The organism is Escherichia sp. E4736 (assembly GCF_005781225.1).
Taxonomy (GTDB): Bacteria; Pseudomonadota; Gammaproteobacteria; order Enterobacterales; family Enterobacteriaceae; genus Escherichia.
In genome coordinates, this window is the sequence record NZ_VATT01000035.1 from 1 (window position 1) to 54619 (window position 54619).

Annotated in this window: 64 protein-coding genes and 1 other RNA gene (1 of these 65 cut by a window edge); 13 read left to right on the forward strand and 52 right to left on the reverse strand. The window is 51.8% G+C overall.

The window, feature by feature from the left end:
• The 16 genes from FEK46_RS19220 to FEK46_RS19295 all read right to left on the reverse strand — a co-directional run.
• Window positions 1-1327: autotransporter-associated beta strand repeat-containing protein (locus FEK46_RS19220; protein WP_138194799.1), on the reverse strand; the 1327-nt coding region annotated here is incomplete at its 3' end.
• Between the two features lie 622 nt (window positions 1328-1949).
• Window positions 1950-3488: a multidrug efflux MFS transporter permease subunit EmrB gene (gene emrB, locus FEK46_RS19225; protein ID WP_130210892.1), complete on the reverse strand. Its 1539-nt coding sequence runs from the start codon at window positions 3486-3488 to the stop codon at window positions 1950-1952.
• 16 nt (window positions 3489-3504) lie between these two features.
• A complete protein-coding gene (gene emrA, locus FEK46_RS19230) occupies window positions 3505-4677 on the reverse strand; it encodes a multidrug efflux MFS transporter periplasmic adaptor subunit EmrA (protein WP_001295175.1) in 1173 nt (390 codons plus the stop codon).
• Window positions 4678-4803: 126 nt separating this feature from the next.
• Window positions 4804-5334 (reverse strand): multidrug efflux transporter EmrAB transcriptional repressor EmrR, encoded by a 531-nt coding sequence (gene emrR / locus FEK46_RS19235; RefSeq protein WP_000378441.1) that lies wholly within the window; start codon window positions 5332-5334, stop codon window positions 4804-4806.
• 90 nt (window positions 5335-5424) lie between these two features.
• Window positions 5425-5760, reverse strand: a complete 336-nt coding sequence (gene ygaH / locus FEK46_RS19240; protein WP_130210894.1) for an L-valine transporter subunit YgaH — start codon at window positions 5758-5760, stop codon at window positions 5425-5427.
• Complete coding sequence (gene ygaZ, locus FEK46_RS19245; protein ID WP_130210896.1) at window positions 5750-6487, reverse strand: L-valine exporter subunit YgaZ; 738 nt, start codon at window positions 6485-6487, stop codon at window positions 5750-5752. The genes ygaH and ygaZ overlap by 11 nt, the downstream gene beginning before the upstream one ends.
• Window positions 6488-6610: 123 nt before the next feature.
• On the reverse strand, window positions 6611-7795 hold the full coding sequence (locus tag FEK46_RS19250) for an MFS transporter (protein WP_135559297.1): 1185 nt from the start codon (window positions 7793-7795) through the stop codon (window positions 6611-6613).
• 148 nt (window positions 7796-7943) lie between these two features.
• The gene (locus FEK46_RS23460; RefSeq protein WP_165383328.1) at window positions 7944-8162 is read right to left on the reverse strand and encodes a hypothetical protein; all 219 of its coding nucleotides are present in this window, start codon (window positions 8160-8162) and stop codon (window positions 7944-7946) included.
• Window positions 8163-8237: 75 nt separating this feature from the next.
• Complete coding sequence (gene proX / locus FEK46_RS19255; protein WP_069913916.1) at window positions 8238-9230, reverse strand: glycine betaine/L-proline ABC transporter substrate-binding protein ProX; 993 nt, start codon at window positions 9228-9230, stop codon at window positions 8238-8240.
• 56 nt (window positions 9231-9286) lie between these two features.
• The gene (gene proW, locus FEK46_RS19260) at window positions 9287-10351 is read right to left on the reverse strand and encodes a glycine betaine/L-proline ABC transporter permease ProW (RefSeq protein WP_135559298.1); all 1065 of its coding nucleotides are present in this window, start codon (window positions 10349-10351) and stop codon (window positions 9287-9289) included.
• On the reverse strand, window positions 10344-11546 hold the full coding sequence (gene proV, locus FEK46_RS19265; protein WP_000985481.1) for a glycine betaine/L-proline ABC transporter ATP-binding protein ProV: 1203 nt from the start codon (window positions 11544-11546) through the stop codon (window positions 10344-10346). The genes proW and proV overlap by 8 nt, the downstream gene beginning before the upstream one ends.
• Before the next feature lie 480 nt (window positions 11547-12026).
• On the reverse strand, window positions 12027-12986 hold the full coding sequence (gene nrdF / locus FEK46_RS19270; RefSeq protein ID WP_131162425.1) for a class 1b ribonucleoside-diphosphate reductase subunit beta: 960 nt from the start codon (window positions 12984-12986) through the stop codon (window positions 12027-12029).
• 138 nt (window positions 12987-13124) lie between these two features.
• The gene (gene nrdE, locus FEK46_RS19275; protein WP_135559299.1) at window positions 13125-15269 is read right to left on the reverse strand and encodes a class 1b ribonucleoside-diphosphate reductase subunit alpha; all 2145 of its coding nucleotides are present in this window, start codon (window positions 15267-15269) and stop codon (window positions 13125-13127) included.
• Window positions 15242-15652: a class Ib ribonucleoside-diphosphate reductase assembly flavoprotein NrdI gene (gene nrdI / locus FEK46_RS19280; protein WP_000080944.1), complete on the reverse strand. Its 411-nt coding sequence runs from the start codon at window positions 15650-15652 to the stop codon at window positions 15242-15244. Before nrdI ends, nrdE begins: the two co-directional genes overlap by 28 nt.
• A complete protein-coding gene (gene nrdH, locus FEK46_RS19285) occupies window positions 15649-15894 on the reverse strand; it encodes a glutaredoxin-like protein NrdH (protein WP_130208073.1) in 246 nt (81 codons plus the stop codon). Before nrdH ends, nrdI begins: the two co-directional genes overlap by 4 nt.
• Window positions 15895-16102: 208 nt before the next feature.
• Complete coding sequence (locus FEK46_RS19295) at window positions 16103-16534, reverse strand: carboxymuconolactone decarboxylase family protein (protein ID WP_130208077.1); 432 nt, start codon at window positions 16532-16534, stop codon at window positions 16103-16105.
• An 87-nt stretch (window positions 16535-16621) separates the two neighbouring features.
• Between FEK46_RS19295 and FEK46_RS19300 the strand changes: the two genes are divergently transcribed.
• Window positions 16622-17956: a PLP-dependent aminotransferase family protein gene (locus FEK46_RS19300; protein WP_135559300.1), complete on the forward strand. Its 1335-nt coding sequence runs from the start codon at window positions 16622-16624 to the stop codon at window positions 17954-17956.
• 55 nt (window positions 17957-18011) lie between these two features.
• Here FEK46_RS19300 and FEK46_RS19305 read toward each other — a convergent pair whose 3' ends face one another.
• The gene (locus tag FEK46_RS19305; RefSeq protein WP_135559301.1) at window positions 18012-18341 is read right to left on the reverse strand and encodes a DUF883 domain-containing protein; all 330 of its coding nucleotides are present in this window, start codon (window positions 18339-18341) and stop codon (window positions 18012-18014) included.
• A gap of 151 nt (window positions 18342-18492) precedes the next feature.
• Here FEK46_RS19305 and FEK46_RS19310 point away from each other — a divergent pair, with 151 nt between their 5' ends.
• Window positions 18493-18837 carry a DUF2002 family protein gene (locus FEK46_RS19310; protein ID WP_130208081.1) on the forward strand — a complete coding sequence of 115 codons (345 nt, stop codon included), beginning with the start codon at window positions 18493-18495 and terminating at the stop codon, window positions 18835-18837.
• Window positions 18838-18874: 37 nt separating this feature from the next.
• Here the strand turns inward: FEK46_RS19310 and alaE are convergent, their stop codons facing one another.
• The gene (gene alaE, locus FEK46_RS19315; protein WP_130208083.1) at window positions 18875-19324 is read right to left on the reverse strand and encodes an L-alanine exporter AlaE; all 450 of its coding nucleotides are present in this window, start codon (window positions 19322-19324) and stop codon (window positions 18875-18877) included.
• Window positions 19325-19986: 662 nt separating this feature from the next.
• On the opposite strand from alaE, the gene stpA reads away from it, so the two are divergent.
• Window positions 19987-20388 (forward strand): DNA-binding protein StpA, encoded by a 402-nt coding sequence (gene stpA / locus FEK46_RS19320; RefSeq protein WP_064529914.1) that lies wholly within the window; start codon window positions 19987-19989, stop codon window positions 20386-20388.
• 46 nt (window positions 20389-20434) lie between these two features.
• Here the strand turns inward: stpA and FEK46_RS19325 are convergent, their stop codons facing one another.
• Together FEK46_RS19325 and FEK46_RS19330 are read right to left on the reverse strand one after the other, a co-directional pair.
• The gene (locus tag FEK46_RS19325; protein ID WP_130260073.1) at window positions 20435-20959 is read right to left on the reverse strand and encodes a rhodanese family protein; all 525 of its coding nucleotides are present in this window, start codon (window positions 20957-20959) and stop codon (window positions 20435-20437) included.
• Window positions 20960-20968: 9 nt separating this feature from the next.
• Window positions 20969-21268, reverse strand: a complete 300-nt coding sequence (locus tag FEK46_RS19330) for a metalloregulator ArsR/SmtB family transcription factor (protein ID WP_130208087.1) — start codon at window positions 21266-21268, stop codon at window positions 20969-20971.
• 182 nt (window positions 21269-21450) lie between these two features.
• Between FEK46_RS19330 and FEK46_RS19335 the strand changes: the two genes are divergently transcribed.
• Entirely contained in the window at window positions 21451-21609 is a 159-nt protein-coding gene (locus tag FEK46_RS19335; RefSeq protein WP_000508177.1) for a YqaE/Pmp3 family membrane protein, read from the forward strand.
• Between the two features lie 82 nt (window positions 21610-21691).
• On the forward strand, window positions 21692-22138 hold the full coding sequence (gene kbp, locus FEK46_RS19340; RefSeq protein WP_064529911.1) for a potassium binding protein Kbp: 447 nt from the start codon (window positions 21692-21694) through the stop codon (window positions 22136-22138).
• A gap of 6 nt (window positions 22139-22144) precedes the next feature.
• Here kbp and csiR read toward each other — a convergent pair whose 3' ends face one another.
• The 8 genes from csiR to smpB all read right to left on the reverse strand — a co-directional run bounded on the left by csiR (window position 22145) and on the right by smpB (window position 31245).
• Window positions 22145-22804 (reverse strand): DNA-binding transcriptional regulator CsiR, encoded by a 660-nt coding sequence (gene csiR, locus FEK46_RS19345; protein WP_130260075.1) that lies wholly within the window; start codon window positions 22802-22804, stop codon window positions 22145-22147.
• Between the two features lie 20 nt (window positions 22805-22824).
• Window positions 22825-24225, reverse strand: a complete 1401-nt coding sequence (gene gabP, locus FEK46_RS19350) for a GABA permease (RefSeq protein ID WP_130260076.1) — start codon at window positions 24223-24225, stop codon at window positions 22825-22827.
• 237 nt (window positions 24226-24462) lie between these two features.
• The gene (gabT, locus tag FEK46_RS19355) at window positions 24463-25743 is read right to left on the reverse strand and encodes a 4-aminobutyrate--2-oxoglutarate transaminase (RefSeq protein ID WP_135559302.1); all 1281 of its coding nucleotides are present in this window, start codon (window positions 25741-25743) and stop codon (window positions 24463-24465) included.
• Between the two features lie 13 nt (window positions 25744-25756).
• Window positions 25757-27205: an NADP-dependent succinate-semialdehyde dehydrogenase gene (gene gabD, locus FEK46_RS19360; RefSeq protein WP_088128690.1), complete on the reverse strand. Its 1449-nt coding sequence runs from the start codon at window positions 27203-27205 to the stop codon at window positions 25757-25759.
• A gap of 22 nt (window positions 27206-27227) precedes the next feature.
• Window positions 27228-28496 (reverse strand): L-2-hydroxyglutarate oxidase, encoded by a 1269-nt coding sequence (lhgO, locus tag FEK46_RS19365; RefSeq protein WP_135559311.1) that lies wholly within the window; start codon window positions 28494-28496, stop codon window positions 27228-27230.
• A gap of 19 nt (window positions 28497-28515) precedes the next feature.
• Window positions 28516-29493, reverse strand: coding sequence for a glutarate dioxygenase GlaH (gene glaH, locus FEK46_RS19370; RefSeq protein ID WP_135559303.1), 978 nt, complete (start codon window positions 29491-29493; stop codon window positions 28516-28518).
• A 693-nt stretch (window positions 29494-30186) separates the two neighbouring features.
• Window positions 30187-30549, reverse strand: a transfer-messenger RNA (tmRNA) gene (gene ssrA, locus FEK46_RS19380).
• Window positions 30550-30762: 213 nt separating this feature from the next.
• On the reverse strand, window positions 30763-31245 hold the full coding sequence (smpB, locus tag FEK46_RS19385) for an SsrA-binding protein SmpB (RefSeq protein ID WP_000162574.1): 483 nt from the start codon (window positions 31243-31245) through the stop codon (window positions 30763-30765).
• A 170-nt stretch (window positions 31246-31415) separates the two neighbouring features.
• On the opposite strand from smpB, the gene ratA reads away from it, so the two are divergent.
• Together ratA and FEK46_RS19395 are read left to right on the forward strand one after the other, a co-directional pair.
• On the forward strand, window positions 31416-31853 hold the full coding sequence (ratA, locus tag FEK46_RS19390) for a type II toxin-antitoxin system toxin RatA (RefSeq protein ID WP_001339419.1): 438 nt from the start codon (window positions 31416-31418) through the stop codon (window positions 31851-31853).
• On the forward strand, window positions 31843-32133 hold the full coding sequence (locus tag FEK46_RS19395) for an RnfH family protein (RefSeq protein ID WP_064529893.1): 291 nt from the start codon (window positions 31843-31845) through the stop codon (window positions 32131-32133). Before ratA ends, FEK46_RS19395 begins: the two co-directional genes overlap by 11 nt.
• A 57-nt stretch (window positions 32134-32190) precedes the next feature.
• Here the strand turns inward: FEK46_RS19395 and bamE are convergent, their stop codons facing one another.
• The 3 genes from bamE to nadK form a co-directional block, all read right to left on the reverse strand.
• Window positions 32191-32535, reverse strand: a complete 345-nt coding sequence (gene bamE, locus FEK46_RS19400) for an outer membrane protein assembly factor BamE (protein ID WP_064529892.1) — start codon at window positions 32533-32535, stop codon at window positions 32191-32193.
• A 148-nt stretch (window positions 32536-32683) separates the two neighbouring features.
• Window positions 32684-34345, reverse strand: coding sequence for a DNA repair protein RecN (gene recN / locus FEK46_RS19405; protein ID WP_135410300.1), 1662 nt, complete (start codon window positions 34343-34345; stop codon window positions 32684-32686).
• 85 nt (window positions 34346-34430) lie between these two features.
• Entirely contained in the window at window positions 34431-35309 is an 879-nt protein-coding gene (gene nadK, locus FEK46_RS19410) for an NAD(+) kinase (RefSeq protein ID WP_001059169.1), read from the reverse strand.
• 122 nt (window positions 35310-35431) lie between these two features.
• Between nadK and grpE the strand changes: the two genes are divergently transcribed.
• The gene (grpE, locus tag FEK46_RS19415) at window positions 35432-36025 is read left to right on the forward strand and encodes a nucleotide exchange factor GrpE (protein ID WP_001296310.1); all 594 of its coding nucleotides are present in this window, start codon (window positions 35432-35434) and stop codon (window positions 36023-36025) included.
• Window positions 36026-36079: 54 nt separating this feature from the next.
• Here grpE and FEK46_RS19420 read toward each other — a convergent pair whose 3' ends face one another.
• Both FEK46_RS19420 and FEK46_RS19425 read right to left on the reverse strand, forming a co-directional pair.
• On the reverse strand, window positions 36080-37366 hold the full coding sequence (locus tag FEK46_RS19420; protein WP_010723175.1) for an HlyC/CorC family transporter: 1287 nt from the start codon (window positions 37364-37366) through the stop codon (window positions 36080-36082).
• Between the two features lie 20 nt (window positions 37367-37386).
• A complete protein-coding gene (locus FEK46_RS19425; protein WP_024165303.1) occupies window positions 37387-38178 on the reverse strand; it encodes an inner membrane protein YpjD in 792 nt (263 codons plus the stop codon).
• A gap of 166 nt (window positions 38179-38344) precedes the next feature.
• Here FEK46_RS19425 and ffh point away from each other — a divergent pair, with 166 nt between their 5' ends.
• The 5 genes from ffh (at window position 38345) to rplS (ending at window position 41845) form a co-directional block, all read left to right on the forward strand.
• Window positions 38345-39706, forward strand: coding sequence for a signal recognition particle protein (gene ffh / locus FEK46_RS19430; RefSeq protein ID WP_000460035.1), 1362 nt, complete (start codon window positions 38345-38347; stop codon window positions 39704-39706).
• Between the two features lie 136 nt (window positions 39707-39842).
• On the forward strand, window positions 39843-40091 hold the full coding sequence (gene rpsP, locus FEK46_RS19435) for a 30S ribosomal protein S16 (protein WP_000256450.1): 249 nt from the start codon (window positions 39843-39845) through the stop codon (window positions 40089-40091).
• 18 nt (window positions 40092-40109) lie between these two features.
• Window positions 40110-40658: a ribosome maturation factor RimM gene (gene rimM / locus FEK46_RS19440; protein ID WP_000043330.1), complete on the forward strand. Its 549-nt coding sequence runs from the start codon at window positions 40110-40112 to the stop codon at window positions 40656-40658.
• A gap of 30 nt (window positions 40659-40688) precedes the next feature.
• On the forward strand, window positions 40689-41456 hold the full coding sequence (gene trmD, locus FEK46_RS19445) for a tRNA (guanosine(37)-N1)-methyltransferase TrmD (RefSeq protein ID WP_000264781.1): 768 nt from the start codon (window positions 40689-40691) through the stop codon (window positions 41454-41456).
• A 41-nt stretch (window positions 41457-41497) separates the two neighbouring features.
• The gene (rplS, locus tag FEK46_RS19450; RefSeq protein WP_000065253.1) at window positions 41498-41845 is read left to right on the forward strand and encodes a 50S ribosomal protein L19; all 348 of its coding nucleotides are present in this window, start codon (window positions 41498-41500) and stop codon (window positions 41843-41845) included.
• Window positions 41846-41989: 144 nt separating this feature from the next.
• Here rplS and FEK46_RS19455 read toward each other — a convergent pair whose 3' ends face one another.
• The 19 genes from FEK46_RS19455 to FEK46_RS19545 form a co-directional block, all read right to left on the reverse strand.
• Window positions 41990-42208, reverse strand: coding sequence for a DNA-binding transcriptional regulator (locus tag FEK46_RS19455; RefSeq protein ID WP_019842421.1), 219 nt, complete (start codon window positions 42206-42208; stop codon window positions 41990-41992).
• Between the two features lie 75 nt (window positions 42209-42283).
• Window positions 42284-43453, reverse strand: coding sequence for a phage late control D family protein (locus FEK46_RS19460; RefSeq protein ID WP_135559305.1), 1170 nt, complete (start codon window positions 43451-43453; stop codon window positions 42284-42286).
• Window positions 43450-43935 carry a phage tail protein gene (locus FEK46_RS19465; RefSeq protein WP_105276375.1) on the reverse strand — a complete coding sequence of 162 codons (486 nt, stop codon included), beginning with the start codon at window positions 43933-43935 and terminating at the stop codon, window positions 43450-43452. The genes FEK46_RS19460 and FEK46_RS19465 overlap by 4 nt, the downstream gene beginning before the upstream one ends.
• A gap of 13 nt (window positions 43936-43948) precedes the next feature.
• Entirely contained in the window at window positions 43949-46393 is a 2445-nt protein-coding gene (locus FEK46_RS19470) for a phage tail tape measure protein (RefSeq protein ID WP_135491733.1), read from the reverse strand.
• Window positions 46386-46541 (reverse strand): GpE family phage tail protein, encoded by a 156-nt coding sequence (locus FEK46_RS19475; protein ID WP_309487114.1) that lies wholly within the window; start codon window positions 46539-46541, stop codon window positions 46386-46388. The genes FEK46_RS19470 and FEK46_RS19475 overlap by 8 nt, the downstream gene beginning before the upstream one ends.
• Window positions 46538-46873: a phage tail assembly protein gene (locus FEK46_RS19480; protein WP_135491732.1), complete on the reverse strand. Its 336-nt coding sequence runs from the start codon at window positions 46871-46873 to the stop codon at window positions 46538-46540. Before FEK46_RS19480 ends, FEK46_RS19475 begins: the two co-directional genes overlap by 4 nt.
• Window positions 46874-46936: 63 nt before the next feature.
• Window positions 46937-47455 carry a phage major tail tube protein gene (locus FEK46_RS19485; RefSeq protein ID WP_135491731.1) on the reverse strand — a complete coding sequence of 173 codons (519 nt, stop codon included), beginning with the start codon at window positions 47453-47455 and terminating at the stop codon, window positions 46937-46939.
• Between the two features lie 15 nt (window positions 47456-47470).
• Complete coding sequence (locus FEK46_RS19490) at window positions 47471-48649, reverse strand: phage tail sheath protein (RefSeq protein WP_135491730.1); 1179 nt, start codon at window positions 48647-48649, stop codon at window positions 47471-47473.
• Between the two features lie 130 nt (window positions 48650-48779).
• Window positions 48780-49376 carry a tail fiber assembly protein gene (locus FEK46_RS19495; RefSeq protein WP_135491741.1) on the reverse strand — a complete coding sequence of 199 codons (597 nt, stop codon included), beginning with the start codon at window positions 49374-49376 and terminating at the stop codon, window positions 48780-48782.
• The gene (locus FEK46_RS19500; RefSeq protein ID WP_135491729.1) at window positions 49376-50392 is read right to left on the reverse strand and encodes a phage tail protein; all 1017 of its coding nucleotides are present in this window, start codon (window positions 50390-50392) and stop codon (window positions 49376-49378) included. The genes FEK46_RS19495 and FEK46_RS19500 overlap by 1 nt, the downstream gene beginning before the upstream one ends.
• Window positions 50389-50997, reverse strand: coding sequence for a phage tail protein I (locus tag FEK46_RS19505; RefSeq protein ID WP_135491728.1), 609 nt, complete (start codon window positions 50995-50997; stop codon window positions 50389-50391). Before FEK46_RS19505 ends, FEK46_RS19500 begins: the two co-directional genes overlap by 4 nt.
• Entirely contained in the window at window positions 50990-51898 is a 909-nt protein-coding gene (locus tag FEK46_RS19510; protein WP_135491727.1) for a baseplate assembly protein, read from the reverse strand. Before FEK46_RS19510 ends, FEK46_RS19505 begins: the two co-directional genes overlap by 8 nt.
• Window positions 51899-51904: 6 nt before the next feature.
• Window positions 51905-52252, reverse strand: coding sequence for a GPW/gp25 family protein (locus tag FEK46_RS19515; protein WP_135491726.1), 348 nt, complete (start codon window positions 52250-52252; stop codon window positions 51905-51907).
• Window positions 52249-52884: a phage baseplate assembly protein V gene (locus tag FEK46_RS19520; RefSeq protein ID WP_135491725.1), complete on the reverse strand. Its 636-nt coding sequence runs from the start codon at window positions 52882-52884 to the stop codon at window positions 52249-52251. The genes FEK46_RS19515 and FEK46_RS19520 overlap by 4 nt, the downstream gene beginning before the upstream one ends.
• A gap of 68 nt (window positions 52885-52952) precedes the next feature.
• Window positions 52953-53402, reverse strand: coding sequence for a phage virion morphogenesis protein (locus FEK46_RS19525; RefSeq protein ID WP_001293098.1), 450 nt, complete (start codon window positions 53400-53402; stop codon window positions 52953-52955).
• Complete coding sequence (locus tag FEK46_RS19530) at window positions 53395-53862, reverse strand: phage tail protein (protein ID WP_135491724.1); 468 nt, start codon at window positions 53860-53862, stop codon at window positions 53395-53397. Before FEK46_RS19530 ends, FEK46_RS19525 begins: the two co-directional genes overlap by 8 nt.
• Window positions 53825-54067: an Rz1-like lysis system protein LysC gene (gene lysC / locus FEK46_RS19535; protein ID WP_236930590.1), complete on the reverse strand. Its 243-nt coding sequence runs from the start codon at window positions 54065-54067 to the stop codon at window positions 53825-53827. Before lysC ends, FEK46_RS19530 begins: the two co-directional genes overlap by 38 nt.
• A complete protein-coding gene (gene lysB / locus FEK46_RS19540; RefSeq protein ID WP_019842439.1) occupies window positions 53970-54383 on the reverse strand; it encodes an Rz-like lysis system protein LysB in 414 nt (137 codons plus the stop codon). The genes lysC and lysB overlap by 98 nt, the downstream gene beginning before the upstream one ends.
• Window positions 54380-54619 carry the final stretch of a glycoside hydrolase family 104 protein gene (locus FEK46_RS19545; protein WP_126347676.1) on the reverse strand. Its footprint extends 258 nt past the window's final position, so 240 of the gene's 498 nt are visible here — the last part of the coding sequence; its start codon lies beyond the right edge, outside the window; it ends in the stop codon at window positions 54380-54382. Before FEK46_RS19545 ends, lysB begins: the two co-directional genes overlap by 4 nt.

Here is a 54619-nt window from a genome sequence, read left to right on the forward strand (position 1 = left end):
TACCGGAAGTATCCCCTTTTACGATGAGTTTATCAGTCGCGGAATTATCATCGCCGAGTTCGGTACGCATAACTAACAAACCATTATTAGCAGTGTAATTGCCATTAATGGTGAGTGTGGCAGGCGTGAATTTGTCGCCATTTTTTGAGGAAGACAGTGTTGCTGTACCCGCCAAATCCAGTGTATTTAAGGTTTGTGAAAAACCGTCTAAATCGATATTCCCTTCACTGTCGACAACATAATCGGAGTTTGGGCTGAAGGTATCGTTGATACCGGCGCGCAAGGTGCCTTTATTAATATTTGTTTGGCCAGAGTAGGTATTTGCGCCAGTCAACGTCGTGACGCCGGAACCTTCCTGGTTAACTTCGCCTTTGCCAACTATATCTGCAGCCAGGATAAAATCTTCGCTGGAGTGGTTAAAATTAATTTGGGCAGTACTATTCCCGACATTGCTTCCCATATGGATAATCGGCGTCTTGATGATCCCCGCTTTCTGTTCTGCTTCTCCCTGCGCTCCACCAATGTTTAGAATACCGGTGCTGGTTTCTGCTATCCCAAGCCAGATAAATTGATTAGCACTGACCGTGGCATTATTACTAACGGTAAGTATCCCCTTGGCCTCGTTCTGCAATGAACTCAATCCCCCGAGGTTGATATATTCATTCACTGTTAATGAAGAATTGTCGCCATCAACCAGCGTTTCACCGTATCCAGTCCCGTGAAAATCACCTGAACTTCCAGTAAAACCAATGAGCACATCCTTTGATGCTGTAAGATGACCGCCATGAGTGATTTCGAGTTTACCCGTCCCCTGATCGCCTACCATCACATACCGTGCGGCAACGGATGAACCCTCACCGTCAATAACAACTTGACCCTGTGCCTGGTAATTAAATTCACCGATTCTGAATTCATTTAAATCGGTGATAGTACTGCCGCTAAGCACCATTAAGGTTCCTGAACCACCATTCTTACCTAAATAAACATCGCGTTCATTAGGCGATGCATGACTAAGCGTTAGATGAGTATTATTTTCTAATTTCATTACCCCGGAGGTAGCATTGCCGATTACGATTTTAGCCGTAGACAGATCCCGCCCATCTATATTCAATGTTCCTTCACTTTTTGAACCAACATTAAGATAATGAAATTGATCCCAGGCTGATGAATTATTTTCGGATGAGGATAGCGTTACAACATCATTATTGTCGATGGTAACATCACTGTTGATGGTCGTGGGTGGTGTCCATGCCAGTGAAACGGGTATTGATAACACGGTTGAAATAGCTATTGCCAGCGTTGACAAGGGATGCTTTTTGATGTTCATAAAGTTCCTTCTCATCCTTATGATTTATTTTTAGATAAATAATGAACTCACAGTAACTACGTAAGAAAATTAGATTTTAACGTCTTTGGAACAGGTTACTGTTTCTTCAAATGAAGAGTAGTGCGTGAAACCAATGTTTATAAATCAGTTTAATTTATGGTTAATTTAATATTAATTTATTTTGATGGTTTAGGTGTTGTGCTAAAAAATAAGTTGCATAGTTTTCTGTAGCAAAAATCTTTAAATATCTTAAGTGGTAAAAAATGATAAAAAGAAAAATGAGGAAAATCATTAAGATGTATGATGTAGATATTATTTTGAATTTAATAAAAATGACGAATTAATTGCGTGTTTATTGTTTGCACATCTTCTTAGAAGGGGGTAAACACCAGGATTTTTATCAAAAAAATAATATAAATGTGATTTCTGTGTATCGATAAAACGCATAAAAATATGAGATAAAACACACGATTCTTAAGAAGAATATAAATACATTGTCTATTTTTTTGATTGCAGAACTGTTTATTAAGCAACTCTCAATAATGGCATCATTTGGCGTTGATTAAACAACCGTTTACAGAATGAGCAAGCAAAAAGGGAGCCGCAGCTCCCTTGAACAACCTTAGTGCGCACCGCCTCCGCCGCCACCTGCGCCAAATGGCGGTTTAGCAAACCACACCAGCCCCAGCAGGATGAGGAATATCCCGGCTGACATCCAGAAGATCTCATTGGCGGAAATAATCAGCCCCTGATTGGTGATCTGCTGAGCAATCCAGCCCGATGCCTGCTGTTGCGTCATCCCCAGACCTTCCAGTTGACTGTACATCGCCTGGGCGTTCGGGTTATACGGGTTCACCGATTCGGTCAACTGAGCATGGTGCATCGACTCGCGGTTAGTCCACATCGTCGTCGTTATGGACGTACCGATAGACCCCGCCAGCGTTCGCGTAAAGTTGGAGAGGCTCGACGCCGCCGCCAGTCGTTCCGGTGGCAGACCAGACAGCGTAATGGTGGTCAGCGGCATAAAGAAGCAGGCCACTGCGAAGCCCTGGATAAACTGCGGCCAGGCCGACGCGCCAAAATCCATACCCGGTTCAAAGGTATAGGCACGCCAGTAGAAGCAGACGGCATACATAATAAAGCTGAACGTCACCAGCCGCCGCATATCCAGTTTATGCGCAAATCGACCGATAATCGGCGACAGGATCACCGGAATAATCCCTACCGGCGCAGAGGCCAGCCCTGCCCATGTTGCCGTGTAGCCGTAGACTTCCTGCAACAGCTGCGGCAGCAGAACAATAGCGCCGAAGTAGAGCATATACGCGAGGCTGATACATAAGCAGCCGATGGTGAAGTTGCGCGACTTAAACAACGACAGATCGACTATCGGGTTATCATCCGTTAGCTCCCAGACAATCAGGAAGCAGATAGCCACCACCGCCACCACGGTGAGGATGATAATTTCCTGTGATGAGAACCAGTCCAGCTCTTTACCCCGGTCGAGCATAATCTGCAGGCTGCCGATACCAATCACCAGCAGCGCCAGCCCCACGGCATCAATCCGCCGCCGTTCGGTGCGGGTTTCGCGTCCGCGCAGGGTTTGTAGTGTCATCAACACCACCGCCACGCCAATCGGCACGTTGATGAAGAATATCCAGCCCCAGTGGTAATTATCACTGATATAACCGCCGAGGATCGGGCCGCAAATTGGCGCGACAATCACCGTCATCGACCACAACGCCAGCGCGATAGAACGTTTGGCCGGTGGGTAGTTATTCAGTAACAGACTTTGCGAAAGCGGGATCAATGGCCCGGCGACAATCCCCTGAATCACGCGGAAGAAGATCAGCATATTCAGACTGCTGGAGACACCACATGCCCACGAAGCAATGGCGAAGGCGATGGTCGACCAGAGGAACAGTTTCACTTCCCCGAAGCGCTTTGCCAGCCAGCCGGTAAGAGGGATCGAGATGGCATTCGCCACCCCGAAGGAGGTGATTACCCACGTTCCCTGACTGAGTGATGAACCCAGGTTCCCGGCGATAGTGGGGATCGCCACGTTAGCAATGGTGGAGTCCAGCACCTGCATGAATGTCGCCAGCGACAGCGCAATCGTCATAATGACCAGTTGCGCGCCTTCCAGCGGTTTTTGCTGTTGCATCACACGCACCTCTGGATTAGCCAGCGTTAGCTTTTACGATGTCGTCGATCAGTTTATTGACAGGTGCCAGGCTGATTTCACGCGCGGTGCTTACCGCGACCGGTGTGGAGCGTACTTTGTTTGCCAGTACCTGGCCGTCACGGTTAGTGGTATTGACGCTCACCAGCGTGGATAAACCGATACGCAGCGGGTATTGCTCCAACTGTTTCTGGTCCAGTTCGATACGAACAGGCAGACGCTGAACGACTTTGATCCAGTTACCGGTGGCGTTTTGCGCCGGAAGCAGCGAGAACGCGCTACCCGTACCCATATCCAGACCAACCACTTTACCGGTGTATTTCACATCATCGCCGTAAATATCGGTGGTGATGGTAACCGGCTGACCGATGCGCATATTGGCAATCTGCGTCTCTTTAAAGTTAGCATCCACCCACATATTCGTGGCTGGAACGACCGCCATCAGCGGCGTGGTTGGGCTAATTTGTGCACCAGGCTGTACTGCGCGACGGGAGACATAACCAGTCATCGGGCTGACAATACGGGTACGCTCCAGCGCCAGCCAGGCATTACGCACTTCAGTGGCAGCCTGTTGCACGGCAGGTTGATCTTCCAGTTTAGTCCCCAGAATCATCGCCTGATTGGCATTGTATTGTTGAATGGCGACATCCAGCTGCGCCTGGGCGCTGGTGACGGCGTCGCGGGCGTGTTGCAGCTCTTCGCGGCCAATCAAGTTGGCATTGCCCAGCGGCACGCGGCGGTTGTAGTCACTCTGAGCTTTGGCGAGGGCGATTTTCTGCACCTCAATATTTGCCTGCAACTGTTTGCTGTTAATCATCAGTTGGTGGGTTTGACGTACGCTGGAAGCCAGCGCAGTTTTGGCTTTTTCAAACGCCTGGCGAGCATCCGTCGGGTCGAGAGTGACCAGCACATCGCCTTCTTTTACAAAATCGGTGTTATCGGCCCAGACTTTCGTCACACTGCCTGACACCTGAGACATAATTTGAATCTGATTTCCTGCCACGTATGCGTCATCCGTTTCTTCGAAATGACGCAGTACCAAAAACCAATAAATCCCTATCGCTACGGCAATAATAATAAAGAGCAAGGTGAGAAGGAGGAGCAGACGCTTACGTTTGCCGCTCTTCTTTACCGGTTGCTGCGGGGTTTGTGTCTCCGCATTTGCGCTCATAGTATTCTCCACGATCTTCTTAACTCATCGGCTGAGCCGACCTGCTTGCCAAAAAGGCCAGCACGTTGCGATGCTGGCCGGTCAGTTTTTCTTTTATAAGTCTGGATTTTTGAGCGAGATGACGCGTTAGCTCATCGCTTCGAGAACAGCACCGTCTTGTTCCATCTGATCGAGACGAGAGAGCAATTTGCGGGTGATTTGCTCGAGCTGATCTTTTTCTGTTGTGCTGAGCGCGGACCAGAGTTGATGCAGGCAGTTATGCTGCGGCGGTAAAACCTCGCGCAAAAACTCGTGACCTTTTTCCGTTAATTGCAGATGCAGACAGCGGCGATCGTTATCGCTTTCACGACGTTCGATCCAGCCACGTTTTTCCAGCTCATCGGCAATACGCGTCGCATTGGTACGGGATGATCCAAGAGCACAGCTCAATTCAGAAGGCTGAATACTGTGGTTTTCCTGAGACTCCAGCGTAATCAACGCCATAAACAACGTCTCGTTAATCCCCTGAGCCTTCAGCATTTTATTGCGGTTCTCCAGCAGCTTGCTTTGCATATGCATACAAAGACGGGTCAGAAGGATCTCCTGATAAGGAAAATCTTCGTGGCGGCTGGCGCGAAATTTTAGCATTTGTTCAATGGGCGTAAACGAACTATCCATTTGGGTATGACCTCATTAATTTCAGCCGATATAGTAACGACAGTGACAAATAAAGTAAATGTATTGTTTTAGAAAAATGATTCTTGTGGTCTATAGAAACGTCATCACTTTCCACGTCAGCCCGTAGGCCAGCGCACTCAATAAAGTGGGAATAATGATGCTGCGTGTTTTATAGAAACTGGCTCCCAGTACCGCAAAACCGACCAGCGTGGGTACGAAACGGCGTGAATCGTGTATCACTTCTGGTGCGGTAGAGACAACCAGCAGAGCGCAAATCGAGGCGATGCCAATGGTGTCGAGCAAAATACCCACTGCGCCACGCTTGGTTGGGCGGGCATTGCCCACTCGCAGGCGTAGGGGTAAATAGCGGAAGCAGTAATTCGCCGCGCCAACCAGTAATCCAAGCAGCAGAACCTCATAGCTCATCAGGTGCTCCTTGCCAGAATGACTGGATTAACGCAGTGAGGCAGCCAAAGACAATGCCTGCCAGAATGGCGACGGGAATAGAAAATAGCGTTACGCCAGCAAGGGCACCAACTAACGCTGCGGTAACGCAAAGGGATTGTTTGCGCTGGAAAGAGGCGAGCAGAAAACTCATAAAGAGTGCCGGCAGCATAAAGCCTAATGCTGCTTCGACGGCTGGATAACCTTGCAGCAAACCGCTGCCCGAAAATGCCCCTATTACCGTACCAAATACCCACGATGACCATGAACTGAAGGCAATGCCGATCATCCAGTTTTCGCTCCAGCGGCGATTATTACGTACCAGTTTTGCCGTTGCTGCGGCAAAAACTTCGTCCGTCAGGCCAAATGCCCACAGTGCGGTTTTCGATTTTTGCAGGCGTTGAACAATGCGGCTACGCAACGATGGACCATATAGTACATGGCGAACATCCATTGCCATAACGGTCAATGCGGCTACCCACAAGCTACTACCAGCTGCCAGCATTGCGGTGATGACAAACTGGCTCGCTCCTGCATAAATAATGCAGGAGAAAAAAACGCTTTCCAGGGGAGAGAATCCCAGACGGGTCGCATTCAGACCAAATGCAAAGGCCACCGGAATATAACTAATAACAATCGGTAAACTGTCTTTGCAGCCTTCCATGAAGGTCGCCGAACCAGAAGCAGGCAGTGGAGTAGGGCTTACCATAGAGTGTACGCTTAACGATTGTTAATATTATTAATAGTCTGGATGAATATCCTAACCTTATCAGACTGATGGGATTCTTAACACCCTTATAAGTGTAAAGCCACGAAAACGGTTGCTGATTGCTTAATTTGCGACTTCCTGACGATGAAAACCTCGCCACCAGACCAGTAAGTTAACCAGGGCAATCGTCGCGCCAGCCAGACAAACGCCAGCCCAACCGCCATGTTGCCAGGCTGAGGCTGAAATTAGCGAACCGGCGGCACCGCCAATAAAGTAGCTGGTCATGTAACCTGCGGTCAGGCGATTACGTGCATCAGGATGAATACGATAAATCACGGTTTGATTGGTGATATGCACGCCCTGCACGGTGAGATCCAGTATCAGAATGCCGATAATTAGCGCCAGTACGGAAGCGTGGCCAAACCAGATCGCCAACCATGAAAGTAACAACAGCAGCAGACCAAACGTTGTTGTGAGATGCGATTTGCCCTTATCGGCAAAACCGCCCGCCGGGCGAGCGCCCAACGCCCCGGCAGCTCCTGCAAGTCCAAACAGACCAATTACGCCATCGCTGTAATTAAAAGGCGGCGCGGCGAGCAAAAAAGCCATTGATGTCCAGAGAATGCTGAAGTTAGCAAAGGTCAGGCAGCCCAGCAACGCGCGGGTGCGCAGGATCTTATCGCTGATAAACATGCTGAAAACGGAACCAAGCAACTGTGGGTAGTTGAGGTGGGTTTCAGATTTCATTTGTGGCAGGCCGCGCCATAACGCCAGTGCCATCAGTGCCATTAACACCGATGCGACCCAAAAGACGGTGCGCCAGCCGCCGAGATTCGCCAGCAGCCCGGCAACGGTACGCGCCAGCAAAATCCCCAGCAGCAGGCCACTCATAATGGTGCCAACCACCTTGCCGCGTTTGTCCGGTGAAGCCAGCGTCGCCGCCAGTGGAACCAGAATTTGTGCCACGACCGAGAATAAACCGGTTAATGCCGTACCGAGGATCATCATCGCCAGCGACTGACTGCTGGCAGTGATTAACATGCCACCGGCTGCCAGTAAGGTCATGGTGACAATCAGGCGGCGGCGTTCAAACATATCACCCAATGGAACAAGAAACAGCAGACCTGCGGCATAGCCCAACTGCGCGGCTGTAACAATAAAGCCTGCCGAACTGGCGGAAAGGGAAAAGTTACGCGCGATGGTGTCGAGCAATGGCTGTGCGTAATAATTGCTGGCGACCGCCAGACCGGTGGCGATCGACATTAGCACGATCAGCGCCGGGCTAAGCTCATGATTGGGTTTAGTCATTATTTTTGTTCATCAGGTGATGATTAAGCTGGAAATCAATAATAGCGGATGTTGATGAATATGGGATGAAAGATAGATTGTTGAAATGTGCGGGTAATGGGGAGAGGGTATTTGAAGGTGAAATATGTCACTAAGGCAAATGTTACGTTCACTTCCAGACTATAGCTACTTTGTCACTATTTTGCTGGTGAACGTGCCAGGGTGGCTCAGTCGCCACCACCCTGGCGACCCAGGCTTTTGGCACAAAATCGCCGCTACGCGGTACATTCGACTTATTTCTTACGGCTATCGGGTACGGGCGCGAGGTAACATCCCTGTAAGACGCGCCCTCGCCGCGCATCGCCCCGGCCTTCAGAAAACGTCTCATCGATTTTCAGCCGGATTAAAACCATCGCTGCAATTGTTTTACTCACATGAGCATTATCTGCGCGGTTATCAATATTTACTTCTGCGCTGCCAGCGCCTCCTTCACCCAGCCATCGAACTGCTGCTGGTGGGCTTTGATCCAGCCATCAACGTGGCCCTGAATATCGCCTTCTGAGGCTTTGCCGTCATGCATAATGGCGTTCTGGGCGTTAATATCTGCCACTGGCAACTGCATAATGGCAAACAGTTTGGCTGCCGCCGGATTTTTCTCGGCCCAGGCTTTGTTGGCAACGATATGCATGGTGCTGACCGGGAAGCCGTAATTCGCGCCATTCGGCAGTTTGGTATCGGCATTTTTATCGCCCGGCAGTGCGGAGAACGGCACCTGCAACCAGACCACATCTTTCCCCGGCTTCAGTTCGTTACTCACCCAGTACGGCGTCCAGGTGTAGTAAAACACCGGTTTGCCCTCTTTGTAGCGACTGATGGTGTCGGCCATCATCGCCGCATAGTTCCCCTGATTATGCGTCACGGTGTTGGTCAGTTCATACGCAGCAAGCTGGTGGTTGATGGCTCCTTCGCAGCCCCAGCCAGGATTACAGCCGGTTAAATCCGCTTTGCCATCGCCGTTGGTATCGAACAGTTTAGCGATCTTCGGATCTTTCAGTTGCGCGATGTTGGTGATTTTGTACTGGTCGGCAGTTTTCTTATCGATCAGGTAACCCTGCGCCGCGCCGTTAACAAATACCCCTTCGCGATAAAATTTCTTATCGCCACCGGCAGCTTCGTACATGTTGTCATGCAGCGGCGTCCAGTTCACGGCGGTGAAGGTTGCATCGCCGGAAGCAAGCGAGGTGTAGCCAACGTTGTAATCCACTTCGCTGGGTTTATTGACGGTATAACCTAATTTCTCCAGCGCACGACTCACCAGCAGCGTCTGGAAGGTTTCTTCAGTGATGGTGCTCTGAACTGGATTAACAGTAATGCCTTTGCCCGGCAGATCGGCAGCAAAAGTTTGTGTAGAGATAAGCGTGGCAAACGCTGTCGCAAAAAGTACGCTATGTCGCATTGTTATTCCTTTTTTTGGCAGGGTGATATGCCCGGCGTCACCGGGCAAGTGCAGAGTTACTTATTGAATGGACGGGTCAGCAGACCGACAGGGCCAGTGGTGTACCAGCGACGGTTGCCGCGGCTGCGTGAGTCACGCCCAACGGCCTGAGTCAGGCGATCGAGGATAATGGCGAGGATCACAATCCCGACACCGCCTACGGTGGCAAGCCCCATATCCAGACGACCGATACCGCGAAGTACCATCTGACCCAGCCCGCCGACGGCAATCATCGAGGCAATGACCACCATAGAAAGGGCCAGCATCAGCGTCTGGTTAACGCCCGCCATAATGGTCGGCATCGCCAGCGGTAACTGAACTTTGAACAGCATCTGGCGCGGGCTGGCACCGAATGAGCGCGAGGCTTCAATCAGATCCGCCGGAACCTGGTTAATCCCCAGAATAGTCAGACGGATAATCGGCGGCAGCGCAAAGATGATCGTCACCACCACGCCCGGCACGTTGCCGATACCAAACAGCATGACGATTGGTACCAGATAAACAAACGCTGGCGTGGTCTGCATGGCATCAAGCAGTGGACGAATAATTTTCGCCGCTCGCGGACTTCTCGCCAGCCAGATCCCCAACGGCAAACCGATGACGATACAGAACAGCAGGGCGGTTAACACCAGCGCCAGGGTAACCATGGCCTGCGACCAGGCACCGATTGCGCCGATGGCAATCAGCGAAACCAGCGTCGCGACGCCCATTCCGACACCGGAAATTTGCCAGGCGATGAGAGCGAAAACGATAATCGCCACCGGCGCGGGCATCCCCAGCAGCAGTTGCTGGAAACCGTTGAGGATATAATCGACCGGAACGCGCACGCCCTGGAAGACGGGACGGAAATGGGTAACGACCCAGTCGATCCCTTCAGTGACCCAACTGTCGAGTGGGATCAGCGTCTTATGGAACGGATCGAGAATGTTAAAATGCTCGGCGTTTGGCGCAGGCGTGCTGGTCAGCCAGTCGGCGCCACCACCGTCAGTCGGTGTAGCAGCCGGTGTACCCCAGGCATCTGCGGATTGTGCGGCACTGTCCGCCGCTGGTGTGGTATCCCACGGATTATTTTGATCAGCCATTATTTACCCCCTCACGATCTAAAGCGCGCAGCAGCATTCCTTTCGAAATGATGCCGACATACTGTTGGTCCTCGTCGACCACGGGCACCGCACAGGGCGCCTGTCCGACATGAGAGAGCAACTCGCTAAGAGGCGTTTGCGCATCGACCGCTAACGGCGCATCAATCAGTGCTGCATCAAGACCTTGCTGCTGCGTTAATGCGGCCTTAAGCGAATCGATAGACACTGCGCCGACAAACTTATTACCGCGTTCGATAACGTAGCCATATTCGCGATCTTCATCCTGCAATAATTTCAGTGCCGAACGCGGGCCGAAGCCAGGGGTTTTACGAATTAAGCCATTAGGGCTGCGGCGGGCAATATCTTTCGCACTGAATACTTGACTAATATCGACGCCACGGAAGAAGGTGCGGACATAATCATTCGCTGGATTATTGAGAATTTCATCCGGTGTGCCGACCTGTACCACTTCACCATTTTGCATAATGGCAATTCGGTCGCCAATACGCATGGCTTCATCGAGATCGTGGGAAATAAAGACAATGGTACGCTGATGTTTCGCCTGTAATTTTACCAGCTCATCCTGCATCTCGGTGCGAATTAATGGATCGAGCGCCGAGAAGGCTTCGTCCATTAATAATATATCCGGATTAATCGCTAACGCGCGGGCTAATCCCACACGTTGACGCATCCCGCCAGAGAGTTCGTCCGGGTAGCTGTGGGCATAATTTTCCAGCCCGACCTGACGCAGTGCATCAATGGCTTTTTCCCGGCGTTCTTCGGCATTAATTCCGGCCAATTCCATACCGAACGCAGTATTGTCCAGCACGGTCATATGCGGCATTAAGGCAAAGGACTGGAAGACCATCGCAATCTTTTTTCTGCGCACCTCACGGAGTTCGGCGTCGGATATTTTGGCAATATCCACACCGTCAATCAGCACTTGCCCGCGGGTGGGTTCAATCAGGCGATTGAGAAGGCGTACCATTGTGGATTTACCCGAACCGGATAATCCCATGATGACAAATATCTCGCCTTCTTCAATGGCCAGACTGGCGTCTTTTACGCCAAGCGATAGCCCAGTTTTTTCCAGAATTTGTTCTTTTGAAAGTCCTTGTTCGATATATTTGAAAGCTCGCTGTGGATGCTCGCCAAATATTTTATAAAGATTTTTAATTTCTAATTTAATTGCCATGCAATAGAAAGATTCCTGTTATTTGTTTATGTCGATATATTACCCAATGGAAATAGTCACTTTTTTCTACCCTAACATACTGAGAATCTGAGGCAACCCCTGATGGCAAATGTGGCATGAATATTGATACGAGCAAATTGCCGGAATTTCCCGTGATATAAGGGCTGAGAGCAAATCTAGAAAAGTTGATATTTTTTTTATAGATAGAGAAAAAACGCCTGAATATTGTAGTTTCAGGCGAATAATGCAACAGAGAGTCAGTGTAGATCACCACAAATTATTTGTGTGATATAAAGCTATACTCTAAATAATTCGAGTTGCAGGAAGGCGACAAGCGAGTGAATCCCCATGAGCTTACATAAGTAAGTGACTGGGGTGAGCGAACGCAGACGCAGCACATGCAACTTGAAGTATGACGAGTATATTTGGCGGGAATTATTTCCCTGCTGCGGGTAGTGATATTTTTGAAAAATAACCCTGTCAGAAATTCCAGTCTTCATCTTCTGTTTCAACCGCTTTCCCCATCACATAAGAGGAGCCTGAACCGGAAAAGAAATCGTGATTTTCATCGGCATTCGGCGAAAGCGCGGCGAGGATTGCCGGATTCACTTCTGCCATTTCTGCGGGAAATAACGGTTCGTAGCCCAGATTCATCAACGCCTTATTGGCGTTGTAACAGAGAAACGCTTTCACATCGTCAGCCCACGGGGTTTCGGCGTACAGCTCATCGGTGTATTGCAACTCGTTGTCATAAAGTTCCAGCAACAAATCGAAGGCGAAACTCTTTAACTCTTCACGTTGTGCCTGGGAAATCTTTTCCATTTTTTTCTGATATTTATAGCCGATGTAGTAACCGTGGACTGCTTCATCGCGGATAATCAGACGGATCAGGTCTGCGGTATTGGTCAGCTTTCCGCGACTGGAAAAATACATCGGCAGCCAGAAGCCAGAATAGAACAAAAATGATTCAAGAAAGACACTGGCGATTTTCTTTTTCAGCGGATTATCGCCGCGATAATGTTGCTGAATAATCTGCGCTTTTCGCTGCAACGGCGCGTTTTCTTCACTCCAGGCGTAGGCGGCATCGACATCTTTGGTCTGGCACAACGTCGAGAAAATCGAACTGTAAGAGCGGGCATGAACCGCTTCCATAAAGCTGATATTCGATAATATCGCCTCTTCATGAGGCGTGAGCGCATCGGGCATCAGCGAAGGCGCGCCGATAACATTTTGCAGCGTGTCGAGCAGCGTCAGGCCAGTAAAAACGCGCATCGTCAGTTGTTGTTCTACGGCACTTAATGTCTGCCACGCAGGAATATCGTTCGATAGTGGCACCTTTTCCGGGAGCCAGAAATTGCTGGTCAGGCGATTCCACACCTCCAGATCTTTATCGTCTGCTATCTTGTTCCAGTTGATGGCGCTGATACGTGAGAGTTTCATAGATATTCCTTAAAGCCGGACTCATCAGGCTCCGATTTTTGGCAATGTGCGCTTTGTTCCTGCCGGATGCGGCGTGAACGCCTTATCCGACCTACAAAATCATGCAAATTCAATATATTGCAATTATTTTTCAGTCTCTTAGAGCGAGCAGGAGACGCAGCCTTCAATTTCAGTGCCTTCCAGCGCCATCTGACGCAGGCGAATGTAATAGAGCGTTTTGATGCCTTTGCGCCAGGCGTAAATCTGCGCTTTGTTGATATCGCGAGTGGTAGCGGTATCGGGGAAAAATAGCGTCAGCGACAGCCCCTGATCGACATGGCGAGTCGCTTCGGCGTAGGTGTCGATGATCTTTTCTGCGCCAATTTCGTAAGCATCCTGATACAGCGCCAGATTTTCGTTAGTCATAAACGGGGCAGGGTAGTAAACGCGTCCTGTTTTGCCCTCTTTGCGTATCTCTACTTTCGCCACAATCGGATGAATACTCGACGTGGCATGGTTGATGTAAGAGATGGAACCGGTTGGTGGCACCGCCTGGAGATTCTGGTTGTAAATGCCGTAGCGCATCACGTCGTCGCGCAGCTGCGCCCACATCTCACGGGTAGGTAACGTAATTCCGCTACGGGCAAACAGTTCGCCAACTTTCGCCGTTTTCGGCTGCCAGTTACCTTGCAGATATTGGCTAAAATATTCACCACTGGCATAGCGTGACTGTTTGAACCCGGCGAAGGTTTCACCGCGTTCGCGCGCCAGCAACATCGAGGTACGCAGTGCGTGCCAGGTGATGGTGTAGAAATAGAGATTGGTGAAATCCAGTGCTTCCGGTGAACCATAAGCGATGCCTTCTCGCGCCAGATAACCGTGTAAATTCATCTGCCCCAGTCCGATGGCGTGTGAGGCGGCATTTCCGGCTTCGATGGACGGCACGCTGCGGATATGACTCATATCTGACACCGCTGTTAAACCGCGTACGGCAGTCGCTACCGTGCGGGCAAAGTCGGGGGAATCCATGGTGTGGGCAATATTCAACGAACCTAAATTGCAGGAAATATCATGGCCTGTGCGGGCATAGTCGAGATTCTCGTCATACTCTGAGGCGCTGTTAACCTGCAAAATCTCTGAGCAGAGATTACTCATATTTATGCGCCCGGCGATAGGGTTAGCACGGTTTACCGTGTCTTCATACATGATGTAGGGATAGCCGGACTCAAACTGAATTTCTGCCAGTCGCTGGAAGAAATCACGGGCGTTGATGTATTTTTTGCAGATGCGTTCATCGGCAACCAGTTCGTCATAGTGTTGGCTGATGGCGATATCGGCAAATGGCTTGCCATAAACTCGCTCAACGTCATAAGGCGAAAACAGTGCCATCTGCGCATTCTCTTTTGCCAGATGGAAAGTGATATCCGGGATCACCACGCCCAGGGACAGCGTTTTAATGCGGATTTTTTCGTCGGCATTTTCCCGTTTTGTATCGAGAAAACGCAGAATATCGGGATGATGGGCATGTAAATAGACTGCGCCAGCACCCTGACGAGCGCCGAGCTGGTTGGCATAGGAAAATGCGTCTTCCAGCATTTTCATCACCGGAATTACGCCAGAAGATTGATTTTCAATACGTTTAATTGGCGCGCCCGCTTCCCGCAGATTCGACAGCAAAAATGCCACGCCGCCGCCGCGTTTCGACAGTTGCAGTGCGGAATTTACCGCCCGGCCAATCGACTCCATATTGTCTTCAATACGCAGCAGAAAACAGGAAACCAGCTCGCCGCGCTGCTGTTTACCGCAGTTGAGGAATGTTGGCGTGGCAGGCTGAAAGCGTCCTGACAGCATCTCATCAGTCAGTTGCGTCGCCAGTGTTTCATCGCCTTGTGCCAGCGTCAGCGCCACCATCGTGACTCGATCGGCAAAATCTTCCAGATAACGCTTACCGTCGAATGTCTTCAACGTATAGCTGGTGTAAAACTTCCATGCTCCGAGGAATGTCTGAAAACGAAAACCGCTGGCGTGCGCGTGGGCAAACAGTGTAATGACAAAATCGCGAGAGTAGCGATTAAGAACGCTTTCATCATAGTAACCTTCGTTGACCAGCCAGTTCAGGCGCTGCTGCTGGCTACTGAAGGTCACACTGTTCGGGCGCACATGCGTCGTCATAAAGACGTCAACGGCCTGGCGATCTTTATCGAACTGAATGCGACCTGCGCTATCGTAAAGGTTAAGCATCGCATTCAGCGCGTGGTAATCCATCGTTTCCTGCGTCAGGCGTTCTGCGGTTGTCGTTGCCAAAATTCGGTTACTCCTTTACGAACGTTTTCGATATCGCTTTGCGTACCCATGAGTTCAAAGCGGTATAGCCACGGCACGCCGCATTTTTGAGCAATCACATCTCCGGCGCGGCCATACGCCTCACCAAAGTTGCGATTACCCGAAGCAATCACGCCGCGCAGCAACGCCCGGTTATGCTCGTCGTTTAAAAAGCGAATTACCTGTCGTGGCACCGCGCCAGCCGTACCGCCGCCGCCGTAAGAGGGCACGATCAGGATGTAAGGCTCGTCTACCTGAATCCGTTCCCGCTCATTGAGCGGGATGCGCACCGCGGGCAGCCCTAAACGTTCGATAAAACGCTGCGTATTTTCGGAGCTGCTGGAAAAGTAGACGAGCTGGCTCATGCACTGGCCGCGTGTGGCGCAGGATGCAGACGGTTGATCATGTCCGGGCGGAAGCCAGACCAGCTAAGATCGCCAGCAATTACCACCGGTAACTGGCGAAAGCCCTGAGCACGCAACGTTTCTGCTGCTTCAGGGACGTGATCGACATTAATCATTTCAAAGTCAAAGCCCCGGTTTTCCATCGCCCGTTTGGTGGCGTGGCACTGAACGCAATCGTTACGAGTGTAAATAGTAATGCGCATGATTCGTATTTCCGTTTAAAATGAAGATACGGCGCGATGATACGCGTCGGGTTGTCTCTCTGTTGATACAGAGATACTAGATGTAGTTGAAAAAAGATTCAACCATACAAGATATGGGAATTTTAGATTGATTACGCCACCGCTGAATGGCTCAACGGGGTAGGGGATTTTGTGTTTTTTGGCCGGGCGAATACCCGGCATCAAGAAGTTACATGCGCATGGAAACGGCCAGACGGTTAAAACAATTCATCAGCCCGATGGCAAACGTTAAGTCGCTGATCTCTGCTGCACTGAAATATTCAAGCAAAGGCTGATAAACCTCGTCTTCCGCATGGGTTCGGGCAATATCGGTCACCGATTCCGCCCATGCCAGCGCCGCCCGCTCGCGATCGTCAAAATGATGGCTTACGCGCCAGCCTGCCAGGGCGTCCAGTTTGTGCTGCGGCACACCGGATTTGCGTAATGCTTTGCTGTGCATCTCCAGACAAAATGCGCAGCCATTGATTTGCGAGACGCGCAAATAAATTAACTCCATCAGCGTGGTATCCAGCGCGCTATTTTCCAGTGCCGTTTTGGCCTGCACCAGTGCGTTATACACTGCCGGGCTAAGTTCGTAGTAAGGCTGACGTAATGTAGTCATACAGTTTCTCCTCTTATTAACGCCCGCAATGTAGCACTATAATGGACTGCTAAAGAGAGCCATAAATTACGTAAAAAAGCAGACCATATGCCACGTTATCAGGATATCGCCCGTCAGTTAAAAACGGCTATTGAGCAAGGGGAACTGAAACCTGGTGCAAGGCTACCTTCGAGTCGTACCTGGTCGCAGGAACTGGGTGTGTCTCGATCCACTGTCGAAAATGCGTATGCTGAGTTGGTGGCGCAAGGATGGCTGGTCAGGCGGGGACAGGCTGGCACATTTGTCAGTGAGCAGATACATACGCAACAATCTGCTGTGGATGTCGTGGCTTTTGCTGGTGAAAGTCAGCAGCCACTGCCATTTCAATTGGGATTACCCGCACTCGATCTCTTTCCGCGAGAGCAGTGGGCGCGGGTGATGGGGCGTCGCCTTCGTACCCAGACGCGTTTTGATTTGGCATTAGGCGATGTCTGCGGTGAGGCGGCGTTGCGCGAGGCAATAGTTGATTACTTACGCGTTTCTCGCGGGATTGATTGTCAGCCAGAGCAGGTCTTTATCACTCATGGTTATGCGGCCTCAATGGCTTTAATTCTGCACGCGCTGGCGAAACCGGGAAACGGGATGTGGATGGAAGATCCCGGCTTTCCACTGATTCGCTCGATTGTCACTCGCCACGGTGTGGAAATTTTACCGGTGCCGGTTGATGACAACGGACTGGATGTCACAAGCGGAATACAAAATTATCCTGATGCGCGTTTTGCTCTGATTACTCCGGCACACCAGAGCCCGCTGGGCGTGGCGCTCTCTTTAGCGCGCAGGCACCAGATGCTGGAATGGGCAGAACGTAGTCAGGCATGGATTATTGAAGATGATTACGACAGTGAGTTTCGCTATCACGGTAAGCCGTTACCGGCACTAAAAAGTCTCGACGCACCGCAGCGGGTGATTTATGCCGGAACATTCAGCAAAGCGCTATTTCCTGCATTGCGCTGTGCGTGGCTGGTGGTGCCGGTGGAGCAGATTACGCAATTCCGGCAACAGGCGTCACTGGAGCCATGTGCGGTACCCGTACTGTGGCAGAACACACTGGCAGATTTCATTCGTGAGGGGTATTTCTGGCGGCATCTGAAGAAAATGCGTCAGCACTATGCTCAACGTCGGCAGTGGATTGAGCAGGCGTTGACGCAGCAGGGATTTCAGGTTGTGCCGCAAAAAGGTGGTATCCAGATGGTTATCAGCATGGTGGGCGACGATATTGTCCATGCTCGTAAAGCCAATGCTGCTGGCCTTGCGGTGCAGGCACTTAGCGACTGGCGTATCCGCTCAAATGGGGAAGGAGGATTGCTGCTCTCGTTTACCAATATCGTTAGCGAAAGTATGGCGCAGCAGGTGACACAACAATTACGCAGTGCCTTAAGTTAAAAACCCCGAAGTCAGGCTTCGGGGCCAGGGACGTGTATTTATTATCATTGTTTCACTACGATTTACGCATGCTTAACAACGCGCCGATAAAAATACCTACCGCAGCAGCTGTTCCCACACTACACCAGGGTCTTTCACGAACAAAAGAGTCTGCGCAGCCAACAGCATCGCGCGCGGCTTGCTGGACGCGAGTTCGACCATGCATCCGCGCCCTGGTTTCTTTCAGTAAAGCCTGAGCTTTACTGCGTGCGGCTTCGGCTTCCCCTTTGGCGTCGCTGCTCCAGGACTTCAATACAGATTCCAGGCTGTCAGCTAATTGATTGACATCATTCTGAATATCCTGCACGCCATCATCGACGTCGTTACGGTTCGGTCTGTTAAACATATGATCTCCCATCAGGATTCAATGTAATTTTCAGTGTAGACCATAATTTTCTTAACAGAGATTCATCGTGGCTTTATGGACTTTTCTGAAAGCGTTGTGAATGCTCAATCAGGTAAGGTAGGGCCGCGGTAGATAATAACGAGGATAGAATATGTATTTACGACCAGACGAGGTGGCGCGCGTACTTGAGAAAGTCGGTTTTACCGTCGATGTGGTAACCCAGAAAGCTTATGGTTATCGCCGCGGGGAAAATTATGTCTATGTTAATCGCGAAGCGCGAATGGGACGTACCGCACTGGTAATTCATCCCACGTTAAAAGAACGTAGTTCGACACTGGCAGAACCGGCTTCCGATATTAAAACTTGCGATCATTACCAGCGGTTCCCGCTCTATTTAGCGGGTGAGCGTCACGAGCATTACGGCATTCCACACGGTTTCAGCTCGCGTGTTGCGCTTGAACGTTATTTACATGGATTGTTTGGCGAAGCCAATTAAAGACGCGACTGGCATTGCCAGTCGCGACAAAGAAGGATCAGGCTTTTACCTGCTGGTAATTGCTGACTTTGAACAGGCGGCGGCAGTAATCAAGGAAGTAGCCATAGACCGCACCCATCAACATCGAAACGACGATGTTTGAACTGACCGCTGCCATAATCTGGTGCCAACCCGCGCCCACGACGAGTAAGATTGCCATATATACCGGTGACTGGAACGTCACATAAGCCAGAATATCCGCAAGATTTTTTACCCAGCCCGACGAGCCAACTTTGCGTGCCATTCGCATAAATAGATCGCGGTACATACCGTATGGCCATGCAATTAAGATGTTCACCGGAATCGCTACCAGTCTGGAATAAAGGGACTGTTCGAAGCTCATTCCGGAGAGAAATACTTCGATAAACATGTTCACGACAGAACAGTAAACAACCATCGCGAACGTATCTGCTACTGCATGACGCAAGCGTGACTGCGGTGAGAACATGCCCATGCTCCTTAATAAACGCGAAATCGGATGAATGTGAATGCAGTGGTTTAAATTACCGTTTGCACTTTCGCATAGCGTATATCGCTGGCTATGACTTATCAATTAGTGAAAAAATTTTATTTCCTTGGTTTTTGTAGATAAAATATTCCGTAGTGGCGCATTTTTTGTACATTCTGGGTTTTTTTATGTCTTAAAATATAATGTTATTTTAAATCATTATGTTATGACGTAGTTCAGATGTTTTTTTGCAGAGTGATCAAGGTGTGTTTACGCAGCAAAGCGTAGAGAATTCGGCTTAGGAGCGCGCCTGGCCTCATTCAGCATCTTTTATGTTGTAAAGCCTGTAATGGCAGCACAAAGTTTCAGGTTTGAATAACTAATATGTATTCTTTTTATATGCATATTTATGCTGGTTGCGTGTTCCATTATCGGCCGGGAGGTTGTATCGTACGCCGGAACACTCGCCAGTCGCTGTAATAAGTAAGTTAAATGGCTGCTATATAATTTGCATATAAGCATTAATGTGTCAGCAAATAACGCACGAAATAATATCCCTTCGCGATTGTAAATATATTAAATTTTGTGGAAATATAATAAGTGATCGCTTACACTACGCGGCGAAATACTTTTTGTTTTGGCGTTAAAAGGTTTTCTTTATTATGTCTGTAATGTTACAAAGCTTAAATAACATCCGCACCCTTCGTGCAATGGCTCGCGAATTCTCCATTGACGTTCTTGAAGAAATGCTCGAAAAATTCAGGGTTGTCACTAAAGAAAGACGTGAAGAAGAAGAACAGCAGCAGCGTGAACTGGCAGAACGCCAGGAAAAAATTAGCACCTGGCTGGAGCTGATGAAAGCTGACGGTATTAACCCGGAAGAGTTATTAGCTAACGGCACAGCTGCACCGCGTGCAGGTAAAAAGCGTGAACCGCGTCCAGCAAAATATAAATTCACCGACTTCAATGGTGAAACCAAAACCTGGACCGGTCAGGGCCGTACGCCGAAGCCAATTGCTCAGGCGCTGGCAGAAGGTAAATCTCTCGACGATTTCCTGATCTAATCCCTGGCGCCGGATGCCGCCTCTATGGCGCATCCGGCGTTGCTTCTCAAGTTCGCTGATTCCACGGCATCTTATCTAATAGCCTTGCCATCCCGCAAAAACCACTGATTCCTGCAAACATTAATCCTGCGCCGACAAATCCACTTAATAAGAAGAAGCTGCTATTAATGGCATAACCCAGTACGACGCCGATTAATATTAAGCCGCCAGCGGCGATCTGTACCTGACGCATTAATGGCAACGGTTGAGATTTATTTTCTGCTACCGGCAATCCCGCTTTTTTCCAGCCATCGATCCCATCTTCCAGTAAAAAGACCTCTGCGGGGGCGGCAATCGCTGCTAATTTATCGGCGTTATTGCTGGTGCGTTTACCTGCCTGGCAGTGGAATATAATTTGTTCGCTACGCAATTTATCCGGAAGACCAGACTGTTCTATCACGGATAATGGTGCCAGACAGGCTGCTGGAATATGTTCACGAAGATATTCGTCGGCATCACGAATATCGATTAACTTTGCACCACGTGCGATTAATTCTTGCGCGTCATGCGGTGAAATTGTTATCAAAGCCATCGTCACTCCTTACGGACAATAGATATTTTTCAGGGTGGCGATAATGGCATTTACCGCCTCATTTTTAATGGAATAAAGAATGCGTTGGGCGTCCCGCTGGCTGTCAATAAGTCCCTCGTCACGCATGCGAGCCAGATGCTGTGACGTGGCGGAGGCGCTAAGTCCGGTAATGCGAGCCAGTTCTCCGGCGCTGGTCCCTGGTGACCCGCAAAGCATACACAGAATCAACAACCGTTTGGGGTGACTCATTGCTTTCAGTAAGGCCGCAGCCTGTTCGGCGCTGGCCTGTAGTTGGGCGAGTTCAGTCATAGTTATTTAAGTATTTTCTAAATTAAGTGAATTCTAAACTAAAAATGCAACGTATACCAGCGTCAGCAGCGTAAATGAGGGTAAACGCGTAGGCTGAAACTGGCTGGTTCCGCTAAAATTATTACGCTTAAGAGATAAAATCTCTTTTTAAACAATGGTTAATTTTCTTATAGGGAGTAAATATGGGTTTCTGGAGAATTGTCATCACCATCATTTTGCCGCCGCTCGGCGTGCTGCTTGGCAAAGGATTTGGCTGGGCGTTCATCATTAATATCTTGTTGACGCTGCTTGGGTATATCCCTGGTTTAATTCACGCTTTCTGGGTGCAAACCCGCGATTAACTCTGTGCTTACTCCGCGGCGTTAGTGCGCCGCGTTCCTCTGCTACACTTTCTGAGTGTTTCCGTTAACGAACGAGGTAACTATGGGTCTGTTCAATTTTGTGAAAGATGCCGGAGAAAAGCTCTGGGATACAGTTACTGGTCAGCATGATAAAGACGATCAGGCGAAGAAGGTGCAGGAGCATCTGAACAAAACCGGCATTCCAGATGCCGATAAAGTAAATATCCAAATTACCGATGGCAAAGCGACGGTGACTGGTGATGGTTTGAGCCAGGAAGCGAAGGAAAAAATCCTTGTTGCGGTGGGGAATATTTCTGGTATCGCCAGCGTCGACGATCAGGTAAAAACTGCGACACCAGCCACTGCCAGCCAGTTTTATACCGTTAAGTCTGGCGACACGCTTAGCGCCATTTCCAAACAGGTCTACGGTAACGCCAATCTGTACAATAAAATCTTCGAAGCGAATAAACCGATGCTGAAAAGCCCGGATAAAATTTATCCGGGACAAGTGTTGCGTATTCCAGAGTAATGGCGGTTAGTCCGCCATCGCCTGCTGGATAATGGGAATCGGCGTCAGCAAATGCTGGCGCATTAACTCACTGGCGCGCGCGGTATCTCGCGCCAGGACGGCTTCGGTTAAAATTTGATGTTGGTTGTGTTTATCTTCCAGCATTTCCACGGAAAGTACCGTTCGCCGCAGCCAGATGAAGCGATAGCGCGCCGCCAGATCAAACAACCGTTCACGCATTTGCAGCAAATAGTGAGAACCACAGCCTGTCACAATTGCAGTATGAAACGCCTGATGACGCAGATCCCACTCATCAAGCATTTTCTCACTGGCGTCACAGGCCTCCAGCTTACTGAGCAGATGCGCTTTTGCGAGAACGTCTGCCTCCCACTCATCGCCACCGCGGGCAATCGCCAGACTCACTAGCATTGCTTCCATGTTGGCGCGGGCATCGAAAATATCGAGCAACTCCTGCTCTGACATCGAGGCTACCCGATACCCTTTTTGATTCACCACCGTGACCAGTCGTTCTGCCACCAGTTGCGAAAGCGCTTCCCGCAACGGCCCGACGCCAAGTGCATAACGCGATGTCAGCAAACTCATCCGTAATTTTTCATCCGGCTGAAAATTGCCGCGAATAATATCGTTCTTCAGCCAGCGATAGCCATCCAGAGACGTAATGGTCATGGTGTGACTCCTGATCATTATCAGCGCGTATTATGAATGGGTGTTTTTTGCCACATTATCAGCTTTTTCCAGCGAGCCATAATTGGCACGGTACAGATAATCCCTATCGCTAATAAGCCGGTGGAGATCACTTCTAACTGTTGCGCTGGACGGAATAGCATTACCACCAACACAAAAGTAATAAAGCCAATCACCAGCCAGGTGAGCCACGGATAAAGCCACATTCGCAGGCGAATTTCACCGCCTTCTGCCAGCAGGATTTTACGCATTCGTAATTGCGAAACGGCGATGACTAAATAAACCAGCAGGGCGATAGCGCCGGAGCTGTCGATCAGGAATTTAAACACTTTAGCAGGTGCGTAATAGTTCACTACCACCGTTAAAAATGCCGCACCGGTCGAGAGTAATACTGCCACGTACGGGGTTTTACTGCGGTTAATTTTACCCATTACCGCGGGCGCATCACCGCGACGGCTTAAGGAGTAGAGCATTCTTGACGCGGTATACAGCGCCGAGTTCAGGCAACTGGTTACCGACAGCAAAATAACGCAATCCATAATGAATTTGGCGTGCGGAATATTCAGCAGTTCCAGCACGGAACGGTAGGAGCCCACGGTTTTCAGTCCGGGCATATTCCACGGAATTAAGGCCACGACGACAAAAATAGAACACAAATAGAAAATAGAGATACGCCAGATAACCGAGTTGGTGGCGCGAACAATATGTTTATCCGGCGTGTCGGATTCTGCGGCGGCGATGGTGACAATTTCCGCGCCCATAAACGAGAACATGGTGATCAGCATCGCGCTTAATACCGCCCCGAAGCCGTTGGGCATAAAGCCGCCACTATCCCATAATCTTGAAATACCGCTCACTTCTGCATATGGGTAAAAACCGCTAATCGCCACTGCGCCGAGGAAAATAAATGCCAGGATGGCAATCACTTTGCATATCGCCAACCAGAACTCAAATTCTCCGTAGTTTTTAACGCTTAATAAATTACTGCCGGTTAAGGCGAGGGTGATAACGAGGGAAAATAACCAGATGGGAATACCGGGAACCCACGAGTGCAGGATCATGGCGGCGATGTTGGCTTCCAGAGGTATAACCAGTACCCAAAACCACCAGTACAGCCAGCCGATGGTATAGCCCGCCCAGCGGCCAATAGCTTTATCGGCATAGGTGGAAAAGGAGCCGGTGTCGGGCGTGGCTACTGCCATTTCCGCCAGCATCCGCATAATCATAACCACCAGTAGCCCGGCGAACAGATAGGCCAGCAATACCGCCGGGCCCGCTTCGGCGATGGCGACGCTGGAACCGACAAACAGACTTGCGCCGATAACACCGGCAATAGACAACATGGTGACGTGGCGTGATTTCAGCCCGCCGCCTAACTCATGTGGTTGCGATGATTGCCCCATCCTGAATCCTCTCGAAAGTGTGTCACTTGGGAGAGCGCCCCGACATTTCCCGCGTCGGGTCACGCGTATAATTGTTATTGATTCTTTTTGCCGGAGAGCGGCTCCGCCTTATCCGGCCAACATAGATTTATTCCTGTTCACGTACAGATTGTCGGATGCGGCGTAAACGCTTTATCCGACCTGGATCCCCGTAGGCCGGACAAGACGCAAAGCGTCGCTTCCGGCATGGGTACGGACTTACTGTTTCGCCTCAGCAAAACACTGGCTGATGATATCCAGACCCTGCAGGATCTGAGCGTCTTCAATGGTGAGCGGTACCAGGATGCGCAGCACGTTGTAATACGGGCCGCAGGAGAGAAGAATCAGGCCCTTATCGCGGGCGCGCGCCACGATCTCGGCGGTGAGTTTGGCGTCCGGTTTGTTGTGATCGCCATCTTCAAACAGCTCGATGGCGATCATCGCCCCCAGCCCGCGTACGTCGCCGATCTCAGTGTGTTTTTCGGCGATCGCCAACAATCCGTCTTTTAGCTTCTGCCCCAGATCGTTGGCTTTTTGCAGCAGATTTTCCTGCTCGAACACCTTCAACACTTCCAGCGCCGCCACGCAGGCAATCGGGTTACCCGCATAGGTGCCGCCCAGCCCGCCCGGTGCGACAGCATCCATCACTTCCGCGCGCCCGGTGACGCCCGCCAGCGGGAAGCCGCCCGCGATGGATTTCGCAAAGGTGGTGAGATCGGGTGCCACGCCCATTTGCTCCATCGCAAACAGCGTGCCGGTACGTCCGGCGCCGCTCTGTACTTCGTCGGCAATCAGCATGATCCCGTGTTCGTCACACAGCGCGCGTAAACGTTGCATAAAGGCTGGCGTCGCGGCGTAGAAACCACCTTCGCCCTGAACCGGCTCAATCACGATGGCGGCGATATCTTCCGGCGCAGCGTCATTTTTGAAGATCCGGTGAATGCTGGCGATAGCGTCATCTTCACTGACGCCATGCAGCGGGCAAGGATAAAGCGCGCGATAAACATGGCCCGGCATCAGGCCCATCCCCGCAGAGTACGGATTCACCTTGCCGGTCAGCGCCAGCGTGTAATGCGTGCGCCCGTGATACGCGCCGCTAAAGGCAATGGTGCCGCTACGTTTGGTGGCGGCGCGGGCGATTTTCACCGCGTTCTCCACCGCTTCCGAACCCGTGGTGACCAGCAGCGTTTTTTTGGCGAAATCGCCCGGCACCTTCTGATTCATTATTTCGCACAGCTCAAGATACGGCTCGTAAGCCAGCACCTGGAAGCAGGTGTGCGACAGTTTTTTCAACTGCGCTTCCACCGCGGCAACCACCTTCGGATGCAGGTGCCCGGTATTGAGCACCGCAATCCCGCCCGCGAAATCGAGATACTCACGGCCTTCAACGTCCCACACCCGGCAGTTTTCCGCGCGGTCAGCGAAAATGGGGTGAATTTGCCCAACGCCACGAGGAACTGCCTGACTGCGGCGCTGCATTAACTCTTTATTGCTGCTCATTCGCGTTCTCCAGTTAAAGACCGATGCACATATATTTGATTTCTAAGTAATCTTCGATGCCATACTTCGAACCTTCACGGCCCAGACCCGAGGCTTTGATACCGCCGAACGGGGCGACTTCATTGGAAATAATGCCGGTATTGATGCCGACGATGCCGTACTCCAGCGCCTCGCCCACGCGGAAGACGCGGCTTAAATCACGGGCGTAGAAATAGGCGGCAAGACCAAACTCGGTGTCATTGGCCTGCGCAATCACATCAGCTTCATCTTTAAAGCGGAATAGCGGGGCGAGGGGGCCGAATGTCTCTTCTTTCGACACTTTGGCGTTGGCCGGAACGTCCACCAGAATGGTCGGCTGGAAGAAGTTGCCGCCGCGTTCGTGCGCTTTACCACCGCAAACCACGCGTGCGCCTTTCTCCAGCGCATCGGCAATATGCTCTTCCACTTTTGCTACCGCTTTTTCATCGATCAGCGGCCCGATGGTGACGCCTTTATCCAGCCCGTCGCCGATGTGCAGTTTGCTCACCGCCTGCTGCAATTTTTCGGCAAAGCGGTCATACACGCCGTCCTGCACGTATAAACGGTTGGCGCAAACGCAGGTTTGCCCGGCGTTGCGGAATTTCGAGGCCAGCGCGCCTTCCACGGCTTTGTCGAGATCGGCATCGTCAAAGACGATAAACGGCGCGTTGCCGCCCAGCTCCAGCGACACTTTTTTGATGTCTTTCGCGCACTGTTCCATTAACTGGCGGCCAATTTCGGTCGAGCCGGTAAACGACAGCTTGCGCACCAGCGGGTTGCTGGTCAGTTCGTTACCAACCGCGCCCGCCGAACCTGTGACCACGTTAAATACGCCAGCCGGAATGCCCGCGCGGATCGCCAGTTCTGCCAGCGCGAGCGCAGAGAACGGCGTCTGACTGGCGGGCTTCAGCACCATGGTGCAGCCTGCCGCCAGCGCCGGACCTGCTTTGCGGGTAATCATCGCCGCCGGGAAGTTCCACGGCGTGATGGCAGCGGTAACGCCAATCGGCTGCTTGATCACAATCAGGCGCTTATCGGCCTGATGACCGGGAATGGTGTCGCCATAAATGCGTTTGCCTTCTTCGGCAAACCACTCAATAAAGGAGGCGGCGTAGCTGATTTCGCCTTTCGCTTCAGCCAGCGGTTTGCCCTGTTCGAGGGTCATCAGGCGTGCTAAATCGTCCTGATGCTCCATCATCAAATTGAACCAGTTGCGCAGAATGGTGGCGCGTTCTTTGGCGGTGAGCGCACGCCAGGCGGGCAGGGCGCGGTTGGCGGCGTCGATAGCCGCGCGGGTTTCATCCGCGCCCATTTTCGGCACGCTACCCAGCTTGTCGCCGTTCGCCGGATTGGTGACGTCGATGACCTCGCCATTGTTGGCGTCCAGCCATTCCCCGTTAATCAACGCCTGCTGGCGGAATAAGTTACTGTCGTTAAGTTTCATTGTTACGTCCTGTTTTCAAAGGTTATTGATTAAATGCGGCGTGTAAGGCATCCACACTACGTGCCGCTCGCAGCGTGCGTCCGGGGTTACTCTGGCTTGCCAACAGCGTTTGTACCTTGCTGACAATATGCGCACCAATAGGAATTGCTGATGTCGCTGCCGGGGAGGGCGCATTGCAGGTGTGGATTGTGCGCGGGGTGGTGACAAACAGAAAATCGTCAATCAACTTGCCGTCCGGCGATACTGCCTGCGCCCGCACACCGGCGGGCCAGGGCTGGAGATCGCTTAACGAAAGCCGGGGACAATACTTTTGCACCAGCCGCAGATAGCCGCTTTTGCACAGCGAGTTTTTCATCTCGCCCAGTCCTGAGCGTAGATGGTTTTGCAGCACCCGGCGAATCCCCGACGAGCCCAAAATTTCCAGCGTGTCGCTAAATGAGAAGTCGCGCTTGCGATAGCCTTCGCGTTTGAAAGCCAGCACCGCGTTTGGCCCGACGGTCACGCTGCCGTCGATCATGCGGGTGAGATGAACGCCCAAAAACGGCATTGCCGGATCGGGAATGGGGTAAATCAGGTGGTTAACAATCTGGTTATGCTCCGGCGCAAGGCGGAAATACTCGCCACGGAACGGGCAGATGATAAAGCCCGGTTCGAGGCCGAGCATTTTCACCAGCCGGTCAGCCATCAGTCCGGAACAGCTAATCAGCGTTGACGCTTCGTATTCGCCGCCCTGACGGGTACGGACGACCACGCCGTTTTTATGCTCACTAAGGCCGCTGACTTCGGCGTTATAAATAATCTCGCCGCCTCTGGCCTGGAAAATTTTTGCCATCGCCGCCGTTACTTCTCGGTAGCTGACAATGCCGCTGGACGGCACAAAAATGCCGCCGAGCCCGGTGATATTCGGTTCGCGCTCGCGCAGCTCGTCGGCGTTTAACCACTCGCGCTCAATACCGTTCGCCGCTGTGCGTTCCCATAAGGCGCGCATCCGTTCCATTTCGAGATCGGACGTGGCAACCAGCATCTTGCCGCAGTTGTCGTAGCGAATGCCGTTTTGATCGCAAAAGGCTTTGGTGGCGCGGTTTCCCGCCAGGCAAAACTGCGCCTTCAGGCTGCCGGGCGTGTAATAGACCCCGGCATGGATCACGCCGCTGTTGTGGCCCGTCTGGTGACAGGCCGGGCCAGACTCTTTTTCCAGCAACGCAATGCGGGCGTCCGGATAGACATCAATCAGTTGCATGGCGGCCGACATGCCGATGATGCCGCCGCCAATAATCACAAAATCATACATCCGCTCAATTCCTTTGCGCTTACTGATGCGTCTGGTAGTGGTTAGTGGCGTAAGCGAAATAGCCACGCTGGCGCATCAGTTCGCGACGCAGATCCGGATGTGCGGTAAAGCGGTCGCGACCGTGCAGCCAGAACAGATTGTTAATTAACAGGAATTTGCCAACGGGAACGGGCACAGAAAGAATGCCTTTGCTGGTTTCAATGGCATCGGAAAGCTCGCTCAACCACACGCCTTCTTCGAAGTCTTTCGGCTGGACGAACTGGTCGATATAACGCATCACCGGGCTACCCTGCTGATCGACGTCGAACACCGGATGGAAAACATCTTTGCTGACGTTTTTACTCGGCGGCGCGGCAAAGCGCATTGGGCGACGCGCCAGCGGGTGGCGGAAATAGTGGTCCAGGTGTTCCCAGTCATCGAGATGCAGCAGCAGCGAATTTCCGCCCTGCATGTTTTGCTCGTCGATTTTCATCATCAGCACGTAATCGGTGATTTCTTCAACGTAGGTACCGTCGTTATGCAACTCCATCACACGGTGCGGCTGACGCAGATAGCTGTCTGAGTTATCGACATTTTTCACTACAAAACGCGCGTAGTACTGACCGCTCATTGCGTCGAAATTGGAACGACCAATCAGATGCGCCACCGCCGTTGCCAGCTTCACCATCTCATCTGCCTGCGCGACATCATCGACACCCACCGCATTGATCAACAGCGCACCTTCAGCGCGGTTTAGCAACGTCTTCAACAGCAACGGTTGCAGCTGGTTCGCACAGAGATCGTCAAGAATTTTGCCTACCCGAAAACGCAGAAACGATTTGTACTCCAGCGCCTGCACGGGCCACTCGGCAATCAGCTCGAGGAACTGTTTGGTCGTCTGTTCGGTGAAGGTGAGTTCCAGTAGACGCGGGGATTGCGCCGACGGGGTGAGGGTGAATCCGCTATAGTCCTGGCCTGAATCGACAGCGTTGTTTTGTACGGCGGTCAGTGCATTCATCAGAAGCGATCCTCTTATGAGATGTAGGGGGACATGGCGATGCTCATTTCGTAGCCATAATCTAAAAATATCTACATTTCTGAAAAATGCGCACAAAAGTTACATATTGTTTTCTTATTGTGATCAAAAGCAACAAATCAATAACAAAAATGTAAGGGGTAAGAATTGGGATGAAAGGGAATGAATAATTAAAACAATATATTAAGTGTACTTATACTCATTTTCGAACTGGTGGCATTTGTTTAAATGCTATTTAAACTGCTTTTTCAGAGTTCGGAGTTACTTCAACTTACTGAGTTCCGTGTTGACTAATGTGAGTAAGATCAATCGCATCCAACCGATGTTACTTGATGGCATCGATAACAATCTTAATGAACAAACAGATTCCGGGAAGACTGGCTATGGAGGCTAATTTTTCTCTTTCTGACAACGGGTTAATGACAGTTACCATTTTTCGAGAATCTGATACTGATCTGAGGGATGCTGTCTATGTCTGGACTGTAATTGAATGGGGTTTACACACGATGGAATCTGGACCAATAAAAAAGCCCGCATCAGCGGGCTTTAATGTCACAGGGAGTCGCGACTCCGTTGCGTATCCTTTTTTGTCTCCTCACCGTCTGGGCGGTGTACTGATGAGACTTCTAATTTCCTGTTTTTGTTGGTGTTGTGATAACACCATCCAATCATGATTGGTGGAGCTGGCGGGAGTTGAACCCGCGTCCGAAATTCCTACATCCTCGGTACTACATGCTTAGTCAGTCTTTACATTCGCTTGCCAGCTGCGGACGGACACGCCACTAACAAACTAGCCTGATTAAGTTTTAACGCTTCAACCCCAGGCAGGGCTTCCACGCGATCTCTTTTGGGTTTGACCTCTCTTGATCCCCGTCCTAAGAGCGGAGGCTAGGGAGAGAGGGCTCTAAGCAGGTTATTAAGCTGCTAAAGCGTAGTTTTCGTCGTTTGCGACTATTTTTTGCGGCTTTTTACGAGGCCAACCGCCCCTCGGCATGCACCTTGGGTTTCGCAAATCCCGTCGAATCCAGAATCAGCCCCATGTGTAACGTTAAGTATACCAGATTTTTGAGCGCCATGACTAGCCCCAAAGGCGTTATCATCCTGGAATTAGCGCCTGCATAGTATGATTTTTCTTCGATTAAGCAATGGGATGGCTGCATCTGTGTCAGATTTGACAGTCGACAAGATGTTCATTCGCGCCACCGAATAGGGAGGCGCGGTGAAGATTTGATTCGTATCGCTTAGATAGGTTTAACGGTGCGCGTTTTTCATGATACGTGCTTTATCAACCTGCCATTCGCGTTCTTTGATATCAGAACGTTTATCGTGTTGTTTCTTACCTTTCGCGACGCCGATTTTTACTTTGCACCAGGCATTTTTCCAGTACAGGGAGAGCGCCACTACGGTATAACCTTCACGGTTCACTCGGCCATAGAGAGAGTCAAGTTCGCGCTGGTTGAGAAGCAGTTTGCGGGTGCGAGTAGGGTCGCACACCACATGCGTGGAAGCCACTGCCATCGGCGTGATGTTTGCTCCAAACAGGAACGCTTCTCCGTCGCGCAGAAGGACATAGCTGTCGCTAATATTGGCTTTTCCTGCGCGCAGGGATTTAACTTCCCAGCCCTGCAGGGCAAGTCCCGCTTCGAACTCTTCTTCAATAAAGTATTCGTGACGGGCGCGCTTGTTAAGCGCGATGGTCGCTGAACCAGGTTTATGTGCTTTTTTCTTCGTCATAAGCGTCGTGAATCATCGGTAATCTGAAATCGAAAATACCCCATATCAATCCTGCGGGGGACAAGGCTCTATCTTAGCATGAACCGGATGTTACCCAGCGCCGGGATAGCGTTTTTTTTACTGCAGGATAAATGATATTATTTGTTGGATTTTTGTTGATGGAAATTGTTATGCCTCAGATTAGCCGGACCGCACTGGTACCCTACAGCGCGGAGCAAATGTATCAGTTAGTGAATGACGTTCAGTCTTATCCTCAGTTTTTACCAGGGTGTACTGGAAGCCGGATTCTAGAGTCCACTCCTGGGCAGATGACCGCTGCGGTAGATGTGTCTAAGGCTGGGATCAGCAAAACGTTTACAACCCGCAACCAGTTGACCAGTAACCAAAGTATTCTCATGAGTCTGGTTGATGGACCGTTTAAGAAATTGATCGGCGGCTGGAAGTTTACGCCGTTGAGCCAGGACGCGTGCCGTATTGAGTTTCATCTCGACTTTGAGTTTACCAATAAGTTGATTGAACTCGCCTTTGGTCGCGTGTTTAAAGAGCTGGCAGCTAATATGGTGCAGGCTTTTACTGTTCGTGCAAAAGAGGTCTACAGTGCCAGGTAAAATTGCCGTTGAGGTGGCTTACGCATTACCCGAGAAACAATACCTGCAACGGGTAAGATTGCAGGAGGGCGCGACGGTTGAAGAAGCAATTCGCGCCAGTGGCTTGCTGGAATTGCGTACCGATATCGATTTAACTAAAAACAAAGTCGGCATTTACAGCCGCCCAGCAAAACTGAGCGATACCGTGCATGATGGCGATCGGGTGGAGATTTATCGTCCTCTCATTGCCGATCCGAAAGAGCTTCGCAGGCAACGAGCAGAAAAATCGGCGAATAAATAACAACCAGAAAAAAGGTGCTCATTGAGCACCTTTTTTAATCGCTATAAACGGCAAATTTTATTCGTTGCCAGTCAGCGCAGGTTTGTTATCAATATTGGTCAACACACCGCTGCTGTTAAAGGTCAGCGTCAGCGTTTGCTGCGTTACACCTTCATGACCTGGTTGCTGACGGAACACATAGAACCAGGTATTCGTACCAAATGGATCGGACATCAGCGGTGTACCCAATGCGTACGCAACTTGTTGTTGCGTCATGCCAACACGTATTTTGGATACGTCGTTAGCGGTCAGATAGTTCCCCTGGTTGATGTCAGGACGGTAAACCACTCGCTCCAGAGTGGAACAGCCTGCGGTCAACATCAATAGTACTGCTGCTGCAGCAGTCAGCGTTTTACAGCGCATAGTGATTTGATTCCTTTTCGGGCCCGAGCAGTACGTGGCTCATCTGTAATATGCCGATGATAATAGACCTTTCATCACTTTAAAACCTTTTGCTTTCCGGTCTTACGGCGTTTTGCTGTTTACTCTGACCGTGAAGCAGGAAAAAAGTTTACGCCGCAAGCAGTTCTTTCGCATTCGCCAGTGTGTTACGTGTGACTTCACTGCCACCAAGCAGGCGCGCCAGCTCCTGTAACCGCGCTTTTTTGTCCAGCGACTCCATATGAGTTTCGGTCATCGCGCCATCGGTTTCTTTGCTGACAAAATAGTGTTGATGACCGCATCCTGCGACTTGCGGCAAATGGGTAACGCACATCACTTGGGTTGATTCGCCAAGCTGACGTAGCAGTTTGCCGACGACTGCCGCTGTCGGGCCGCTAATCCCTACATCCACTTCATCAAAAATCAGCGCCGGGGTTTCCATTTTACGCGCGGTAATGACCTGGATTGCCAATGCGATGCGGGACAATTCACCACCGGATGCGACTTTGGCAATAGGCTGCATTGGCTGACCTGGGTTGGTGGTTACCCGAAACTCAATACGATCGGCACCGTCAATGCCCAGGTGATGTTCGTCAAATTTAACATCAATCGTAAACTGCCCATGCGGCATAGAGAGTGCATGCATACTATCGGTGATCAGCTGTGCCAACTCATTTGCATAATGCTGGCGTTGCTGGTGTAACGCGCGTGCCGTTTCCAGTGCTTGCTGATGATGTTTCGTTACCGCCAGCGCGAGCGTTTCTTGTGAGTCGGCCTGATCATCCAGTTGCTGCTGTTCTTCCAGTAGCGACTGGTAATACTGTGGCAATGCCTCAGGGCTGACGTGATGTTTACGTGCCAGCGAAATCTGTTTTGAGATGCGCTGTTCAAGTTCAAACAAACGGTTGGGATCGAGATCCAGACGATCGCAGTAGTGGCGCAGTTCGTCGCTGGCTTCAGCAATCTGGATGGTAGCTTCTTCCAGCATATCAAGTACGCCGGACAGTTTGCTGTCCATGCCAATCAATTCGCTCACTAGTTGTTTAGCCGTGTAAAGCTGACTTTGCAGGTTTGCGTCTTCACTGTCGGCCATTAATGCCAATGCATTCTGGCTGGTAGTCAGTAATTGACCGCTGTTCGCCAGACGTTTGTACTCTTCGTCAATTTGCTCAAACTCTCCGGGCTGCGGATTAAATTCGTTAAGTTCTTTTAATTGGTATTGCAGCAGTTCCGCACGGGCGGCGCGTTCCTGACTTAGTTGTTGATGGTGCGCGAGGTCGCGGCAGCTTTGATGCCACAACTGATAACGTACGGTCATTTCCTGGAGCAGAGAGGTTTCATTGGCATAGCCATCAAGCAGGAATTTTTGGTGCTCGGATTTGGTGAGTAATTGATGAGCGTGCTGACCATGGATCTGAATCAGCAACTGACCCAGTTCGCGCAGTTGTGACAGAGGAACAGCTGTACCGTTGATGAAACCACGGGAGCGACCATCGCTACTGATTACGCGACGAAGCAGGCATTCACGGCCATCTTCCAGTTGATTTTCTTCCAGCCAACGCAGAGCCGCTGGTGTATCTTTCAGTGAAAAACGGGCGCACAGATCAGCGCGAGCAGCGCCGGTACGCACCATGTCGGCTTCAGCGCGACCACCGAGACAAAGGCCGAGGGCATCTATCGCAATAGATTTACCCGCGCCGGTTTCACCGGTTATTACGGTCATGCCGCTGTGAAAATCAATCTCAAGCTCACGAACGATAGCAAAGTTGCTGATGGTCAGTTGTGCCAACATAGTCGTTTTCCTGTATGAAAAACCATTACTGTTATTGTGTACAGTATAAACTGGTTTTATATACAGTAAAGAGGCTGGCGTAAAATTAGAATAATTTTTTTGACCAGCCGAGCTTGGTGCTTAATGTATTGAAATAGCTGTAATCTTTCGGATGAATCAGATTCAGATGATAATCACAGCGACGAATCAGGACATCTTCACCTTCCTGAATCGGCAGTGCTATCTGACTGTCGCAGCTGATTTCCAGGTCGTTACGGCGATGCGAAAAACGCAGACGGATAGTGCTGCTGCTGTTTATCACCAGCGGCCGCGCTGACAACGTATGCGGGAACATTGGCACCAGGGTTATTGCATCCAGAGAAGGCGTCAGTATTGGTCCCCCTGCCGAGAGGGAATAGGCAGTGGAGCCTGTAGGTGTCGAAATAATCAAACCATCGGAACGCTGAGAAAACGCAAAGATCTCGTCGATATATACTTCGAACTCAATCATATGCGCAACTTTGCCTGGGTGAAGTACCACTTCGTTAATCGCTGTGCTGATGCGTTTCTGGCAATCTTGCTGGCAGACTTGTGCTTCCAGCAAAAAACGTTTCTCGCTGATGTAGTGGCCTTCCAGCACATCGGCTAATTGTTGCTGGGCGTTATCGGGGTCAAGGTCAGTCAGGAAACCCAGGTTGCCACGGTTGATTCCAATAACTTTAATATCGTAACGGGCGAGCGTGCGCGCCGCGCCCAGCATATTACCGTCGCCTCCAACAACTACCGCGAGATCAGCCAGTTGCCCAATCTCCGCGAGCGTGCCAGTTTTCACATTCTTCAGTTGCAGTTCGTGAGCGATTTGTTGCTCAACGATGACCTCGTAACCTTTTGTGCACAGCCAGCGGTAGAGCATTTCATGTGTTGTCAGTGCAGTAGGGTGCCGTGGGTGTCCCACAATGCCAATACACTTGAAATGATTATTCATTTTTCCGAGGTCCTTGTTGCGAAGATTGATGACAATGTGAGTGCTTCCCTTGAAACCCTGAAACTGATCCCCATAATAAGCGAAGTTAGCGAGATGAATGCGAAAAAAACGCGGAGAAATTCATGAGTAGTAAAGAACAGAAAACGCCTGAGGGGCAAGCCCCGGAAGAAATTATCATGGATCAGCACGAAGAGATTGAGGCAGTTGAGCCAGAAGCTTCTGCTGAGCAGGTGGATCCGCGCGATGAAAAAATTGCGAATCTCGAAGCTCAGCTGGCTGAAGCCCAGACCCGTGAACGTGACGGCATTTTGCGCGTAAAAGCCGAAATGGAAAACCTGCGTCGTCGTACTGAACTGGATATCGAAAAAGCCCACAAATTCGCGCTGGAGAAATTCATCAACGAATTACTGCCGGTGATTGATAGCCTGGATCGTGCGCTGGAAGTGGCTGATAAAGCTAACCCGGATATGTCCGCGATGGTTGAAGGCATTGAGCTGACGCTGAAGTCGATGCTGGATGTTGTGCGTAAGTTTGGCGTTGAAGTGATCGCCGAAACTAACGTGCCGCTGGACCCGAATGTGCATCAGGCCATCGCAATGGTGGAATCTGATGACGTTGCGCCAGGTAACGTACTGGGCATTATGCAGAAGGGTTATACGCTGAACGGTCGTACGATTCGTGCGGCGATGGTTACTGTAGCGAAAGCAAAAGCTTAATTTTTGTTTTCGTAATAAATCACGGCCCAGCATGCGAATGCCGGGCCGTTTTCGTTACTCCGCCACACTCTCGCGCAGCGGTTTTACAGGAAAAACTTTTACCTGCTTAATCATATTGTCCTGAACGTCGAGAATATCGATATCGTACTCGCCAATACGTACGCGGGTGCCAGCGACAGGGATCTCTTCCAGCGCTTCAAGAATGACGCCATTAACGGTTCGAGCATCATCTTCCGGTAGATGCCAGTTAAAGGCTTTGTTAATTTCTCGCACGTTGGCGGTGCCATCGATAATCACCGAACCGTCGTTTTGCGGAGTGACTTCTTCGGCAAGTGTTGGCGACATGGATGTGGTGAAATCACCGACTATCTCTTCCAGAATATCTTCAACCGTCACCAGCCCCTGAATGTCTCCATACTCGTTGACGACCAGGCCGACTTTCTTTTTGTTGCGCTGAAACTTGACCAGCTGCGTGCTGAGTGGCGTGCCTTCCGGGACAAAATAGATCTCGTCCGCGGCGCGTAGCATGGTTTCTTTGGTGAACTCTTTTTTCTCCGACATCAACCGCCAGGCTTCACGCACACGCAGCATACTGATGGCGTCGTCCAGCGAATCACGGTAGAGCACGATGCGCCCGTGAGGTGAGTGGGAGAGTTGGCGCAGAATCGATTTCCAGTCATCGTTGATATCAATACCGATAATTTCACTGCGCGGCACCATGATGTCATCGACAGTCATTTTTTCCAGATCGAGTACCGAAAGCAGCATATCCTGATTGCGACGGGAAATTTGTGAGCGCGATTCGTGCACGATGGTGCGCAACTCTTCTTTGCTCAAAGAGCCGCTAACCACGATATCGGTTTTGATGCCCATCATGCGCATTAACATGCGGGTAATAGCGTTCAGCAACCAGACCAGCGGCATCATCAAAATTTGCAGCGGTGCTAACAGAAAACTACTCGGATAAGCGACTTTTTCCGGGTACAGCGCGGCAATGGTTTTCGGCAATACCTCAGCAAAAACCAGTACGACAAAAGTCAGCACACCAGTCGCAATTGCCACGCCCGCATCGCCGTACAAACGCATCCCAACAATAGTGCCGAGCGCGGAGGCAAGAATATTGACCAGGTTATTGCCGATTAACACCAGGCTAATCAGGCGGTCTGGCTTACGCAGCAATTTTTCGACGCGTTTGGCCGAGCGATTGCCCTGTTTTGCCATATGCCGCAGACGATAGCGGTTGAGTGTCATCATTCCGGTTTCGGACCCGGAAAAATAGGCTGAAATGACCACCATGATGATCAGAATAATGATCAACGTAGTAGTAGAAATGTGTTCCAGGGGAAACTCCTTTTCTGGGTTTAGCTGATTAACTGCTGAACAATTCGGCTGCCGAAGTAGGCCAGTGTCAGAATGACTGCACCCGCGACGTTAAACCAGACGACGCGGCGTCCACGCCATCCTTCATGATAATGTCCCCACAGCAGCACAATATAGACAAACCACGCCACGATAGAGAGCACAGCCTTGTCGATATTTTCCATGCTAAATAAGTTGTGCATGTAGAACAGGCCAGTGCAAAGAGTAAGCGTTAACAGCACCACGCCAATCTGCGTAATATGGAACATTTTACGCTCGATACTCATCAATGGCGGCATTTCCTGACTGAATGCCAACTTTTTGTTCTTCAGTTGGTAATCAATCCATGCCAGTTGCAACGCGTACAGGGCGGCAATTATCAGCGTGGCGTAGGAAAAGAGCGATAAGCCAATGTGCACCAGCATCCCGGGCGTGGCTTCCAGATGGGTGATGTATTCATTGGGCATGAAGGTCGCCAGCGCCAGGTTGATAAGCGCAAAGGCATAGACAATGGGTAGCAGCAACCAGCCACGATTGCGAGAAGCCACAATGGTCATTACCGTACAGATCATCAAACTGACCAATGAACCAACATTCAGCAGGCTGAGGTTTTGTCCGCTATCACCGTCGGGCAGGATGCGGGCTTCCAGAGCGATTGCGTGGCAGACCAGCGCGATGACCGCAGAAATAATAGCCATGCGCCGCCAGCCGCCGTTTTTTTGCAGCAGACCGGGAACAATCAGCGCAAGACTGACGGAGTAGGCGACAAGCGCGAGCAGAGCAAAAACGGGCATAGTAATGTCGACAGTTTGAGCAATAAGAAAGAGAAGCAGTATAGCGTCAGGTGAACGCTGCTCCAACCGTTGCATAACAACAAAGACGCCTTCATGTTATACTGCGGCAAAATACTGATGATGTGTCGCGATTGCGGCCAACCGTTTCCACCCCAGGCGAGAGACAATGTTTGATAATTTAACCGATCGTTTGTCGCGCACGCTGCGCAATATCAGTGGCCGTGGACGCCTCACTGAAGACAACGTAAAAGATACGCTGCGCGAAGTGCGCATGGCGCTGCTGGAGGCGGACGTCGCTCTGCCGGTAGTGCGTGAGTTTATCAATCGCGTAAAAGAGAAAGCGGTTGGTCATGAAGTTAATAAGAGCCTGACGCCGGGGCAGGAGTTCGTCAAAATCGTCCGTAACGAACTGGTTGCGGCGATGGGCGAAGAGAACCAGACCCTGAATCTGGCTGCGCAACCGCCTGCGGTCGTGCTGATGGCGGGCCTGCAAGGTGCCGGTAAAACAACCAGCGTGGGCAAACTCGGTAAGTTCCTGCGCGAGAAGCACAAGAAGAAAGTGCTGGTTGTTTCTGCCGACGTTTATCGTCCGGCGGCAATCAAACAGCTTGAGACGTTGGCAGAGCAGGTGGGCGTTGATTTCTTCCCTTCTGATGTTGGTCAGAAACCGGTAGATATCGTTAACGCGGCGCTGAAAGAAGCCAAACTGAAATTCTACGACGTTCTGCTGGTGGATACCGCCGGTCGTCTGCACGTTGACGAAGCGATGATGGACGAGATCAAACAAGTCCATGCGTCGATTAATCCGGTTGAAACCCTGTTTGTGGTTGACGCCATGACCGGTCAGGATGCCGCGAATACCGCGAAAGCCTTCAACGAAGCGCTTCCGCTTACCGGCGTAGTGTTGACCAAAGTGGACGGCGATGCCCGCGGCGGTGCGGCGCTCTCTATTCGTCACATCACTGGCAAGCCTATCAAGTTCCTCGGTGTTGGCGAGAAAACCGAGGCGCTGGAGCCGTTCCACCCGGACCGTATCGCTTCCCGTATTCTCGGCATGGGCGATGTTCTGTCGCTGATCGAAGATATCGAAAGCAAAGTTGACCGTGCGCAGGCAGAGAAATTAGCCAGCAAGCTGAAAAAAGGCGACGGCTTCGATCTCAACGACTTCCTTGAGCAGCTGCGCCAGATGAAAAATATGGGCGGCATGGCCAGCCTAATGGGCAAGCTGCCGGGCATGGGGCAGATCCCGGATAACGTCAAGTCGCAGATGGACGATAAAGTGCTGGTGCGTATGGAAGCCATCATCAACTCGATGACGATGAAAGAGCGCGCTAAGCCAGAAATCATCAAAGGTTCGCGTAAGCGTCGTATCGCTGCCGGTTGCGGTATGCAGGTGCAGGACGTTAACCGCCTTCTGAAGCAGTTCGACGACATGCAGCGCATGATGAAGAAAATGAAGAAGGGCGGAATGGCGAAGATGATGAGAAGCATGAAAGGGATGATGCCACCGGGATTTCCTGGTCGCTAAATGACCTTATGCGACAGAGTTATTAACTGCTGATTGCATTTTCTCCAGAAATCAGTAAAATTTTCGGGCTTTTAATATGACACCGGACTCCGTTCCTCGATGGGGTCCGGTTGTTTTATTCACACAAGAGGATGTTATGGTAACTATTCGTTTAGCACGTCACGGCGCTAAAAAGCGTCCGTTCTACCAGGTTGTTGTCGCTGACAGCCGTAATGCACGCAACGGTCGCTTCATCGAGCGCGTTGGTTTCTTCAACCCAATCGCTAGCGAAAAAGAAGAAGGCACTCGCCTGGATCTGGATCGCATCGCTCACTGGGTTGGCCAGGGCGCAACTATTTCTGATCGCGTTGCTGCGCTGATCAAAGAAGTAAACAAAGCAGCTTAATCTGTCACGGTGGTCATGATGAGCAAACAACTCACCGCGCAAGCACCTGTTGATCCCATCGTTTTGGGAAAAATGGGTTCGTCTTACGGTATTCGTGGGTGGCTCAGAGTGTTTTCTTCCACCGAAGACGCCGAAAGCATTTTTGACTATCAGCCCTGGTTTATCCAGAAGGCGGGTCAGTGGCAGCAAGTCCAGCTGGAAAGCTGGAAGCACCACAATCAGGACATGATCATCAAGCTGAAAGGCGTTGACGATCGTGATGCGGCGAACCTTCTGACGAATTGTGAAATTGTCGTGGATTCATCGCAACTGCCTCAGCTTGAAGAGGGCGACTACTACTGGAAAGACCTGATGGGCTGCCAGGTAGTAACCACTGAAGGCTACGATCTCGGTAAAGTCATTGACATGATGGAAACCGGATCCAATGACGTTCTCGTCATTAAGGCAAACCTGAAAGATGCGTTTGGTATCAAGGAACGTCTCGTACCGTTCCTCGATGGGCAGGTTATCAAGAAAGTCGATCTCACTACTCGTTCAATCGAAGTAGATTGGGATCCTGGTTTTTAAACCACCGGATAAACGGTAAAAGACGGCGCTATGTGGATTGGCATAATTAGCCTGTTTCCTGAAATGTTCCGCGCAATTACCGATTACGGGGTAACTGGCCGGGCAGTTAAAAATGGCCTGCTGAGCATCCAGAGTTGGAGTCCTCGCGACTTCACGCATGACCGGCACCGTACCGTGGACGATCGTCCTTACGGTGGCGGACCGGGGATGTTAATGATGGTGCAACCTTTGCGGGACGCCATTCATGCAGCAAAAGCCGCGGCGGGTGAAGGCGCAAAGGTGATTTATCTGTCACCACAGGGACGCAAGCTTGATCAAGCGGGCGTCAGCGAACTGGCAACGAATCAAAAATTGATTCTGGTGTGCGGTCGCTACGAAGGTATAGATGAGCGCGTGATCCAAACCGAAATTGACGAAGAATGGTCAATCGGCGATTACGTTCTCAGTGGTGGTGAGTTACCAGCAATGACGCTGATTGACTCTGTTTCCCGGTTTATTCCGGGAGTACTGGGACATGAAGCCTCAGCAACGGAAGATTCCTTTGCTGAAGGATTGCTGGATTGCCCGCACTATACGCGGCCTGAGGTGTTAGAAGGGATGGAAGTTCCGTCAGTGTTACTGTCGGGCAACCATGCCGAGATACGTCGCTGGCGTTTGAAACAGTCGCTGGGCCGTACCTGGCTTAGAAGACCTGAACTTCTGGAAAACCTGGCTCTGACTGAAGAGCAAGCAAGGTTGCTGGCGGAGTTCAAAACGGAACACGCACAACAGCAACATAAACATGATGGGATGGCGTAAGCCCCCGAGATATCAGTTTACCCAGGATAAGAGATTAAATTATGAGCAACATTATTAAGCAACTTGAACAAGAGCAGATGAAGCAGGACGTACCTTCCTTCCGTCCGGGTGATACCGTGGAAGTGAAAGTATGGGTTGTTGAAGGTTCCAAAAAACGTCTGCAGGCATTCGAGGGCGTGGTTATCGCTATTCGTAACCGCGGTCTGCACTCTGCATTCACTGTTCGTAAAATTTCCAACGGCGAAGGCGTTGAGCGTGTCTTCCAGACTCACTCTCCGGTAGTTGACAGCATTTCTGTCAAACGTCGTGGTGCTGTTCGTAAAGCTAAACTGTACTACCTGCGTGAGCGTACTGGTAAGGCTGCTCGTATCAAAGAGCGTCTTAACTGATAACGCATTCACGCTACATCCAAAGCGTGTTATGAAACAAGGGGTTAGCAAATTGCTAACCCCTTTTTGATTGGTGGTGGCGGCAAATTGGCGGCAGAGATTGACGGGATGGCTACAGATATAAAAAAACCTGCCGAAGCAGGTTCAAAGCCAAAGTTGTTGTTGCTGGTTTCTGACGGGGTGGGGTGGGGCAGGATCAATAGCACCCGGTTTCACGATAAACCTTGATAGCGTCTCAAAAGTGATAAATGTGCAGCCGCAATTGATGTTCTGGCACTGGTGATAACGTTCTTTCGTTTCGGTGCTAAGGTATCGGCTAGTGCGAGCATGCGCGGCGTTTTGGCATAACGGGCAGTGCATCATAATTTTTCCCCCTGCTGGCGCGTTTGAGGGAATAATAAACTCTAGGGTTGCATTTGCAAGTTATGATTTGCTTTTTCAATCTCTATCTTCCTCTGAACTGTACTCCACTTCCGAAAGCTGAACCTCAAGCTCTAGCCCCGTCGTGAAGCCATTATTATTCAGATTGTGAGTTACCTTACTGATTAACCAAGATTGCTCGTCTATGACGCGCTTAAAGCCTGATACGCGCACTGGCGTCTCGGGAAATAAATCAGCGCGACCGAGCGCCAGCGTAATTGAAAACTCGGCAACACCTCGTTGCAGCTTATCCCACTTAGCCTGAGCGGCGCGCATCGCCTGTGCCTTTGATGCGTAGACCGTCGTAAGCGCCAGCACGTTATCGGCTTCACCGGTCATGTACTCACCCTCGCGTGCTTCCTGCTCTTTTTTGGCCTTTGTCTTTTTGCTGACCGGCTTTGCTTTCGGGTGTTCCAGTGCGCGCAGGTGTTTCTCTTTTGGCTGTCGTTTCAGCGTAACTTTCTGCTTTTGCGGCTTCGGGTCTTTAGTGTGCAACCATTTAGCGGTTACGCCGGTATAAGCCCCACGGTCAGCGATAGCAAACTGATGACGGTCACCGTCGCTACGGGTCAACGTCATTTGCGGAATTGGCTTACCGCTGACCGTCGTCGCGCTCCCCGCTTTCATAAACAGCAGTTTCCCCGCTTTCACTGATACCGCAGCTCCGTTTCGGTCAGCCAGTCGGGTCAGAAATACCGAGTCGGACTCCTGCGACTGGTCGATATGCGATACTGGGATTTTTTTTAGTGCATCCGCTACGCTGGCCGTCAGTTTGTTGCGTTTCGCAATGGTGCTGACCAGTTCGTCGAGGGTGGTGTCATGCCATGATTCTTCACGCCTGGAATTGAGCGAACCGCGAAAGTCTGCACTGCGTGCACGGATGGTCAGGGTATCAGGCGCGCCCCGGTGCTCAATCTCATCGACCGTGAAATCACCCTTATTCAGAAGTGCCGAACCCTGCCAGCCAAGCCACAACGTCAGCACTGCCCCGCGCAGGGGTAATTCGACTTTGCCGTCAGAGTCGTCGAGCTCAATGTCGAGCTGGTCAGCTTCAAAGCCCCGGTTGTCGGTCATGGAAAGAGAAATCAGCCGGTCACTAAAATTGCTGGTAATGTCCTGGCTGTTCAGCGTCAGCATAAATGCCGGTGCAAGGCTGGCACTGGCGTCAATGGTCATGCCCGTAATCATGCTGTAAGTCCTCCGAGCGAACCCTGCAGCTTATCGGCCACATTTCCGGCAGAGCCGAGAAGCTCACTGGCCTGTTTATTCAGGTCGCCAAACATCGCCGTCAGTGATTCGTCGACCCGTTTAAGCGAAAGAGTGAAATCAATCTTTCTGGCTGCACCGTCGCTGAAAAACTCAGTGTGCGTGGTCGATACTCTGTCGACGATATACATCCCGAGAATGTTGCCGGTTCCCTCTATCAGCGGCCATGCTCTGCCCTCGTTAGCCATCACCTCGACAGCCTTGAGGGAGATCCAACCGCCGGTAATTGCAGGGTAAAGCGTACCGGCAAGCTGGCGAGATGTTTCCCCCTCACCAAGAAACTGATACGCAGGCGGCTTACCGACCCGGTCATTAGATACCCAGCGGTAATCTTTCGAGTGTTGCATCGACTGATAAGGTAGGGTGCGAAGTTCAAACACAAACATTCCGAGAGCAAGCATCATCGTTTAATCCCCCTCAATAGTCGTGGGTCATGTTGGCACGCTGGCGGGCGCGTTTATCGCGCTCAATCTGTTCGAGCGTGTCGCGTAGTTGTCTGTCAAGCTGATGCCCCGGCGCAACACCTCCCGGCAGATTGATGTTGTATTCGCTTTTGCTCTGGTCAATGTAAGAGCGCCCCGCCGGTGCGGTAACTGGCTGATAAGCCTGATAGCCGCCATATGTGCTGGTTGCCGGGATATAGGAATTACCCTGTGTGGCGGCATTGGTTTTGGCGGCGGTCTGGTCGAGGCTGTCCGACTCTTTGTTGATGATGCCGAGCTTTTCGAGAAGCCAGTCGACACCGCTGCGCAGCTTGTTAAAAACATTGAGCGGAGCCATCAAGGCAGAGGCCAGTGCCTGACCAAATATGACGCCAACATTTTTGCAGCTATCGAGCGTCTCCTGCGTGGCCTTGACCGGTGCAATCAGGTCTCTAAACCATTGCCAGACGCCGCGCAGCTTCTCACCGAGGCCATCAAAGATGGGTGCCAGCGGGGCGAACATTTCCCCGACTGGGGCAAAGGCACTCATGATGCCCTCAATCACTCCCGAGAAAAATGCGCTGATGGGCTCCCAATATTTACGGATGAGTAGCGCCCCCGCAACAATCGCCGCACCGACGGCCACTATCGGCCAGGTAATCGCACCGAGCGCTGTCGCAATGGCACTACCGACGACAGTAAAGACCGTACCCAGCACGCCAGCAGCGGCGATAATGGCATTAATCCCCATGACAACCGGCCACGCAACGAGACCAATGCCGCCGATGATACCAATCAGCGCCAGCGCACCACCGGCGATGATGCCGATAGTTTCCGCTAACTCCTTGTTGTCTTTGATCCAGTCATCAAGTTTTAGCACATACCGTGTTGCTGTCTGAGTTAGCTGACGCAATGAGCTATCTTGCTGGTCATAGAGGTCGGTACCGACGGCCTCATAGGCAGACTGAAACTCTTTAAAGTCGCCACCGAGGTTATCCTGCATAATTTTAACGAGTTCCGCCGTTTTTCCGTTCGAGGTTTTCAGCGTTGCAGTTAGTTCGTCGAGCTTGCCACTGGCAGCAGCAGCGAGTAACACGTTTGACGATTTCAGCGCTTCCTCTCCGAAAATCGTTTTAAGGTATTCCCCCTGCTGCGCATTACCGAGCTTATGCTTATCAAAACTTGTCTGAATTTCTTTCAGAATAGTAAAGATGGGGCGCATATTTCCTTTACTGTCAGAGGTTTTTACGCCCAGCTCTTTAAGTGCCGTCCATGCCTTTCCGGTTGGAGCCTGAAGTCGACTAACAACAGCGGTACCACCTGTACCGGCCATTGAGCCGGTAATGGTGTTGTCATGCAGCACACCGGTAATTGCTGCTGCCTCTTCAAGGCTCACTCCCGCCGTCTTGGCTACAGGAGCCAGATAAGTCATGGCATCACTTAACCCCTGAAAGTCAGTAGCTGATTTATTTATTGTCGCTGACAATACATCGCCAATATGAGCAACCTTATCATTTGAAAGTTGGAATGCGTTTTTGGTACCGAGAAGCAGCTTCGCGTTCTCTTCCATCGTTTGACGGTTCGCAAGAGCCATGTTCAGCGTGACAGGTGTGGCCGCCTGAATTGCGGCCACATCACCACCTGCTTTTGCGATAATGATCTGAGCACCTGCGGCATCGTCGGCAGAGGCTGCGGAATTATCGCCGAGCTGGCGCGCCTGTTTGCTTAGAGCCTGCATTTCAGGCGACTGTTTATCGACTCCGAGCACAGCCTGTAGTTCGGAATTTTTCTGCGCAAAGTCATAACCGGGCATCAGTAATTTAACCCCGGCCATCGTTCCCGCTGTCGCGATACCGACCCCGGCGGCACCTGCAGCGGCCATGTTACCGGCAAGCTCCTTGCCTGATTTATATCGCTCTTTCACCCGGACTAATTTCGTCTGCTGTGCACTGACGCGCGCCAGTGCCTCGCGCTGGCGGTTAAGCTGCGCCGTCGTTTCACTTATGCGACTTTTTAATCCTCGCTCGTCATTGGCAAGGTTGCGGGTATTAATTCCCGCCGCACCCAGCTCGCGTTGCTGACGTTTTATCGACTCGGTAAGGCTGTTGTATTTAACCTGCAGACCATCAGCCGCACGCTTTGCCGATTCAAGCACCTGCGCCTGCGCACGAGTTGGTCGCTCGGTGTTTTTAAATTGGGTAGCAAGCTCCTCGGCTTCACGCTTCGCTTTTTCAAGCGACTGTCCCGTTACGGCCAGTTGTGCACTGGCCTTACGAAAGCCGTCAATTTTTGCTGCCTGCCCGTTAAGGTCACGCAGCCCTTTTTGTGTGTCGCGAATATCCGCCGTCAGGGCTTTACTCTCAGCCTGAATGGATTTAAGCGGTCGGGTCGCCTGGTCGACCGCTTTCAGCAAAACCTCAAGCCTCAGGTTATTACTCATTGTGGTTTCCGCTACGCTGCAGCGCCTTTTCGCGCCATGTGATGAGCTCGGTCAGGCTCAGGGAATAGAGCTCTGATGGCGACCAGTGGAATATCACCGCTATATCCGCCATCAGGTCATCGGTCGACAGGTCGGGCGGGAAATCTATTCCGCCGAAGCCGGTGACAAAAAACCAATCACCTTAGCGGCCAGCGACAGCATATCGGGCAGGTTCATCGCGGTAAGCTCCTGCGCCGTGAGGGCGGGATAGGTCATGCGGGGCAGCACTTTAATCAGCGCATCGACTTCGGACTGCGCCACCGCTGCCAGACTGACACCGCGCAGGGTACCTGCGTTCGGCTCAATCAGTGTGACTTTATCAATCGTCTGACCGGCACGCTTAATCGGCTTGTCGAGAGTCACGACGTACGGGTTTACGGTGTCAATTTCATTGCCAGCCGTATCAACAAATTCAGCGGTTTTACGTGGTGCTTTTGCCATGATGTTTTTCTCTGCTCTGAAAGGGAATTAATAACCGGCCAGTAGCACTGACCGGTCAGGGATTTACAGCCCGATTGCGCGGCGGTGCTGTTCCAGACGGTCGACGCCGTTCACCTTCTCGACCATGTTGACGGTGTCGATTTCGATGACGTCGCTACCATCAATCGTGAGGCGGTAGTAGGTGCAAACGGTCGACAGTTTGGTCGAGGTGTTTTCACCCTGCTTATTCTCGCCGCCGTCGATTTCTTTATGACGGCCACGCATGGCCACCTCGACCGCGATGATTTCGCCAGTGTCGTCGCGCTGGTAAGAGCCAGCAAAACGCAGCGGCACGGCGTCAGCACCCGGCGCGGCGTATTGCGCCCACAGCGCCACATCGGGCAGGCCACCGACAGACCATTCGACGGTTAACGCATCATCGTCGAGACCGAGGTCAATCGCCGCCGCGCCATTCATACCGCCGCCGCGATAGTTTTCGAGCTTGCGGGTCAGCTTCGGCAGCGTCACGGATTCAACAACGCCCATGTAGCTGAGGCCATCGTTGAACATGTTCAGATATTTGAGTTTGCGGGGTAGTGCCATGTAGTTTCAGGCTCCTTAGCTGTTGACCGATTCGGCCAGATTCACCAGATATTTATCGGTGATACGCTGTCGCAGGGTCAGGCTTTCCAGTGGTGGAACCGGCGTATAGTCGTAGTCGATATACAATTTCCCGGCCTTGAGGATTTCCTTGTCGTTCGATTCCTCGTCGAACCAGCATTCGCCGTCCACGATGTAGCCGTTAGATTTCAGTTCGCGGAATTTGGCGTTAATGCCGTCGACAATGTCACGAATGAGTGTCGGTGTAATGGGTTTGTCGACCGCCCACATGTGTGCCTCAGCCATCGTGTCAGCCAGCACCTGTGCGGTGCGGGTGTAGTTCTCAAACAGGAATAGCGGGTCATCAGAGCAGGTGCGGTTACCCCAGAAGCGGAAGCCATCCTTACGCACCAGTGTCGTGACCCCTGCCTCGTTGAGCAGATCAGCATCGGTGCCGGATGCCTGCAAATCCCAAAAAACTGATGCGCTGATGCCGGTAACACCCTGCACGCCGACGTTAGACAAAGTTTTGTGCCAGCCAACAGTCTTGTCGATGTAAGCACGCAGGCCGAGTGCGCGCGCAGTAGCGTAGGCCGTTGCGGTGGCGTTCGTGGTGGTGTCCCATGCAAGGAAATCAGGCCAGATGACCATCAGCTCACGCTGACTGAAATTCTCGCGATAGGCCATCGCTTCGGAAATGGTCTTACAGCCCCATGCGCTGACATAGCCAAACGCGCGCAGGTTGATACAGACCGAAGCAAGTGCGACTGCAACCTCTTTGGTATCGAGACCCGGCACGCCTAGAATGCGCGGCTTAACGCCGGTTACCGCTTCGGCAGTTAACAGCGCTTTTATACCGGTGTATTTACCGTTTTCATCCGTGCCGCCGATAATGTTAGAAATAGTCTGTGCTTCGGCGTCATCGCCAGAGCCTTCGGCAACGCGCACGACAACGGTGACAGGTTTTGACTGGTCGGCGATGGCCTGCAGGGACGCGGCCAGCGTGCCTTTTTTTCCGGCTTTCGCAATGGCGCTCTGCACATTGGTAATCAGTACCGGCTCGTTGAGGGGAAAGGTTGCCGCATCCGCATCGCTGGCCGTGCAGACCATGCCGATGATTGCGGTTGCAACAGTGGATATGACGCGGGTGCCGTCGTTAATCTCAAGCACCTGCACGCCGTGGTGAAAATCACTCATCCGGTTAACTCCGTGGTTAGTGGGCGAGTGTTATTGTCCTGGCTGGTCTAGTGAGGGGCTATTTGTCGGCGATGGCTAGGCGATGGCACATAAACAAATCATAAAAAAGACGGGCATCAGCCCGCCTGCATTACTCCGGTTTAACCGGCCACTCGATATCCGGTGCCGTGGAAGTGTCGACTGCGTTCAGCGCCTGAATGTATTTCATCCACGCAATGAGGCTTGCTTTGTCAGCATCCCCGATAATTCCAAGCTGCAGCTCCGTCTGCCAGAGACTAATAGTGTTTTTCGCCTTGGCCAGAAATTCGATTCTCTTCTTTTCTGCATCAGCAATCTGATCATCTTTTTGAGCGTCCTTATCGGTAATCCATGCGTTACCATTCCAGCGGTCATAAGGTGTTAATGGTTCGATTGTGGTCATACCCGGAGGATAATCACCTAGCTCGGTAATCTTAACAGGCTGGCCAGTTTCCATGTCATATGCTGTTTCGCCTCGGTGGTCTCTCACATACTCCCATTCGCCAAGACTGACCGTACGACACACAACAAAACCGTCTTTTTCTTCGACCGGCGCATCTATGCATGAGTTAGCCGGAATTCCGACACCCGCAGCCAGAAACTCTACTGAGGAAGCCAGATATTCACGGGTGTCACCGTGGTAGTTATAAACTGTCATGTCTCCGGCTTTTGTGGCAATGCCGTTCTTATTCAGTGTCGCTTTAGCCATCATGCAGCCCTCACAATATAATTAAACGCAATATTTCGTGGGCGGTTTTCTGCTGCCACGGGTACGCCCGCATTTGCAGCGTTAAAAAAAGCGAATTGGGCTAATGTCGTCGGATTTCCATCAATGCCTAAATTTACTATGTTCTGCGCCCCACCGATGGTGAATACCCCGTCAGCAACGCTATTCCCTACCATCGTAATAAATCCCAAACTACCCGTGATATTGCGGATTGCATCCCCTTGAGAACTGAGTAATGAACGTCCGCCATCAACGCCGCGCCCGTCATCCCAGCCGCGGAGAAATTCAGCACGCAAATCAGGCAATACTCCTGTCGGATAGACAACTGCCAGCTTTGGATATTTCACCTTATCAAAAGCTGCTCCATTGCATTTCAGCCAGCCGACCGGCAGCGTTGCCTGTGGCCACGGTAGCGGAAAGCCAACCGGAATATATTTATCAATATCCGCCGCTTTTAGGTACTGCGAATGTGGGTCGGCAGTAGCGAGATGTGTTGCCATCAGGTCATCAGCATAGGCTTTCACCTCGATAATCTTGTCGTCAACATACTGACGCGTTGCCAGCACGACCGATGGGTCGATTTTAAGGGTAATTGCCGATGTGTTCGACACAATCAGAATCATGCGAATGGTCTGCGTGCGGCCGCTTCCCTCCTGCAGTTGCGGCTTGTAGGTCTCCGGGCAGTTCGCTACGGCAATTAGAATACCGTCGTCATCGTAGAGACCAATCTCTCGGATCCAGAAACCGCCCTCATTCTCGGGAATAATCTGCTCCGCGATAATCTGGCTGGTATTGGCCGGGTCAACAGTCAGAAGGTTCAGCGGCGCAATGCGCTTCTGGTTAATGAGCTTTGTCTGCGCCGGGTCAGGGGTCGGCAGCGTACCATTCGCATCACCGACGGCCATTTGCGTCAGGTTGAGTCTGGTACCAAGTGCCGCCGCGTTCGCCAGCCGCGCCGCGCCCTGATTGGTCAGAATGGCAAAATATTTTGCGGTCATGCGTTCACTCTCAGGTTATCAATCAAATGGATGGCCGAGGCCGGGTAATATTCACCGCCGACGACAATCTCCTCGGGGGTGTAGGGGTAAACAGTCAGCGCTTCGCCGTGATAGCATCCCGCGCCGACATACAGTTCGCCGGTCGAGCTCAGACTGATAGCCAGCCCGGTCAGGTGGCGACTTGCCGGTTTGGCGTCTTCAATCAGGCGCTCAAGCTCCTGATACATTTCGTCAGTGATGCCGCTGTCGAGTACGCCAACAACGAGGCGGAATGTGCCTGGCTCCTCGTCGAGTTGCCACCACTCGCGCACTTCAATCAGAAAGCCGAGCGGCTCGACGACCCGACGCAATGCGCTGATGGTGCCTTTGTGCTGATGGACGAAAAACGAGGACGCGCAGACGCTGCGCTTTGTCGCCTCCGGCCACTTCTCATCCCACCTGTCGACCGATAGCGCCCACGCCAGATACGGCAGCAGGTTTACCGGGCAAGTACGCCAGTTCCACAGGGTGCGCAACGGTACCGGCACGCGCTGAATCTCAGAGAGTGCAGCAGCGGCGGCAACTTCCAGCGGCGACGAGCCAACGGGTAACAGCCGATCACTCATCCGAGCCCCCGGTAGTTATCTGGTACTCGGTGCAGTTCGACGCCTGCGACTTACTCAGCACAATGTCGGCCTGTGGTGATGCCAGTTCGACACGCTGCACTCCCTCAACATGCAGCGCTGCATAAATGGCTGACAGGCGAATATCTCGCCCGAGGCGGTGCTGCGCGCTGATGTAGCTCTGCAGCTTCTGCTCTGACGCCTGCCTGATGGGTTCAGATTCGGGGCCGGGGTAAACGTAGATCGTCGCGTCAATCTGGTACGGCACAATCTCGGCTGACTGGACGGTCACCCGGTCAGCCACCGGGCGCACATCTTCGGCGTTCAGAGCTTTATCAACAATCGCCAGTAGCTCAGGGCTGGCAGTGCCGTCACCCTCACGCGATAGCACGGTAATCGTCACGCAGGCTGGCGACGGGCTGGCGACCGAAACGTCAGCGACCCGCCCGTCGGCGCTGCGACCGTGATACTCATATGCACCGACCGGACCCGCCACGCTCAATCCCTCAAATGCCTGTTGCGTGCGCAGTCGCAGGTCGGTATCAGACTCCATAACGGCAGGTGTCGGCGGGATGGTGGTGTCATCCACCGGGGTGATGGTCAGGCGTTCGGTATTATTGTTTCCGGCTACGACGTCGAGGTCGTTACCGGCGGAGTAGGCCAGCGTCACCGCCTGCGCGGCTTCGTTCACCCGCTGACGCCAGATAACTTCACGGTAGGCGTTTTCCTGCAACAGCTTAACAATCGGCTCTGACTCAAGAGCGAGCGTCCGGGCAATGGCCTCCTGCTGGTCTTCGGGATAAAGCGAAATCAGCGTCGCGATGCGTTCCGCAAGGATGGTTTCATAGTCCAGTTCCTCAACCACGTCGGGAACGGGTAACTGACTCAGGTCAACGGTTGCCATAGTGATTTAACTCAGTGAAACAGTGGTTGAAACTGACGCACCTGTATCAGTGCGTATCCCGGTAATATCGACATACATCTCGCCAGCGTCGCCGGTCTCAAAGCTGATGGCGGTAAGCCTGATGCGCGGCTCCCACTTCTGGATAGCCGAATAGCACGCCACCATAATTTGCAGCCTGAGCGCCGGGTTTTGCGGCATATCAATCAGCGCCGACAGAAGCGAGCCATATTCACGACGCATCACCCGCGAGCCGACCGGCGTCAGCAGAATGTCGCGCATGCTCTGGCTGATATGCTCGGTATCGCTGATGCCGAGGCCGGTATTTCGGTTCATACCCTGATAACGCGCTGTCATATCGGCGCACCCGTTGTCCCGCCGCTGTCGCCGGGGTGTTTATGGAGGTGGAGTACCTTGCCATTAGACGACAGTGACCCGCCGGAATGTTCGACATTGCCTTTCATCGTGCCGCCCTTTTGCACCTCAAGCGTCGCCGTCGTCAGCTTATTGGTGCAAATCACCTCAGGGGTGTCGAGGGTGATACTGGTCGAGGCTTTCACCAGTACCAGCGGCACGGTTGCGGTGATGGACTTCGATGCCGTCACGTCGGCAGTTTTGATGCCGCTGACCGTCAGCGCGCCGGTCTCGGGTTCGTACTCAATGACCGCACCATCAGGGAAAACCACATGCCACGCATCCGCCGAGGCAGACGGGGCGGGGTTATCGTCGGAGAAAATACCCGGCAGCACGAAAGCAGTATCGAGCTCGCCACCGATTGCCAGCAGCAGAACCTGCTCACCGACCGAGGGAGCCCACCAAGTCCGCGAACGACCGGCGCGGGTGGTCAGCCAGTTCAGCCATGTAGTCTGGATCCCGCCGCTTTGTACGCGGCACAGCCCCTGCACGGTATCAACCTCAGTCACCACACCTGAGCGGATGAGGTTGCGAATCGCGCGCGCGAGCTCCTGTATCGTGGATAACGTATTCATAGTGCAAGGATGCCTCTGGTCTGGAGTCGCGCCAATTCGCGCGGCTCCGGTGGTGGTTCACACAATATTTATTTGCCGAGGTGCCTGATAATGACGTCTTCAATCATCTGCTCATCGTCGCGGGTGAAACCGAGTAACGGGCGCGCCTCGTACTGCACATCCCGGCTGTTGCGGTTTGGTCTGTCTTTGAGCCCGTACTGATGCACCCGCGCCATGCGCTGCACCTTGCCGGTAAACTCCACCACCGCCGCACTGTCGCTGCCTTTGGCTTTCATAAAGCGACTGGTGCGCAGTTTGGCGAACATTTCACGTTTAATCCGACCTTTCTTGCTCCGCACCGGCTGGCGCTTTCGTGCCGCATACGGGGTGCCGTCGGGTGCCTGCTGGCGCTTGATGCGCTGTTGCTGACTGGTACGCAACTTTTTCGCAATCTCAGCCGCCATTTGCCGACGCGCCGCCGGTGACAGGCTGGCAATCAGACCGGCAAGACGTTCCTGCAGTGCGGTTAACTCACTCATCCCACTTACTCACCAGTTCGCCGTTAACGTACAGCCCGACCGGGCGCGCCACCGGCTCTGGCAGCGGCGGTTCAGGGGCATAGCTGACATGCAGCGCACCGTCGACCTCTTTGACGAGCGTGCGCTCGGTGAGTCTCAGGCTGATACTGATATCGAGCGAATCGTCGTTATTGATATCAATCATCCAGGTGAATCCTTTCTCACGCCCGTCGTTGGTGGTCATAATGTCCGGCTGATGTTCACGCAGCCACGCCTGCACTGGCACGAATATCAAATCGAGGTCGCCGGTGAAGTCGGTCACCACCACGTTAAGCACATACACCTTTTCGAACGACAGCGAGCTCGCCAGCCGGGAATCGGTATGGCCGTTGTCAGCAAACAGGCGCAGCATATCGGGGTTATTCCTGAGCTGCGGCACGGCGTTAATCAGCGCTTTGCGCAGGCTTTTGTGCTTCTGCATCGAGTTCATCCTGACAGTGTTTGACGGTTTTGACCTGCAGCGCGCAGGCGGTCAGCGCGCCCTCAAGACGGCGGATATCCGCGCTCAGGTCGCCATTGGTTTTCGGGTCACTTCCCGGCATCGGGCAAAGGCTCACCCTCGGGCATCCGTTGACCACAATCACCGGCACTGGCGCAGGCGGTGCGGGTGTGCAGCCGACGCACAACGTCAGGCAGAGCAGCGTTATACCAGCGGCGAAAGGCTTCATTTTCATTAAGTAACCTCGTTATTGTCTGCTCACGGCGGCTGGCTTCCTCGCTGGCCTTTGCGAGCTGTTCACGCAGTGCCACCTGCGCAGATTCATTACGTCTGGCAAGCTGTCCGGCAACACTGAGCTGATTTTTCAGCATGCCAATCGTCGTCTTTTGTTCGCTCGCGACGCGGTTTGCTGTCTCAAAGGAGCGGGATAAATTGCCGTTCTCATGGCGCAACCACAACATCCCGAGCACAGCCAGCACCAGAAGTGTAATCAGGATTTTCATGCCATTACCCCGCCAGCGGTGCGCCATACGGTGACCAGTTTGTCGAGGCTGTGCTCACGTTGGCCGTAACCGGCACCCGGTAACGACGCCCAGATATTGCGGCACCGTGAAATTGCCCGCTCAATACGCCCCGCCTTAATATCCTCAATGGCACCGCGCTCGCGGATTAACTGAATCGCAAGTTTGTCCTGCGACAACGGGCTGAAATCAGGCAATGCGAGTTGTTTCTGATAGTG

Excerpts from the sequence above, each read along its gene's own strand:
- FEK46_RS19465 (WP_105276375.1), bottom strand. The coding sequence starts at position 43,935 with ATGATGCTTGCTCTCGGAATGTTTGTGTTTGAACTTCGCACCCTACCT.
- emrA (WP_001295175.1), bottom strand. The coding sequence starts at position 4,677 with ATGAGCGCAAATGCGGAGACACAAACCCCGCAGCAACCGGTAAAGAAG.
- rpsP (WP_000256450.1), top strand. The coding sequence starts at position 39,843 with ATGGTAACTATTCGTTTAGCACGTCACGGCGCTAAAAAGCGTCCGTTC.
- nadK (WP_001059169.1), bottom strand. The coding sequence starts at position 35,309 with ATGAATAATCATTTCAAGTGTATTGGCATTGTGGGACACCCACGGCAC.
- FEK46_RS19510 (WP_135491727.1), bottom strand. The coding sequence starts at position 51,898 with ATGGCAACCGTTGACCTGAGTCAGTTACCCGTTCCCGACGTGGTTGAG.
- FEK46_RS19325 (WP_130260073.1), bottom strand. The coding sequence starts at position 20,959 with ATGGCTTTGATAACAATTTCACCGCATGACGCGCAAGAATTAATCGCA.
- FEK46_RS19490 (WP_135491730.1), bottom strand. The coding sequence starts at position 48,649 with ATGAGTGATTTTCACCACGGCGTGCAGGTGCTTGAGATTAACGACGGC.
- FEK46_RS19495 (WP_135491741.1), bottom strand. The coding sequence starts at position 49,376 with ATGGCTAAAGCGACACTGAATAAGAACGGCATTGCCACAAAAGCCGGA.
- kbp (WP_064529911.1), top strand. The coding sequence starts at position 21,692 with ATGGGTCTGTTCAATTTTGTGAAAGATGCCGGAGAAAAGCTCTGGGAT.
- FEK46_RS19485 (WP_135491731.1), bottom strand. The coding sequence starts at position 47,455 with ATGGCACTACCCCGCAAACTCAAATATCTGAACATGTTCAACGATGGC.
- ratA (WP_001339419.1), top strand. The coding sequence starts at position 31,416 with ATGCCTCAGATTAGCCGGACCGCACTGGTACCCTACAGCGCGGAGCAA.
- nrdF (WP_131162425.1), bottom strand. The coding sequence starts at position 12,986 with ATGAAACTCTCACGTATCAGCGCCATCAACTGGAACAAGATAGCAGAC.
- smpB (WP_000162574.1), bottom strand. The coding sequence starts at position 31,245 with ATGACGAAGAAAAAAGCACATAAACCTGGTTCAGCGACCATCGCGCTT.
- FEK46_RS19330 (WP_130208087.1), bottom strand. The coding sequence starts at position 21,268 with ATGACTGAACTCGCCCAACTACAGGCCAGCGCCGAACAGGCTGCGGCC.
- FEK46_RS19300 (WP_135559300.1), top strand. The coding sequence starts at position 16,622 with ATGCCACGTTATCAGGATATCGCCCGTCAGTTAAAAACGGCTATTGAG.
- lysB (WP_019842439.1), bottom strand. The coding sequence starts at position 54,383 with ATGAAAATCCTGATTACACTTCTGGTGCTGGCTGTGCTCGGGATGTTG.
- FEK46_RS19505 (WP_135491728.1), bottom strand. The coding sequence starts at position 50,997 with ATGAGTGATCGGCTGTTACCCGTTGGCTCGTCGCCGCTGGAAGTTGCC.
- FEK46_RS19455 (WP_019842421.1), bottom strand. The coding sequence starts at position 42,208 with ATGATGCACTGCCCGTTATGCCAAAACGCCGCGCATGCTCGCACTAGC.
- FEK46_RS19295 (WP_130208077.1), bottom strand. The coding sequence starts at position 16,534 with ATGACTACATTACGTCAGCCTTACTACGAACTTAGCCCGGCAGTGTAT.
- proW (WP_135559298.1), bottom strand. The coding sequence starts at position 10,351 with ATGGCTGATCAAAATAATCCGTGGGATACCACACCAGCGGCGGACAGT.
- rimM (WP_000043330.1), top strand. The coding sequence starts at position 40,110 with ATGAGCAAACAACTCACCGCGCAAGCACCTGTTGATCCCATCGTTTTG.
- FEK46_RS19305 (WP_135559301.1), bottom strand. The coding sequence starts at position 18,341 with ATGTTTAACAGACCGAACCGTAACGACGTCGATGATGGCGTGCAGGAT.
- stpA (WP_064529914.1), top strand. The coding sequence starts at position 19,987 with ATGTCTGTAATGTTACAAAGCTTAAATAACATCCGCACCCTTCGTGCA.
- FEK46_RS19460 (WP_135559305.1), bottom strand. The coding sequence starts at position 43,453 with ATGATTACGGGCATGACCATTGACGCCAGTGCCAGCCTTGCACCGGCA.
- gabT (WP_135559302.1), bottom strand. The coding sequence starts at position 25,743 with ATGAGCAGCAATAAAGAGTTAATGCAGCGCCGCAGTCAGGCAGTTCCT.
- ygaZ (WP_130210896.1), bottom strand. The coding sequence starts at position 6,487 with ATGGTAAGCCCTACTCCACTGCCTGCTTCTGGTTCGGCGACCTTCATG.
- gabP (WP_130260076.1), bottom strand. The coding sequence starts at position 24,225 with ATGGGGCAATCATCGCAACCACATGAGTTAGGCGGCGGGCTGAAATCA.
- csiR (WP_130260075.1), bottom strand. The coding sequence starts at position 22,804 with ATGACCATTACGTCTCTGGATGGCTATCGCTGGCTGAAGAACGATATT.
- nrdI (WP_000080944.1), bottom strand. The coding sequence starts at position 15,652 with ATGAGCCAGCTCGTCTACTTTTCCAGCAGCTCCGAAAATACGCAGCGT.
- FEK46_RS19520 (WP_135491725.1), bottom strand. The coding sequence starts at position 52,884 with ATGAATACGTTATCCACGATACAGGAGCTCGCGCGCGCGATTCGCAAC.
- bamE (WP_064529892.1), bottom strand. The coding sequence starts at position 32,535 with ATGCGCTGTAAAACGCTGACTGCTGCAGCAGCAGTACTATTGATGTTG.
- nrdH (WP_130208073.1), bottom strand. The coding sequence starts at position 15,894 with ATGCGCATTACTATTTACACTCGTAACGATTGCGTTCAGTGCCACGCC.
- FEK46_RS23460 (WP_165383328.1), bottom strand. The coding sequence starts at position 8,162 with ATGAGACGTTTTCTGAAGGCCGGGGCGATGCGCGGCGAGGGCGCGTCT.
- emrR (WP_000378441.1), bottom strand. The coding sequence starts at position 5,334 with ATGGATAGTTCGTTTACGCCCATTGAACAAATGCTAAAATTTCGCGCC.
- rplS (WP_000065253.1), top strand. The coding sequence starts at position 41,498 with ATGAGCAACATTATTAAGCAACTTGAACAAGAGCAGATGAAGCAGGAC.
- FEK46_RS19515 (WP_135491726.1), bottom strand. The coding sequence starts at position 52,252 with ATGACAGCGCGTTATCAGGGTATGAACCGAAATACCGGCCTCGGCATC.
- grpE (WP_001296310.1), top strand. The coding sequence starts at position 35,432 with ATGAGTAGTAAAGAACAGAAAACGCCTGAGGGGCAAGCCCCGGAAGAA.
- glaH (WP_135559303.1), bottom strand. The coding sequence starts at position 29,493 with ATGAATGCACTGACCGCCGTACAAAACAACGCTGTCGATTCAGGCCAG.
- FEK46_RS19250 (WP_135559297.1), bottom strand. The coding sequence starts at position 7,795 with ATGACTAAACCCAATCATGAGCTTAGCCCGGCGCTGATCGTGCTAATG.
- FEK46_RS19500 (WP_135491729.1), bottom strand. The coding sequence starts at position 50,392 with ATGACCGCAAAATATTTTGCCATTCTGACCAATCAGGGCGCGGCGCGG.
- FEK46_RS19525 (WP_001293098.1), bottom strand. The coding sequence starts at position 53,402 with ATGAGTGAGTTAACCGCACTGCAGGAACGTCTTGCCGGTCTGATTGCC.
- FEK46_RS19310 (WP_130208081.1), top strand. The coding sequence starts at position 18,493 with ATGTATTTACGACCAGACGAGGTGGCGCGCGTACTTGAGAAAGTCGGT.
- proV (WP_000985481.1), bottom strand. The coding sequence starts at position 11,546 with ATGGCAATTAAATTAGAAATTAAAAATCTTTATAAAATATTTGGCGAG.
- FEK46_RS19530 (WP_135491724.1), bottom strand. The coding sequence starts at position 53,862 with ATGCAGAAGCACAAAAGCCTGCGCAAAGCGCTGATTAACGCCGTGCCG.
- FEK46_RS19480 (WP_135491732.1), bottom strand. The coding sequence starts at position 46,873 with ATGGCAAAAGCACCACGTAAAACCGCTGAATTTGTTGATACGGCTGGC.
- ffh (WP_000460035.1), top strand. The coding sequence starts at position 38,345 with ATGTTTGATAATTTAACCGATCGTTTGTCGCGCACGCTGCGCAATATC.
- proX (WP_069913916.1), bottom strand. The coding sequence starts at position 9,230 with ATGCGACATAGCGTACTTTTTGCGACAGCGTTTGCCACGCTTATCTCT.
- alaE (WP_130208083.1), bottom strand. The coding sequence starts at position 19,324 with ATGTTCTCACCGCAGTCACGCTTGCGTCATGCAGTAGCAGATACGTTC.
- trmD (WP_000264781.1), top strand. The coding sequence starts at position 40,689 with ATGTGGATTGGCATAATTAGCCTGTTTCCTGAAATGTTCCGCGCAATT.
- gabD (WP_088128690.1), bottom strand. The coding sequence starts at position 27,205 with ATGAAACTTAACGACAGTAACTTATTCCGCCAGCAGGCGTTGATTAAC.
- lhgO (WP_135559311.1), bottom strand. The coding sequence starts at position 28,496 with ATGTATGATTTTGTGATTATTGGCGGCGGCATCATCGGCATGTCGGCC.
- FEK46_RS19425 (WP_024165303.1), bottom strand. The coding sequence starts at position 38,178 with ATGCCCGTTTTTGCTCTGCTCGCGCTTGTCGCCTACTCCGTCAGTCTT.
- emrB (WP_130210892.1), bottom strand. The coding sequence starts at position 3,488 with ATGCAACAGCAAAAACCGCTGGAAGGCGCGCAACTGGTCATTATGACG.
- FEK46_RS19335 (WP_000508177.1), top strand. The coding sequence starts at position 21,451 with ATGGGTTTCTGGAGAATTGTCATCACCATCATTTTGCCGCCGCTCGGC.
- ygaH (WP_130210894.1), bottom strand. The coding sequence starts at position 5,760 with ATGAGCTATGAGGTTCTGCTGCTTGGATTACTGGTTGGCGCGGCGAAT.
- recN (WP_135410300.1), bottom strand. The coding sequence starts at position 34,345 with ATGTTGGCACAACTGACCATCAGCAACTTTGCTATCGTTCGTGAGCTT.
- FEK46_RS19470 (WP_135491733.1), bottom strand. The coding sequence starts at position 46,393 with ATGAGTAATAACCTGAGGCTTGAGGTTTTGCTGAAAGCGGTCGACCAG.